We start from the raw sequence: 56192 nt of genomic DNA on the forward strand, positions 1-56192 counted from the left end.
GATCAAGTTTGGGCAACTTCGCCCCCGGCTGATAAATCGCCAGGCTGTACTTGAACGTCTGGGTCGCCTCGATCGCCCCCGGTACCTTGCTGCGGCCTTCGTTGATCCATTTCTTGTCGCTGGTCTGCGACCACATGCCATTGTCGAGCGCCACCGCCATCACGGCGGGTGGTTTAAGTGGTTGCAGGCGTGCGTGATCGGGCAGCCGCTGTACCGTCACCGGAATCATTTTTCCATGGCCGTCATAAGCCCAGGCGCCGCTGATTTTTTGTGCCTTGAAAGCATTGTCTTCGGCGCCGTGACCGTAAATGACCTCGATGTTGCCTCGACGTTGTTCGGTCCACAGGCCGTGGGCCGAGACTTCTGTGGCAAACAGCAAGCCGAGCAGTGCCAGGGGTTTGAGTGGGTGCATGGGGACTTCCTTTTACAGAGTGAGTGTCAGGCTGACAGTGAAATTGCGCGGCTCGCCGGGGTTGACCCAGTAGTTGCTGTAGGAGCGCTCGAAGTATTTCTCGTCGAAAAGGTTGTTCAGGTTCAGGCCCAGCGTGACGTTGTCGCTGGCCTTGTAATGGGCCAGCAGGTCGACGGTGTGGTAGGCAGGTAGTTCAAAGTCGCTGCCGGCTTCACCCGAGCGATCACCGACGTAAGTGAACGCGGCGCCAACGTCCGAACCGCGCAGTCGACCGTCCTGGAACTCATAAACCCCCAACAGACTGCCACTGCGTTTGGCCACGCCGAGAATGCGGCTGCCGGTGGGAATGACCTTGTCGCCTTCAGTGACTTCAGCATCGATGTAGGCGAAGGCGCCGATCAGCCGGACAGCGTCGGTGACTTGCCCGGTCACTTGCAGATCGATTCCCTGGCTGCGTGCCTTGCCCATGGCGCGGCTGGTATCTGTAGCCGGGTCGAGGGCGAGGACGTTTTCTTTTTCAATATGGAAAGCGGCAAGGGTGCTGCTCAAACGGTCATCGAACAGCTCACTCTTGATCCCGATCTCGTAGCCGATGCCTTCTTCCGGGTCGAAGGATTTACCGGCCGCGTCCAGGCCATTGTTCGGTTTGAACGAAGTGGAGGCGTTGGCGAACAGGCCGACCTCAGGCGTCAGTTGGTACAGCAAACCGGCCCTTTGGGTCAGCGCGTCGTGAGTCTGGTTGCTGGTGGCGCCACGGGTGCGATCGTCGATGCGTTGCTCGAAGTGTTCGAACCGCACACCGAGCAGCCCGCGCAGTTTGTCGTTGAAAATGATCTGGTCCTGCAGGTTCAGTGCATGGCTCTCGACATGCTCGAAGAAGTCCGTACCGGAACGTGCGCCGTTGGGTTTTGGCTGACCGTAGACCGGTTGGTAGATATCGATGGCGTAGGGGCTGCCGGCAATGGTTGTCACCCGCTCGTTCTTGCGAAAGTTCTCGTATTCGCTGCCGATCAACAATTCGTGCTGCAAGTGGCCGGTGTCGAAAAAGCCGCGCAGTTCGAGTTGGGTAATGCTGTCGTGCCAATTGTTGTCACGTTCTCGATAACGGCGGTTGACGGTATGGCCGTCGGCATTCAGCGGGCGCGCCTCCGAGGCGAAGCCCCAGAGTTTGCCTTGCTTGTAATGGCTGGCCAGGCGCAATTTCCAGGTGTCGTTGAGCTGATGCTCGAGGGCGGCCTGCAGCTGATTGTTGTGGTTGTCGATGTCGCCATCGTCGGGTTCGCCGAGGAAGGTCGAACGGGATACGCCACTCCAGGTGTTGTCGGGTGCGACGATGCCGCGATCGAAGGTCGAGCTGTGACGAACGAATTCACTCTCTACCAGCAGGCTGGTGTCCGGGTTCAGTTGCCAACTGAAGGAAGGCGCGACAAACACCCGCTGGCTGTCGACGTGATCGCGAAAGCTGTGGTTGTCCTCGACGGCCAGATTCACCCGCGACAGCAGGTTGCCCTGGTCATCGAGTGGCGTGTTGACGTCCAGCGCCGTGCGATAACGATCCCAACTGCCCGCGCTGGTGTGCAGGGTCGCGAAGGCTTCGGGCTGAGGTTTCTTGGTGACGATGTTCACCGTGCCACCCGGATCACCTCGCCCATACAAGCTGGCGGCGGGGCCTTTAAGCACTTCGATGCGCTCGATGTTCGCCACATCCGGCGAGCTCGGGTAGCCACGGTTGGCGCTGAAACCGTCCTTGTAGAACTCCGATGTGGTGAAGCCGCGCACGCTGTATTCGTACAGCGTCAGGCCACCGAAGTTGTTCTGTCTGGAAACCCCGCCGGCAAAGTCCAGCGCGCGCTCAACGTGGGTACTGCCTAGATCGTCGAGCACGCTGACGGGGACCACGCTGATCGATTGCGGGATGTCGCGGATGGCGGTATCGGTCTTGGTCGCGCTGGCAGAGCGGGTGGCGCGGTAGCCAGCGACAGGCCCGGTGGGGGATTCGTAGTCGGAAGTGACGCTGATGGCGTCCAGTTCCAATGCCTGGGATTGTTCGGCGAAGACCGGTTCACCCAGCAGCCCGAGGGCAAGACTTGCCACGCAGGACTTTGTTCGAGACGACATGTTATGTTGTTCCAATTGCTAGAATTGAAACAATATAACATGTCCGATGAGAATGTCTTCCATTGACCCGAATTGATCGGGCCTGGCTTATTTCTCTTCTTTTTCTTTCACCGGCGCCGGCGGCGGACGCAAACCGATTTCTGCCGTCAGTTTGATTTCCTTGCCGTTACGCATGACTTGAATCGTGACCTTGTCAGTCGGTTTGATCCGCGCGACCTGGTTCATCGAGCGGCGGCCATCACCCGCAGGTTCGCCATCGATGGCAAGAATCACGTCGCCCAGTTGCAGCCCGGCTTTCTGCGCCGGGCCGTCACGGAAAATCCCGGCCACGACAATGCCCGGGCGCCCCGAAAGACCGAACGATTCCGCCAGCTCCTGGGACAACGGTTGTACTTCAATACCCAGCCAGCCACGAATAACCTGGCCGTGCTCGATGATCGATTTCATCACTTCCATCGCCAGTTTCACCGGAATCGCAAAGCCGATGCCTTGAGAGCCGCCGGACTTGGAGAAGATCGCCGTGTTGATACCGGTCAGGTTGCCGTTGGCATCTACCAGCGCACCACCGGAGTTGCCGGGGTTGATCGCGGCATCGGTTTGAATGAAGTCTTCGTAGTTGTTCAGGCCCAGTTGATTGCGCCCGGTGGCGCTGATGATGCCCATGGTCACGGTCTGGCCGACGCCGAACGGGTTGCCGATGGCCAGCGCGACGTCGCCGATGCGGATGTTGTCCGAGCGGCCGACAGTGATCGAAGGCAGGTTTTTCAAGTCGATCTTCAGCACCGCGAGGTCGGTTTCCGGATCGCTGCCGATCACGCGAGCCAGGGTTTCACGTCCATCCTTGAGCGCCACGACGATTTGATCGGCACCGGTGGTCACGTGGTTGTTGGTCAGGATGTAACCTTCCGGGCTCATGATCACGCCGGAACCGAGGCTCGATTCCATACGTTTCTGCTTCGGCGAGTTGTCGCCGAAGAAGCGCCGGAACTGCGGATCCTCGAACAGCGGATGGCTGGGTTTGTTGATGACCTTGGTGGTGTACAGGTTCACCACCGATGGCGCGGCGGTGGTTACCGCGTCGGAATAGGAGACCGGGCCTTCTTTCATGCTGGTGGTTTGCGGCGCTTGCTGCAGGTTGACGTCGAGGCTTGGAAGCCCGACCCACTGCGGGTAACGCTGGATGATTAACAGAGCGACAAGCACGCCGGCCAACAGCGGCCAGCCGGAAAAACGCAGCGCCTTGAGCATTAAGCACGTCCTGAGAGAGTTGCAGGCGGAATGAGACCGCTCATAATGACGCGCATTATACGAGGCCGCGCGTGCCTCTGAACGGGATATTTAGGAGTCTTTTATGGCCGTCGCCCTGAGCACCCTGGTCGAAGAAGCCGACCGTTACCTCGCCAGTTCGAAAATTGCCGATTACTGCCCCAATGGCCTGCAGGTCGAAGGCCGGCCGCAGGTGATGCGCATCGTCAGTGGCGTCACCGCCAGCCAGGCCTTGCTCGATGCCGCCGTGCAAGCCAATGCCGATCTGGTGCTGGTGCACCACGGATATTTCTGGAAGGGCGAAAATCCGTGCATCACCGGCATGAAGCAGCGCCGCTTGAAAACCTTGCTCAAGCACGACATCAGCCTGCTGTCGTATCACCTGCCGCTGGACCTGCACCCGGAGGTTGGCAATAACGTACAACTGGCGCGGCAGCTGGACATTACTGTCGAAGGTCCGCTGGACCCGGATAACCTGAAGATCGTCGGGCTGGTCGGTTCATTGAACGAGCCGGCGACCCCTCGCGATTTCGCCCGCCGTGTGCAGGAAGTCATGGGCCGCGAACCGCTGCTGATCGAAGGCAGCAACATGATCCGCCGAGTCGGCTGGTGCACCGGTGGTGGCCAGGGCTATATCGATCAAGCCGTGTTGGCGGGCGTCGACCTGTACCTCAGCGGCGAAGCGTCGGAGCAGACCTTCCACAGCGCCCGGGAAAACGACATCAGTTTCATTGCAGCCGGTCACCACGCCACCGAGCGTTATGGCGTGCAGGCCTTGGGCGATTACCTGGCAAGGCGCTTTGCCCTCGAGCACATCTTCATCGATTGCCCGAATCCCATCTGACCACACCCTCCCTTTGTAGGAGCGAGGCTTGCCCGCGAAGAAGATAACGCGGTGTACCTGACTAAATCGCGTTATCGTTTTTCGCGGGCAAGCCTCGCTCCTACGGGAGCTTGGCCCAAACAGGCAGGCATATTCATATGCTCTTTCGATCTAGTTGGCGTCCTGATTAGAAGAGGTCGCTGTGCTAGGATTCCTCGCTCGAACACGGCCCGCTGGCCGTTCATAAGAAAGATTTCGTGAGTAGCCATGGTCGACAAACTGACGCATCTGAAACAGCTGGAGGCGGAAAGCATCCACATCATCCGCGAGGTGGCCGCCGAGTTCGACAACCCGGTGATGCTGTACTCCATCGGTAAAGACTCCGCCGTGATGCTGCACCTGGCACGCAAGGCGTTCTTCCCGGGCAAATTGCCGTTTCCGGTGATGCACGTCGACACCCGCTGGAAATTCCAGGAGATGTACAAGTTCCGCGACAAGATGGTCGCTGAGCTGGGCCTGGACCTGATCACCCACGTCAACCCCGATGGCGTGGCGCAGAACATCAACCCGTTCACCCACGGCAGTGCCAAGCACACCGACATCATGAAGACCGAAGGCCTGAAACAGGCTCTGGACAAGTATGGTTTCGATGCCGCTTTCGGCGGTGCCCGCCGCGATGAAGAGAAATCCCGCGCCAAAGAGCGCGTGTACTCGTTCCGCGACAGCAAGCACCGCTGGGATCCGAAGAACCAGCGTCCCGAGCTGTGGAACGTCTACAACGGCAAGGTCAACAAAGGCGAATCGATCCGCGTGTTCCCGCTGTCGAACTGGACCGAACTGGACATCTGGCAGTACATCTACCTTGAAGGCATCCCGATCGTCCCGCTGTACTTCGCCGCCGAGCGTGAAGTCATCGAGAAGAACGGCACGCTGATCATGATCGACGATGAGCGCATCCTCGAACACCTGAGCGATGAAGACAAAGCGCGCATCGTCAAAAAGAAAGTGCGTTTCCGCACCCTTGGCTGCTACCCGTTGACGGGCGCGGTGGAGTCCGAGGCCGAAAGCCTTACGGACATCATTCAGGAAATGCTCCTGACGCGAACTTCCGAGCGCCAGGGCCGTGTCATCGACCACGATGGCGCAGGCTCCATGGAAGACAAAAAACGTCAGGGTTATTTCTAAGGGGTTGTTATGTCGCACGCATCTGATTTGATCAGCGAGGACATCCTCGCCTACCTGGGCCAGCACGAACGTAAAGAGCTGCTGCGCTTTTTGACCTGCGGTAACGTCGACGACGGCAAGAGCACCCTGATCGGGCGCCTGCTGCACGATTCCAAGATGATCTACGAAGATCACCTGGAAGCCATTACCCGCGACTCGAAAAAAGTCGGCACCACCGGTGAAGACATCGACCTGGCGTTGCTGGTCGATGGCCTGCAGGCCGAGCGTGAACAGGGCATCACCATCGATGTCGCGTACCGCTATTTCTCCACCGCCAAGCGCAAATTCATCATCGCCGACACGCCCGGCCATGAGCAGTACACCCGCAACATGGCCACCGGTGCTTCCACCTGTGACCTGGCGATCATCCTGGTCGATGCCCGTTACGGCGTGCAGACCCAGACCCGCCGCCACAGCTTCATCGCCTCGTTGCTGGGCATCAAGCACATCGTCGTCGCCATCAACAAGATGGACCTCAAGGGCTTCGATCAGGGTGTGTTCGAGTCGATCAAGGCCGACTACCTGAAGTTCGCCGAAGGCCTGAAGCTCAAGCCGACCAGCATGCACTTCGTGCCGATGTCGGCGCTCAAGGGCGACAACGTGGTGAACAAGTCCGAGCGCTCGCCGTGGTACACCGGCCAGTCGCTGATGGAAATCCTCGAGACTGTGGAAGTGGCGGGCGACCGCAACTTCACCGATCTGCGTTTCCCGGTGCAGTACGTCAACCGTCCGAACCTGAACTTCCGTGGTTTCGCCGGCACCCTGGCCAGCGGCATCGTGCACAAGGGCGACGAAGTCGTGGTCCTGCCGTCGGGCAAGAGCAGCCGCGTGAAATCCATCGTCACCTTCGAAGGTGAGTTGGAGCATGCAGGTCCAGGTCAGGCAGTCACGCTGACCATGGAAGACGAAATCGACATCTCCCGTGGCGACCTGTTGGTGCATGCCGACAACGTGCCACCGGTGACCGACAGCTTCGAAGCGATGCTGGTGTGGATGGCTGAAGAGCCGATGCTGCCGGGCAAGAAGTACGACATCAAACGCGCCACCAGTTATGTGCCGGGTTCCATCGCCAGCATCGTCAACAAGGTCGACGTCAACACCCTGGAAGAAGGTCCGGCCAGCGCGTTGCAACTGAACGAGATCGGCAAGGTCAAGATCGCGCTCGATGCGCCGATTGCCCTCGACGGTTACGACAGCAACCGCACCACCGGCGCGTTCATCATCATCGACCGCCTGACCAATGGCACCGTCGGCGCTGGCATGATCGTCGCCCAGCCTTTGGCCCATGGCACCAGCACCCACCACGGCAAGCTGGCTCACGTCGCCACCGAAGAGCGTGCCCAGCGCTTCGGTCAGCAACCGGCCACCGTGCTGTTCAGCGGTTTGTCGGGTGCGGGCAAGAGCACTCTGGCGTATGCGGTTGAACGCAAGCTGTTCGATTTGGGTCGTGCGGTGTTCGTACTCGATGGCCAGAACCTGCGTCACGACCTCAACAAAGGTCTGCCCCAGGATCGCGCCGGGCGTACCGAGAACTGGCGTCGTGCCGCGCACGTGGCGCGTCAGTTCAACGAAGCCGGTCTGCTGACGCTGGCGGCGTTCGTTGCGCCGAGTGCCGAAGGTCGTGAACAGGCTCGGGAGTTGATCGGCAAGGAACGTCTGTTGACGGTCTACGTCCAGGCCTCGCCGACTGTATGCGCCGAGCGTGACCCACAGGGCCTGTACGCGGCGGCCGGGGATAACATCCCGGGTGAGTCCTTCCCGTACGACGTGCCGCTGGATGCCGACCTGGTGATCGACACCCAGTCCGTATCGCTGGAAGAAGGCGTCAAGCAAGTGCTGGATCTGCTGCGCAAGCGTGGCGCGATCTAAGGCTTAGCCGTTAATAAAAAACCCGCCGATGAGTGATCATCCGGCGGGTTTTTTGTGTCCTTGAGATGATCGTTCCCACGCTCGGCGTGGGAATGCAGCTCGGGACGCTCTGCGTCCCCTCCAGAGCCGAACGCGGAGCGTCCGTTGAGGCATTCCCACGCGGAGCGTGGGAACGATCAGGCAACGATCAGTCACAGGGGATCAGCGTTTGGCTGGATACTCGCGGTGCATCTGTTCCAGCAGCGCATCCTTGTCCTGCCACATCTGATTGATCCAGCCCTGGAACTGCAGCCGATACTCACCATCCTGGTCGTAGTTCTTGCCAATGAACTGCGGTGGAATCTTCAGCTCTTCAAAGTGCACCACCACGTCCGCGACGTTGCCGCACAGCAAATCCCAGAAGCCCGGGCGGCCGGCGGGGTAGTGGATGGTCACGTTGACGATGGATTCCAGTTGCTCGCCCATCGCATCCAGCACAAACGCAATGCCGCCGGCCTTGGGTTTGAGCAGGTATTTGAACGGTGATTTCTGCTGGGCATGCTTGCCCTCGGTGAACCGCGTGCCCTCGACGAAATTGAAAATCCCCACCGGGTTATTGCGAAACTTCGCGCAGGTCTTGCGGGTGGTTTCCAGGTCTTTACCTTTCTTCTCCGGATGCTTCTCCAGATAGGCCTTGGAGTAGCGTTTCATGAACGGAAAGCCCAGAGCCCACCACGCCAGGCCAATCACCGGCACCCAGATCAGTTCCTGTTTGAGGAAGAACTTCAACGGCTGGATGCGTCGATTGAGCACGTACTGCAACACCAGAATGTCGACCCAGCTCTGGTGGTTGCTGGTGATCAGGTACGAGTGCTTGTAGTCGAGCCCTTGCAAGCCGCTGATGTGCCAGCGCGTGCGACGGACCAGGTTCATCCAGCCTTTGTTGAGGCTGATCCAGGCCTCGTGGGTGTGGCTCATCAGCCAGCCCGCAAGACGTTGAGTGACAGCAAATGGCAGAGCCTTGACCAGCGCCACGCAGAACAGGAACGAGCAGAGCAGAATCGTGTTCAACGCCAACAGCAGTGAAGCGATCACACCGCGAACCGGTGCAGGTAGGAAATCCAGCATTTAAACATCCATAGGTCGGTTGGCTGCCTGAATCGCGGTCAATGCGATGGTGTAGACGATGTCGTCGACTTGCGCGCCTCGCGGCAGGTCGTTCACCGGTTTGCGCAGACCCTGGAGCATCGGTCCAAGGCTCACGCAGTCGGCGCTGCGCTGCACGGCTTTGTGGGTGGTGTTGCCGGTGTTGAGGTCAGGGAACACAAACACGGTAGCGCGACCGGCCACCTGGCTGTTCGGCGCCAGTTGCCGGGCCACGGTTTCGTTGGCGGCGGCGTCGTATTGCAACGGGCCGTCGATCAGCAGCGAGTTTTGCTGTTCATGGGCCAGCAGGGTGGCTTCGCGAACCTTCTCGACTTCTTCACCGCTGGCCGATTCACCGCTGGAGTAGCTGATCATCGCCACGCGCGGCGTGATGCCAAACGCCGCGGCCGAATCGGCACTTTGCAGCGCAATCTCGGCCAGCTCGCTGGCGCTCGGGTGCGGGTTCATCACGCAGTCGCCATAGACCAGCACTTGCTCCGGAAACAGCATGAAGAATACCGACGACACCAGGGTGCAGCCCGGCGCCGTCTTGATCAGTTGCAGGGCCGGGCGGATGGTGTTGGCGGTGGAGTGAATGACCCCCGACACCAGGCCATCGACTTCATCCAGCGCCAGCATCATGGTGCCAATCACCACCGTGTCTTCCAACTGCTGTTCGGCCATCGGCGCGTTGAGGCTTTTGCTCTTGCGCAGCGAAACCATCGGCTCGACGTAGCGTTCGCGGATCAGGTCCGGATCGAGAATTTCCAGCCCGGGCGGCAACTCGATCCCTTGGGCACGGGCCACGGCCTGCACGTCTTCGGGCTTTGCCAGCAACACGCAACGGGCGATACCTCGGGCCTGGCAGATCGCGGCAGCTTGCACGGTCAACGGCTCGCTGCCTTCAGGCAACACGATGCGTTTGTTGGCGTTCTGCGCTCGCTGGATCAGTTGATAGCGGAACACGGCTGGCGACAGGCGCATTTCCCGCGGCGTGCCGCAGCGCTGATGCAGCCAGCTGGCGTCCAGATGGCTGGCGACAAAATCGGTGATGATTTCGGCCCGTTCGCGGTCGTCGATCGGGATTTCCTTGTTCAGTCCGTTCAACTGGTTGGCGGTGTCGTAGGAGCCGGTGCTCACCGACAATACCGGCAGGCCCGCCTGCAATGCACCCCGGCACAAATCCATGATGCGTGGGTCCGGCAGGGTGTCGCTGGTCAGCAGCAGGCCGGCCAACGGCACACCGTTCATGGCCGCAAGGCTGACAGCGAGGATGATGTCGTCGCGATCGCCCGGGGTTACCACCAGCACGCCGGGCTTGAGCAGTTCTACGGTGTTGCGCATGGTGCGGGCGCAGATGATGATGTTGGTCATGCGCCGGGTTTCGTAGTCACCGGCGTTGAGCACCTGGGCGCCCATCAAATCGGCCACGTCACGGGTGCGCGGCGCGTTCAGTTCCGGTTGAAACGGGATGCAGCCCAACAGGCGGAAATCCCCGCTGCGCAGCAGCGGTGAATGCTCCTTGAGGCGCGCGGCGAAGGCCTCCATGCTCTCGTCGGTTTTAACCTTGTTGAGGATCACGCCAAGGACTTTCGGGTCTTTCGGACCGCCGAACAATTGCGCCTGCAATTCCACGCGGCCGGAGAGTTCGGTCAGCACCTCGTTTTCCGGCGCCGACACCAGGATCACCTCGGCATCGAGGCTCTTGGCCAGGTGCAGGTTGACCCGCGCGGCGTAACTGGCGCTGCGGGTCGGGACCATGCCTTCGACAATCAGCACGTCTTTGCCGATGGCAGCCTGCTGATACAGGGTGATGATTTCTTCGAGCAGCTCATCGAGCTGGCCGTCGCCGAGCATGCGTTCGACGTGGGCCAGGCCCAAGGGTTGCGGCGGCTTCAAACCGTGGGTGCGGGCCACCAGTTCGGTGGAGCGCTCGGGTCCCGTGTCACCCGGATGCGGCTGGGCGATCGGTTTGAAAAAGCCAACCTTGAGGCCAGCGCGCTCAAGGGTGCGCACCAGCCCGAGGCTGATGGAGGTCAGACCCACACCAAAATCGGTGGGCGCGATAAAAAAAGTTTGCATGCGGATTCTCTGAAGGAGCATGGCAAAGGTGAGGGCCTATGACTGGCCGTCTACCGAAATTCAGTCACCAAGGTTATCGCTAACCGAGCCCTGTGCGCACCAACCGCAAGCAAAGGGCTGGCCTATTTTTTCCAGGCGTTGCACCGGGTCCATGACCCAGGCCCTTGATTGCCACGGCGGCTGGTGGCGCAGGTGTTGGGTATGGCCGCAGGAAAGCTCGACCACCCAGTGACCGTCCTCATCCTGATGAAACCCAGTAATCGTCGAATCCCGTCTGTCCGGGTTGTGTTCGCTTTCGGGCGATTGCTTCGCTAAACTGGGTCTTTCTATATTCTTATGCAAAAGGTCTCGCCCCATGCTGATCGCCGCCAATAAGGCTGTCTCCATCGACTATACCCTGACCAACGACGCTGGTGAGGTCATCGACAGCTCCGCCGGCGGCGCGCCGCTGGTCTACCTGCAAGGCGCAGGCAACATCATCCCTGGCCTGGAAAAAGCCCTGGAAGGCAAAGCTGTCGGCGACGAGCTGACCGTAGCCGTTGAACCGGAAGACGCTTACGGCGAATATGCCGCCGAACTGGTCAGCACCCTGAGCCGCAGCATGTTCGAAGGCGTTGATGAACTGGAAGTCGGCATGCAGTTCCACGCTTCTGCTCCGGATGGCCAGATGCAGATCGTTACCATCCGCGATCTGGACGGCGACGATGTAACCGTCGACGGCAACCACCCATTGGCCGGCCAGCGCCTGAATTTCCAGGTCAAGATCGTTGCCATCCGTGACGCCAGCCAGGAAGAAATCGCTCATGGCCACGTCCATGGCGAAGGTGGCCATCACCACTGATTTGTGCGCTAAGCTCAGATGACTGGAGAGGCGCCCCGAGGGCGCCTTTTTAGTCTGCGGCTGTCCCGTGTGACGCCGCCAAGCGGCTGTTTCGAGAAGAACACTGGAATCTGGAGTACGTCATGAGTGCTTTTCACGACCTTAATTTGACAGCCCTGGATGGTCAGGCGCTACCTCTGGCACCGTTCAAGGGGCAAGTCGTGCTGGTGGTCAACGTTGCCTCCAAATGTGGCCTGACCCCACAGTACGCCGCGCTGGAAAACCTCTACCAGCAATACAAGGGCAAAGGTTTCAGCGTGCTGGGTTTGCCATGCAACCAGTTTGCCGGGCAGGAGCCTGGCAGCGAGCAAGAGATTCAGGAGTTTTGCAGCCTCAACTATGGCGTGACCTTTCCGTTGTCCAGCAAGCTGGAAGTCAACGGTCACGAGCGTCATCAGCTGTACAAGCTGCTGGCGGGCGAGGGTGCCGAGTTCCCGGGTGACATCACCTGGAACTTCGAAAAATTCCTGCTGGGCAAGGATGGTCGGGTACTGGCGCGGTTCTCGCCACGTACTGCACCGGATGATCCCTCTGTCATTCAGGCGATTGAAAAAGCCCTGAGCTGATATCTCCCCTGTAGGAGCGAGGCTTGCCCGCGAAGGCGTCAGATCAGTCAGTAATGATGTCGACTGACCGACAGCCTTCGCGGGCAAGGCTCGCTCCTTCGATGCTTTCCGCCTTTTATTCCTTGATCACCAAAATCAATAGTGCTGTTCAAGGCGCTCCAGTCTCCATATTATCGCCGTCATAAAGTCATCCTCCGTGGAGCGTCCCATGCCTGTAAAAGCCTTGTTCAAACCGTTCCACCTCGGCAGCCTCGAACTGCCGACCCGAGTCGTCATGGCGCCGATGACCCGTTCGTTTTCGCCGGGTGGCGTGCCTAACTCCAAAGTGATCGAGTACTACCGTCGTCGTGCCGCCGCGGGTGTCGGCCTGATCATCACCGAAGGCACTACCGTTGGTCACAAGGCTTCCAACGGCTACCCGAACGTTCCGCATTTCTACGGTGAGGCCGCGTTGGCGGGCTGGAAAAAGGTCGTCGATGCCGTGCACGCCGAAGGTGGCAAGATCGTTCCGCAGTTGTGGCATGTCGGCAGCGTGCGTCGTATCGGTACCGAGCCGGACGCCAGCGTGCCGGGCTATGGTCCTTCGGAAAAAATCAAGGACGGGCAGGTCGTGGTTCACGGCATGACCAGGCAGGATATTCAGGACGTGATTGCCGCGTTCGCCCAGGCTGCCAAGGATGCCCAGAGCATCGGCATGGACGGCGTGGAAATCCACGGCGCTCACGGTTATCTGGTGGACCAGTTCTTCTGGGAGGGCAGCAACCAGCGCACCGACGAATATGGCGGCAGCCTGGCCAATCGTTCGCGCTTCGCCATCGAGCTGATTCAGGCCGTGCGTGCTGCGGTCGGTGAAGGTTTCCCGATCATCTTCCGTTTCTCTCAATGGAAGCAGCAGGATTACACCGCGCGTCTGGTGCAGACGTCGCAAGCCTTGGGTGAATTTCTCAAGCCGTTGTCTGACGCTGGCGTGGATATTTTCCACTGCTCGACCCGCCGTTTCTGGGAGCCGGAGTTCGATGGCTCTGAACTGAACCTCGCAGGCTGGACCCGCAAACTCACCGGCAAGCCGACCATCACCGTGGGCAGCGTTGGTCTGGATGGCGAGTTCCTGCAGTTCATGGTCAACACCGACAAGGTGGCGCAGCCGGCCAGCCTGGAAAAATTGCTTGAGCGTTTGAACAACGACGAGTTCGACCTGGTGGCGGTCGGCCGTGCGCTGCTGGTAGACCCGGACTGGGCGCAGAAGGTGCGCGACGGTCGTGAAGAAGACATTCTGCCGTTCAGCCGTGAGGCGTTGATGACGCTGGTTTAAGCGTCGGATGCCTTCGCGGGCAAGCCTCGCTCCTACAGAAGAACGCGATCACTGTAGGAGCGAGGCTTGCCCGCGAAGCTGTCAAGGCAACATCGCCGCCCCCGGCAGCACCTGCCCCTGTACACAGGCCCCACGCAACTGCCCCTCAAACTGTTCAATGATCGCTGCCCAACCCTGGCGACTGGCATGCTGGCGCGCATTGAGCCGCACGCAACGCAAGGTTTCCCGCTCTTCGAGCATCCAGGCTGCCGCATCGCAAAATGCTTCTTCATCACCAGGCATCGCGAGCACACCGTTGTAACCATGGCGAATATGTTGCGCGGCCGCCGCCTGATCGTAAGCCACCACGCCGAGCCCCGAGGCCAATGCCTCAAGCACCACGTTGCCGAAGGTTTCCGTCAGGCTCGGGAATAGAAACACATCCCCCGACGCATAATGAGCAGCCAACGCTTCGCCGCGTTGAGAGCCGCAAAAGATCGCCTCGGGCAGATCCCTTTCCAGGTCCGCCCGTTGCGGCCCGTCGCCGATCACGATCATTTTGAGGTGACGCTGTGGATAAGTGCTTTTCAGGCTGTCGAAACAGCGCTTGAGCAAGCCCAGGTTTTTCTCTGGCGCCAAGCGTCCTACGTGGATGACAGCAATGTCGTTCTCACCCAGCCCCCATTGCTCCCGTAGAGCGCCCAGGCGTTTGGCCGGGTGGAACAGTTGGCTGTCGACGCCCCGGGACAGTAATGCCAGGCGTTCGAAATGCCGGCGCTCCAATTCCATGCGCTGGCTGACACTCGGCACTAGCGTCAGGTTCGAGCGGTTGTGGAACCAGCGCAGATAGTGCGTCAGCAACCGGGTGAGCAAGCCGAAGCCGTATTGGCTGGAGTACTGCTGGAAATTGGTGTGGAAGCCGCTGACCACCGAAATGCCCAGACGCCGTGCCGCGCGCAATGCCGACAAGCCCAGCGGACCTTCGGTGGCGATGTACAGCACATCCGGGCGATGACGCTTCCAGCGTCGCAACAACTTGTGCATCGACGACTGGCCCCATTGCAAGCCTGGATAACCTGGCAGCGGCCAACCTCGGCACAGCAGCAATTCATCGTCGCTGCCGGTCTGCTGATCGCAGCCCTGACGAGGCCGGACCAATTCCACCTGATGCCCGCGCGCGCGCAAACCGTCACACAGGCGACCCAGTGTATTGGCCACGCCGTTGATTTCCGGAGGGAAGGTTTCAGTGATCAGGGTGATATGCAGAGCTGTCGTCATGACCCCAGTTTCTGCTGAGGCCATGTCGACGTTGTGACGTTCAGATGATGGATTTATGACCGCGTCAGCGTTGTACCACCAGGTTCTCCGCACCGCGCTCGCGCACCCAGAACAGTGTCGCGCCTGCCACGGCCGCCGGCATCATCAGGATGTTGACCACCGGGATCAGCAACACCAGGTAAACACTGCCGCCAAAACCCATGCTCTGCCAGCGTTTCTGCCGCAGCCAGGCGAGCATTTCGTTCCAGCCCAGCTTGTGGTTGTCCGCCGGGTAGTCGATGTACTGGATCGCCATCATCCACACCCCGAACAGCAGCCACAGCGGTGCGGCAATGATGTTCACCACCGGGATGAACGAGAGGATGAACAGCCCGATCGCCCGTGGCAGGAAGTAGCCGAGTTTGCGCATTTCGCGGGCCAGGGTGCGCGGGATCATCGCAACCAGTTCAGCCCAGCTGAACGCCGGGAAATCGTCGGTACCGCGTACCACCACCTCGACTTTCTCTGCGAGAAAACCGTTGAACGGCGCGGCGATGATGTTGGCGAGCATGGTGAAGGTGAAGAACACCATCAACACCACCAGCACCACGAACAGCGGCCAGAGGATGTAACTGAGGAAACTCAGCCACTCGGGCAGGGAAGGCATCAGCGTATCGACCCACAGGCTGAACTGATGGCCGGCCAGATAGATCAATCCGACGAACAGCACCAGGTTGATCGCCAGCGGCAACAACACGAACAAACGCAGGCCGGGGCTGAGGACCAGTTTGAGGCCTTCACGCAGGTATTGCGGGCCGGATAGAACGGGGGCGGGCATAACGAGCTCCGAGCAGAGGGTAAACGCGCCGACCTTACCGGCTTTGCCTGGCAGGTGAAAGCACGGCAGCGGTATCGACATTCACTGTAACAAAGGCGTCCTGAAAATCACCCTGACGGCATAGAGACCACCTATGAGCTGGATTGTTAAACCGTATTTCCTTAATCTTCGCCCCCTCGATACGCTGCACCCAATCTTTTTACAGGACGGTCGGGTTCAAGCCTTCCCCAAGTGCTTTCAACCGTTCTTTTTTATTCCCGCCGGTGATCCGGCGTTCCGCGCCAGGTGTTCCGGGCCGGTCAACAGGAGCAGGTCATGTCTGAAGTCCGTCATTCGCGAGTGATTATTCTCGGTTCCGGCCCTGCCGGTTACAGCGCTGCGGTATATGCCGCCCGTGCCAACCTCAAGCCACTGCTGATCACCGGCATGCAGGCCGGCGGTCAACTGACCACCACCACTGAAGTCGACAACTGGCCTGGCGATGTCCACGGCCTGACCGGCCCGGCGCTGATGGAGCGGATGCGCGAGCACGCCGAACGCTTTGAAACCGAGATCGTTTTCGATCACATCAACGCCGTGGACTTCGCTGCCAAGCCATACACCCTGACGGGCGACAGCGCGACCTACACTTGCGACGCCCTGATCATCGCCACCGGCGCCAGTGCTCGTTACCTGGGCCTGCCGTCCGAAGAAACCTTCATGGGCAAAGGCGTTTCGGCCTGCGCGACCTGCGACGGTTTCTTCTATCGCAACAAGCCAGTCGCTGTGGTCGGTGGCGGCAACACCGCGGTGGAAGAAGCCCTGTACCTGGCCAACATCGCCAGCAAGGTGACGTTGATCCATCGTCGCGAAACCTTCCGCGCCGAGAAAATCCTGATCGACAAGCTCAATGCCCGTGTTGCCGAAGGCAAGATCGAGCTGAAGCTGAACGCGACCCTGGACGAAGTCCTGGGCGACAACATGGGCGTGACCGGTGCTCGCCTGAAAAACAACGACGGCAGCTTCGACGAAGTGAAAGTCGACGGCGTGTTCATCGCGATCGGCCACACCCCGAACACCTCGCTGTTCGAAGGTCAGTTGACCCTCAAGGATGGTTACCTGGTGGTACACGGCGGCCGTGATGGCAACGCCACCGCGACCAACCTGGAAGGTATCTTCGCTGCCGGTGACGTGGCTGACCACGTTTACCGTCAGGCCATCACCTCGGCCGGCGCCGGCTGCATGGCGGCATTGGATGCTGAACGTTACCTCGACGGCCTGCAGAACGCCTGATTCTGCCCGCATGAAAAAACCGGCCTCGGCCTAATGATGTTCACTTAAGAAAAAGTTGGCATCCTGTGGCGAGGGAGCTTGTCGGATCGCCGCACCGTCCCGCTGGGCTGCGCAGCAGTCCCTTTTTTAGGGCCGCTTCGCGCCCCAGCGGGAGCAAGCTCCCTCGCCACGGGTATAGTGCTCGTCCTTAAGTGAACAGCATTAGGCCTTGGCCGGTTTTTTTATACCTTCGATTAATCATCAATTGCTTTAGGAGCGAGTGCACTCAGGTCAGTCTGGCCAGGCACGCCTCAAGGATATCCAGCCCCTCTTCAAGCACCGCTGCCTCGGTGGTCAACGGCGCCAGCAAGCGAATGATGTGCCGCGACTTGCCGCTTGGCATCAGCAGCAACCCGGCGTCCCGCGCCAGTGCCAGCAGTTGCGTCAACTGCGCGGCGGCGGGTGTGCCGTCGGCGTGGGTCAGTTCAATGCCGCGCATTGCGCCAACGCCGGTCAGGCGCCCGAGGTAGGGCGATAACTTGCGATCACACCAGGCTTGGTAGCGACTGACAATCGCCTCTTCCTGCTGCGAGCCCCAGGCTTGCAGGTGGGCATCGGTCATCTCGTCCAGCGTCGCCAAAGCGGCGGCGCAAGCGATGGGATTTCCGGAGTAGGTGCCTCCGAGCCCGCCCTTGGGCAAGTTGTCGAGCAGCGATTTGCGCCCGACCACCGCACCCAGCGGCACGCCGCCGGCGATGCTTTTGCCGAGCAGGATCAGGTCCGGCTCGATGCCCAGACGCGAGAACGCGAAGCGTTGCCCCGTACGGCCGAAACCCGACTGGATTTCATCGGCAATCAACACAATGCCCTTGTCGTCACAGAAACGGCGCAGCGCTTGGGCGAACGTTATGTCCATGGCCAGAAACCCGGCTTCACCCTGCACCGGCTCGACGATGAAGCAAGCCACGTCCTCGACGTCGATTTCGACGCTGAACAGCCGTTCCATGGCTTTCAGGGCTTCGGCGCAGGTCACGCCGTTGTCCTGGCTGGGGAAAGGCAAGTGATACACCGGTCCGGGCAGCACACCGACCTTCTGTTTGTAGGGCGCGACTTTGCCGTTGAGGTTGAGTGTCGCCAGGGTGCGACCGTGGAAGGCGCCGTCAAAGGCAATCACGGCACTGCGACCGGTGGCGCCACGGACGATTTTCAGCGCGTTCTCGGCGGCTTCGGCGCCGCTGTTGGTCAACATGCCGCTGACCGGGTAATCGACCGGGATGAACGAGCTGAGGCGATCCATCAAGTCGATGTACGGCTGATGAGGCGCGGCATTGAACGCGTAGTGGGTCAGGCGCGTGGCTTGCTCGCGGATGGCCTCGACGATGCGCGGATGGCAATGGCCAAGGTTGAGCACGCCGATGCCACCGACAAAGTCGATGTAGCGTTTGCCGTCGGTGTCCCAGACCTCGGCGTTTTTGCCGTGGCTGAGCGTGACAGGGTGAACGATGTTGATCGACTGGCTGATGGTTTCGTTGCGCATGGATGACCGGCTCGGAAGAAGGAGGACTTCTTTTTATCTAAGCCGTGAGCAGCGGTGCCAGGCAAACGAAATAAAATCACCGGGTCAATCTGAAAAGTCGGGAAGTACGAGCGATACCTGTAGGAGCCGGCTTGCTGGCGATGGCGGCATATCAATCAACATCTACGTTGCCTGACACACTGCAATCGCCAGCAAGCCGTCTCCTACAAGGATCTGCGGTGAGTCAGGCGACCGGCCAGCCATCGCCAGCAAGCCGGTCAACAAAGATCAGCGGCGGGTCAGGGGCTGCTGAGTGAACTTCACACCGGCCAGGCCATGGGCGATCAACGCACGAATATTGCCGTGATCGCTGCCTTCAGGCGTCGCCAGCACCGAACGATAATGTTCGCCGAACGCCAGCAGCGCTTCTTCATCACTCAGGCCTTCCAGCAACGCCAGGCCCAGGGTCTTGCACGAGCCTTCGTTCTGCCCGGCGGCGTTTTCCACGCCGCCATTATTGAAGGCCTGAGGCTGGTAGTCGTAACCGGCAGCAATGAACGCGAGGGTGTCGGCGAAGATGTGTTCACCGGTCTTGAGACTTGCGCGCAGGGTGTTCAAATCACTCATTGGGTTTTCCTTTGGCAAACGCCGCTTGTTGTTCGGCGCTGGCTTCTTGCTGAAATCGGGCTTTCCATTCGGTATACGGCATGCCGTAAACCACTTCGCGAGCGTCATCGAGGCTGACGTCGATCTGACGTTCGTCGGCGGCGGCCTTGTACCACTTGGACAAGCAGTTGCGGCAGAACCCGGAAAGGTTCATCAGGTCGATGTTCTGCACATCCTTGCGGCTGTCCAGATGGGCCACTAGCCGGCGAAAGGCCGCGGCTTCGAGTTCGAGGCGTTGTTGATCGTTCATGGCGGTCTCGGCGAGACAGCTTCAAGCGGCAAGCTTCAAGCTGCAAGTTGGGTTGTGGTGGCTGCAAGTTTACAGCCTGACGCTTATAGCTTGAAGCTAGCGGCTTGCCGCCAGCGTAATCGACACCGACTCGGCAAACCGTAGCGCGTGGGGCTTGTCGACTTCGACTTCGGCATACAACACCGAGGCGTTGGCCATGACCAGATCGAGAATTTCCTGGGTCAGGCGTTCAAGCAGGGCAAAACGATTGCCCTCCACGTGGGCGATGATCGCTTTGGTGATGGTGCGGTAGTTCAGCGCGTGATCGATATCGTTGTCACGCACCGCTTCCTGGGCCGCATAGAGGATGGTCAGGTTGATCAACACATCCTGCTTGTTGAGGATTTCATCTTCGTTGATGCCAATGAAAGTGCGCAGACACAGGTCCTTGACCCGGATGCGTGCCATGCCTGGTTGAAGTTGTGGCATTACTACTTGCTCCGTCCAATCAATTGCAGGAACTCCTGGCGGGTGTTGCTTGACTCGCGAAAGGCGCCGAGCATCACCGAGGTGTTCATGGTCGAATTCTGTTTCTCGACGCCGCGCATCATCATGCACATATGCTGGGCTTCGATGACCACTGCGACGCCTGCCGCGCCGGTGACTTGCAGCACCGCGTCGGCGATTTGCCGGGTGAGGTTTTCCTGGATTTGCAGGCGGCGGGCAAACATGTCCACCAGCCGGGCAATCTTCGACAGGCCCAGCACCTTGCCCGTGGGAATATAAGCCACATGCGCCTTGCCGATGAAGGGCAGCAAGTGGTGTTCGCAAAGCGAATAGAGCTCGATGTTGTCGACGATCACCATTTCATCGTTGTCGGAGGCGAACAGCGCGCCATTGACGATCTCTTCGACACTTTGTTCGTAGCCATGACATAGGTACTGCATCGCCTTGGCCGCACGCGCCGGGGTGTCTCGCAGGCCTTCGCGATCAGGATTTTCACCGAGGCCGATGAGGATCTCGCGATAGCTCTGGGACAGGGCGTTCTGGTGCAGGAATAGCGTCATGGAAGATCCTCGCGGGACACTTATTTGATGTGCCTTCCGCCATTGACGGTCAGGGTCGTGCCGGTGACATACGGGTTGTCGAGCAAATATCGCAGGCTTTGATAGATCACTTCGCTGCCCGGTTCGATGCCCAGGGCGGACTTGGCCAGTGCCTTGGCGCGATAGGCTGCATCGTCGTCAGCATTGAACATTAGCAGGGCGGGCGCGATCCCGTTGACCTTGATGTGCGGCGCGTACTTTGCAGCGAAGGACAGGGTCAGGCTGTCGAGCCCGGCTTTGCTGGCGCAGTAGCCAATGTGCTTGCTGCTGCCCTTGCGGGTCACGTCGTCGCTGATGTGCACGATATCGGCGGGGCTCGAGCGTTCGAGCAAGTCGGCGCAGTGCAAGTTGATCAGGTAGGGCGCCAACATGTGTACGCTGAACATGCGGGTGAATGCCGCTGCATCGGTATCCGCGGTTTCGGCGAGCCATTCGGAAGCGTTGTGGACAATTGCCCGCAGGCTGTCGGTATGGGTTTTCAGTTCACGGATGAATGCAAAAATCCCAGCCTCGCTGGAAAAGTCCGCAAACACTGCCGTCGCCCCCAAATCCCGCAGGGTCTGTACGCCGGGCCGTTCACTGCGGTAGCTGAAGATCACGCGATGACCGTCTTCGAGCAGTCGCTGCGCACAGTGCAGGCCAACACGCTGGCCGGCTCCGGTGATGAGGATAGGGGCTGCAGAAGAGGTCATGAGCGGCTCGCATCGCGTTAAGAGCAAAACTATACCAGCGCATTGCAGCGTTCACCTACGCCCACCGCAAGGGCAGTGCCGAGGTCACTCAGGAGAGGTGTTTCGCCAGGCGCAGCGTCGGGGGTGATGGGGTGCGTCTCGGGCCAGACAAGGCCTATTGCTGATGTGCCAGAAGCGACAGCGACATTCTTTCCCGCGTCAGGTTGAATTTTTTCGGGACTGGAGAGTTAGAATGGGCCTCGAACGCTACAAGGATGTTTAGCTAGATGCCCGTAATCACTGACATCGCTTCGGATTCCCGCCACAGCGGCTTACTGGAGCAGGATGAGCTCTTCCCCATTCGCGAGGTGTCGCGCCTGACCGGCGTCAACCCGGTGACCCTGCGTGCCTGGGAGCGCCGGTATGGGCTGATCGTGCCGACACGTACCGCTAGTGGGCATCGTCTGTATTCGATGGCCGATGTCGAGCGGGTGCGCAGCATTCTCGGCTGGATCGAACGCGGTGTGGCAGTCAGCAAAATCGGCAAGATCCTGGCCAAGGCTGCGCCGCTTCAAGCGTTGTCGCACCTCATACCTCAAGACCTTGTGCAGGCTGACTACTCGCAGTGGCAGCAACAGATCGAGGCCGCCGTCGTGTCATTCGATGAGGTTCGGCTGGATCAGGTCTACGGTCAGATTTTTTCCACGTATTCGCAGCCGGTCGTTTTCCAGGACATTCTCCTTCCGCTCTGGAAGCAGTTGCTGCAACGCCAGGATGCGTTCGGCAGGACCAGCGAGTGGCTTTTCCTCGATGGTTTTCTGCGATCAAGAGTGTTGCAGCGCCTGCTGCTGATTCGCGACAAACAACCAAGACGAGTCATCGTTTGTGCCCTCGCGGGACAATGCCGGGAGCTTGAGCTGTTGCTTGCTGCGCTGTTTCTCGGCTCCGGGCAAACGGGCGTGCGGGTATTGACCATTGGTCAGCCGTTTGATGAATTGACCCTGGTTTGCGAACGAATCAAGCCAGAGGCATTGGTGCTGTTCTCCAACCACGTGCCGACGGCGGAGCTGCCGCGGCGTTTGAATCGCCTGGCGATGAGCCTGGATTGTCCAGTGTTGTTGGCGGGCGATGCATCGGATCTGGCGCAGGAAAGCCTGGCCGGATCGTCGATTGGCTGCCTGGGGAACGAGGGAACGGTGATGCGCCAGCGCCTGAATCAATTTCTTGCTGGCGGTCTGGATACCTGATCGTCAGAGATGCAGGGCGGGGTGGGTCAGTCGGTGCTGCTGCAGGATGTACTGGCGCAAACGCTCGGTTTCATCCTTGTCGTCCTGGCTCAACTGATAGGCATAGAAGCCTTGTTCGGTTTCCTTCTCGAACGTGCCACGCAAGGCGATTCGCTCATAGCCTGACGGGCTGAACCACAAGGCGAAGTGCTTCGGTGCCTTGGTTTTGTTGCGAACCTCCAACAGCACGCCCTTGAACGATACTTCATGCACCCACATCGTGCCGGGCTGGCCCTTGGCATTTTCAAGGGCTACCGGCTCGTCGAGCACCAGCCGCCATGGGCGGACCAATGGCCCGTCTTCATAAATGCTGGGTACGCCCAGCCGAAGATGCAGCGCGTGAAATTCGTCTTCCACCAGATGCAGGGGGAAGGTCATCTGTTGATTTTCGAAATTGGCTTGGATGGTCACTTGCTCATGCGCAGCAAGGCGCGTGAGCAAGTCACGGATTTGCGATCCACCGTTGACCAGCAGACTCGACGTCGCATCCCGCACATTGAGCTGCGGGTTATGTTGCATGGTCTGGATGAAATCCAGCTCATCCTGGGTCAGGAGCGCGTCGCGTTGCATAGCAAACTCGAAAGATATAGATACAAAGTCATTGGTGATTGTAGTTAATGACAATTAATTCGCAGTTTTGTTTGCGCCGTTCGTCGCCTTTATCGCCGCGAGTTCGGCCTGGACTTCAGCCAGTTGCGCTTCGAGCTGTGCAACCCGCTGCTGCGCCTTGACCTGCACGGTCACGTCTTTCTGGACGCCAATGAAGTAGACCTGTCCGTCATTCGGATTTTTCACCGTGGAAATCGACAGCTCGTTCCAGAAAGGGGTGCCGTCCTTGCGGTAATTCCTGATGATCTCCCGGCAGGAGCCTTCATTGTTCAATGCATCGCGGATCAACGGGAGGGCCTGCTGATCTCGGTCTCCCGACTGAAGGAAGCGGCAATCCTGGTAGAGGATTTCTTCGCTGGTGTACCCAGTCAGGCGTTCGAAAGCAGGGTTGACGTAAATCAGGATCTTGTCTTGCTCGCCTTCCTTCTCGGCAATCACGATGCCGTCATTGGAGGCATTGATGGCCAGTTGCAGCAGCTTTGCGTTGATCATCGTTGAAACCCTTCCTTGTTGGTTGTCTGCGGCATTCTAAAAGAACAATGCTGACCGTGCTGTTAATATCCCGGTCTTTCACTCAGGTTCAGGATCAGATTGATGAACGTCGCCATCATTTCCGGCTCGGTCTACGGCACGGCTGAAGAAGTCGCCCGTCACGCCGCGAACATTTTGAACGCTGCCGGTTTCGAAACCCTGCACAACCCCCGTGCAAGCCTTGCAGACATTCAAGCGTTTGCCCCGCACGCCTTGCTCGCCGTGACCTCGACCACTGGCATGGGCGAATTGCCGGATAATCTTCAACCGCTGTATTTCTCGATTCGCGACCAGTTGCCCGCTCAATGGCGTGGTTTGCCCGGTGCGGTCATCGGGCTGGGCGATGCCAGTTATGGCGATACTTTTTGTGGCGGTGGCGAGTTGATGCGCGAGCTGTTCGGCGAGTTGGGTATTCGCGAAGTCCTGCCGATGCTGCGTCTGGACGCCAGTGAAAGTGTGACCCCTGAAGCCGATGCAGAGCCCTGGCTGGCAGAACTGGTCAGCGCATTGCGCGGTTGACCGACAGTCTTCAACGTTCGTTTCAACCGCTGTCACGGTTCTGTCGAGGCTGCTTCAAAGGCGCGCCTCGCCTTGCCTGGCGGCGGTACTTTGACACGGATCCAAACTCTTTGAGCCACTGACTCGTTCGGCCATCAAGCTGGCTGCCAATGCAACTACGGGAACCCTGGAGGCTGACTAGACTCGGTAGTCATTGGAAACACTCCATAATAAAAAAGCCGAGGTTCCTTGCCGTGAGCGTAGCCCCAGTCCAATCCTCACACAGCGTCAAAGACCTGGTCAGCGCAGCCGAATGGCAGACCCGTGTCGACCTCGCTGCCTGTTACCGTCTGGTGGCCCAGCATGGCTGGGACGATCTGATTTTTACCCACATCTCTGCCAAAGTACCTGGCACCGAAGACTTCCTGATCAACCCGTTCGGCTTGATGTTTCATGAAATCACCGCGTCGAGCCTGGTCAAGGTTGATCAGGCCGGTAACAAGTTGATGGACAGTCCCTACGAGATCAATCCGGCCGGGTACACCATCCACAGTGCCGTTCACGAAGTTCGCCATGACGTGGTCTGTGTGCTGCATACCCATACGGCGTCAGGTGTTGCGGTCTCGGCGCAGAAGCAGGGCATTTTGCCGATCAGCCAGCAGTCGCTTTTTGTTCTGTCGAGCCTGGCGTATCACGCCTATGAAGGCGTTGCGCTGAATCACGAAGAAAAGGCACGTCTGCAAGCCGACCTCGGCGAGAACAACTTCCTGATGCTGCACAACCATGGTCTTTTGACTTGCGGCAACAGCATCGCCGACACCTTCCTGATGATGTTCACCTTTCAGCGCGCCTGCGACATTCAGGTCATGGCACAGAACGGTGGTGCCGAGTTGATCGCCATCGAACCGCAGATTCTTGCCGGCGCCAAGGCAATGATTGCCGGTGTCACCAAAAGCTCCCAAGGCATGGGCGGAGCGTTGGCGTGGCCGGCGTTGCTGCGCAAACTCGATAAACAAGACCCGGGTTATAAACTCTAATGGCACTCGCAGAGATCCCCCTGAGTGTCTGGCGCAAACGCGGGCAGACCTTCGATTTCCATGGTCAGACCATCCATTACTGGACGGCGGGGCAGGGTGAGCCGCTGTTGCTCATCCATGGTTTCCCGAGTGCCAGTTGGGACTGGCATTATCTCTGGCAACCGCTGGCCCAGCGTTATCGGGTGGTTGCCTGCGACATGCTGGGCTTCGGCGACTCGGCCAAACCGGTCAACCATGAATACAGCCTGCTGGAGCAGGCCGATCTGCAACAGGCATTGCTGGCTCATCTGCATGTCGAGCAACCGGTGCATGTACTGGCTCATGATTATGGCGACAGCGTGGCCCAGGAACTGCTGGCCCGGCATTACGAATCGCGCATCAATCTCGCCAGTTGCGTGTTTCTCAATGGCGGGTTGTTTCCGGAAACCCACCGTCCGGTGCTGATGCAAAAACTGCTGCTCGGCCCCCTGGGCTGGATGATCGGCCGCGCGTTCAGTCGCGACGGCCTGGTGAAAAGCTTCCGCCAGATTTTCGGGCCGCAGACCCGACCCAGCGAAAGCGAAATGGATGATTTCTGGAGCCTGATCGAAAGCAATCGCGGGCCTCGGATCATGCACAAATTGATCACGTACATTCCGGAGCGCCGCGTCCAGCGCGATCGCTGGGTCAGTGCAATGCAGCGCGGTGAAGTACCGCTGCGGGTAATCGATGGCGAAGTCGATCCGATCTCGGGCGCGCACATGGTCGCGCGTTACCGCGAGCTGATCCCCGAACCGGACACCGTGCTGCTGACCGATATTGGTCACTATCCCCAGATCGAGGCGCCGTGCCAGGTGCTCAAGCATTACCTGGCGTTTCGCGACCGGTTGGTGATGCCACCCCTCAAAGTGGCCTGTTCCTGAGGCTGGGGCTCATCATCCCCCAGCCTTATCGCGCACCATTCAGCCTCCGCCGTGTTCATTGTGAGCGGCAGCGCCGTGCCTGACACTCCCGGGTAATGTCCCTGGCCTGCTGGAGTTTCCCCACATGAATGAGTCTGTGCGCTTCGAAGATAAAGTCGTGATCATCACCGGTGCAGGTGGCGGCCTGGGACGGGCGCATGCACTGTTATTCGCCAAACAGGGTGCGAAAGTGCTGGTCAATGACCTTGGCGGCTCGGCCCAGGGCGAAGGCGCCAACGCTTCGGCGGCCGACCGCGTTGTGGCTGAAATCCGCGAGGCCGGCGGCACCGCCGAGGCCAACCACGACTCGGTCACCGATGGCGACAAACTGGTCCAGCACGCCCTCGATGCCTTCGGCCGGGTCGACGTGGTGGTCAACAACGCCGGTATCCTGCGCGACAAGACATTCCACAAAATGGACGACGCCGACTGGGACCTGGTTTACCGCGTCCACGTCGAAGGTGCCTACAAAGTCACCCGCGCTGCCTGGCCGCACATGCGCGAGCAAAACTACGGTCGAGTGATCTTCACCGCGTCCACTTCAGGCATCTACGGCAACTTCGGCCAATCCAACTACGGCATGGCCAAACTTGGCCTCTATGGCCTGACCCGCACCCTGGCCATCGAAGGCCGCAAGAACAACATCCTGGTCAACGCCATCGCCCCCACCGGCGGCACTCGCATGACCGAAGGCCTGATCCCGCCGCAAGTCTTCGAACAACTCAAGCCAGAACTGGTCAGCCCGCTGGTGGTATACCTGGCCAGCGAAAACTGCCAGGAAACCTCCGGCCTGTTCGAAGTCGGCGGCGGCTGGATGGGCAAAGTCCGCTGGGAACGCAGCCTCGGCGCCGGATTCGATCCACGGGTGGGGTTCTCCCCGGAAGACGTGGCGGCGCATTGGCAGCAGATCTGTGATTTCGAAGGAGCGGCGCATCCGAAGGACAATATTGAAGCGTTGAAGGAGATGATGGGGAATTTGCAAAAATATTCGCTCTGACTGCGCTTCATTCGGCAGAGCCAAATCAGGTTCTGCCGTCCCCGATTGACCCCCCTCGCGACAAAAACCACGCCCATAAAAAAGGCCGCTGCAAACGCAGCGGCCAAGCAAGACGTTGGATCCAGGAGCTACAAATCAACGTCGGTGTACACCGGGGCGATAAGTCGAAACGCTTCAACTCACCTGAAATCTGTCGTGCTTCCGGGCTGTAATCCGTGAAAGCCCGGCAAGAATAAGTCTTTGCCGGCAAAGGAAAAACAGCAATTGCGGACATGCACCGTTACCGCCTGCGTAACAGTTCGCTCGCCTGCAGCGTAGTCCATGAATTCGACTGATGCCTTCACATCCAGTCTGTCTATGCGCCGCGCAATCGCCCGTTCCATATGACCAGTCATCCTTTGGAGGTACATCACGAATACCTCCTTGGTGCGCTTATCGCCCCAGGCCTGCGGCAGTAGGGTGAGGCCTTCTGTCACTCACCGGGGAAGACGCATGACAAAAACAACAATGCGCGCCATCTTCACACCGCAGGCGCTGGCCGCTGCGGTTGCCTTGGGCTGCTGTGCCCAGGCGCAGGCTGTTTCATTCAACATCGGGGAAATCGAAGGGACGTTCGACTCTTCGCTGTCGGTCGGCGCGAGTTGGGGCATGCGCGATGCGGACGATGCCCTGGTGGGCACGGTCAACGGTGGTAGCGGACAGGCATCGACCGGCGACGACGGTCGTCAGAATTTCAAGAAAGGCGAAACCTTCTCGAAGATCTTCAAGGGTATTCACGACCTTGAACTGAAATACGGCGACACCGGTGTGTTCGTCCGTGGCAAGTATTGGTACGACTTCGAATTGAAGGACGAAGACCGGCCGTTCAAGCCGATCAGCGATCACAACCGCAAAGAGGGCTCCAAGTCTTCCGGTGCGCAGATTCTCGACGCCTTCGTCTATCACAACTATTCCATCGCCGATCTGCCGGGGACTGTTCGTGCCGGTAAACAGGTGGTGAGCTGGGGCGAAAGTACGTTCATCGGCAACTCGATCAACAGCATCAACCCGGTCGACGTTTCCGCGTTTCGTCGTCCGGGTGCCGAGATCAAGGAAGGGCTGATCCCGGTCAACATGTTGTTTGCTTCCCAAGGCCTGACCGACAAGTTGACCGTCGAAGGTTTCTATCAACTGGAGTGGGATCAGACCGTCGTCGATAACTGCGGCACCTTCTTCGGGGTCGACGTGGTAGCGGACGGATGTAACAAGGGATACACGGTCGCCAGCCCTGCGATTGCACCGTTGCAACCGATTGCTGCGGCGTTTGGCCAGGGCTTCGAGGTGACCAGCGAAGGCGTGGTCGTTCCCCGTGGTGGCGACCGCGATGCCCGGGACTCGGGGCAGTGGGGGACCGCGTTGCGTTGGCTGGGCGACGACACCGAGTACGGCCTGTATTTCATGAATTACCACAGCCGAACCCCGACAGTCGGCACCACGACGGCGGGGCTCAGAACGCTGGCGAGCATTCCGGGCATTGTCACCACGGCCAACCGCATCGCTCCGGGTAGCGGTGGGGGGCTGGCGCAGAGTGTGATGCTCGGTCGCGGTCAGTACTACCTTGAATACCCCGAGGACATTCGCCTCTACGGCGCGAGTTTTTCCACGACGCTGCCTACCGGCACGGCGTGGACCGGCGAGATCAGCTATCGCCCCAACGCGCCGGTGCAGGTCAATACCAATGACCTGACCCTGGCGATGCTCAACCCCATTGCCGGTGGCGCAGCCTCGCCCATTGCGACAGCGCCCGGTGCCGACAACACAGGCTATCGGCGCAAGGAAGTGACGCAGGTCCAGAGCACCCTGACGCACTTCATCGACCAGATTGCAGGCGCTGATCGCCTGACCCTGGTGGGTGAGGCGGCGGTGGTGCGGGTCGGAGGCCTGGAGTCTCGCAGCAAACTGCGCTATGGCCGCGACTCGGTGTACGGCCAGTATGGTTTCGGTGGCGATACCGACGGTTTCGTGACCTCGACCTCATGGGGTTATCGCGCCCGGGCAATCCTTGATTACAACAACGTCATTGCCGGGATCAACTTCAAACCCAATCTGTCCTGGTCCCATGACGTCGCCGGTTATGGTCCCAACGGGTTGTTCAACGAAGGTGCCAAGGCCGTCAGCCTTGGCGTTGATGCGGACTACCGCAACACCTACACCGCAAGCCTCAGTTACACCGATTTCTTCGGCGGTGACTACAACGTGCTCGAAGACCGCGACTTCGTGGCGTTGAGCTTTGGCGTGAACTTCTGATCTGGCTGAAAAGGATGAATTCAATGCGCAAGATGATTCTGCAAATCGGTTCCGCCCTGGCCCTGAGTCTGCTGGCCGTCAACGTGATGGCCGCCGTATCGGCACAAGAAGCCGACAAGCTTGGCACCACGCTCACCCCGCTCGGTGGCGAGAAGGCCGGCAATGCCGACGGCTCGATTCCGCCGTGGACCGGTGGCATTCCGAAAAACGCTGGTGCGGTGGACAGCAAGGGTTTCCTGGCTGATCCATTCGCCAATGAAAAACCGCTGTTCGTGATCACTGCCGCAACGGTCGACAAATACAAGGACAAGCTGTCTGACGGGCAGATCGCGATGTTCAAGCGCTACCCCGAGACCTACAAGATTCCGGTCTACCCCAGCCACCGCACCGCGGCCCTGCCGCCAGAAGTCTATGAGGCGGCCAAACGCAGCGCGTTGAACGTGACACCGACCAACGATGGCAACGGTCTGGCCAATTTCACTGGCAATCGCTATTACGCCTTTCCGATTCCGAAGAACGGTGTCGAGGTCATCTGGAACCACATCACCCGTTATCACGGCGGCAACTTGCGTCGCACCATTACCCAGGCCACGCCACAGTCCAATGGTGATTTCACCGTCATTCGATTCAAGGACGAAGTGGCCGTGCCATCGCTGCTGGGGGATTTGAAGCCGGGCAGTGACGAGAACGTCCTCAACTATTTCAAGCAGGAAGTGACCGCGCCCGCGCGGTTGGCGGGTAACGTGCTGCTGGTTCACGAGACCCTCGATCAGGTCCAGGAACCGCGCAAGGCGTGGATCTACAACGCCGGTCAGCGTCGTGTGCGTCGCGCGCCGCAAGTGGCGTATGACGGTGTGGGCACTTCGTCCGACGGGCTGCGTACTACCGACAACTTCGACATGTTTTCCGGCGCACCGGATCGCTACGACTGGAAGCTGGTCGGCAAGAAGGAAATGTACATTCCGTACAACAGCTACAAACTCGATTCGCCAGACCTCAAATACACCGATGTGATCAAGGCCGGCCATATCAACCAGGACCTGACACGCTATGAGCTGCACCGGGTCTGGGAAGTGGTGGCCACGGTCAAGCCTAACGAACGGCATGTTTACGCCAAGCGTCATATGTACATCGACGAAGACACCTGGCAGGTGGCGCTGGCCGATCACTACGACGGTCGTGGCCAACTGTGGCGAGTCGCCGAAGGGCATGCGCAGTTCTACTACGATCATCAGGTACCGGCCTACACCGTCGAAGCGCTGTATGACTTGATTGCCGGTCGATACATTGCCCTGGGGATGAAGAATGAGGAGAAACGCAGCTTCGAATTCAACATCGCGGCAAAAGCCGGGGACTACACGCCGGCGGCGCTCAGGAGTACGGGTGTGAGGTAATCGTCCTACAGCGTCTTACACAAAAAGGTGACCTCGCAGTCACCTTTTTTATGGCCGCAAATCAGCGTGCTGAATACTTCTTCAACAAGCGCTCGGGAGGGGGCTAGGGTGGCGCCACAACAATAACAAGGCGCATCACTATGACTGCCATGACATTGTGTCTGGACCGTCCTGGATTCCTGCCTCGCCTGTCCTCCCATCACCTGGCTCGAGAGCGTTTGGTCGAGCCATTGCTGGCCTCGACGGCTCGAGTGAAGTTGCTCTGCGCACCAGCGGGCAGCGGCAAGAGTGCGCTGCTCACCGAGTGCCTGTTACGTGCGCCGGTGGATTGCCGGGTGTGTTGGTTGCCGATGGCCGGGGAATCCCTGGGTATCGCCGCTTTCCGGCAACGCCTTGCACATGCGCTGGGTCTGGCTTCGGCCGATGAGACTTTTTTGCTGGAGTACCTGTCCCGTTTGCAGGTGCCAACCTGGCTTTTCATCGACGATTATTGCCGGGTTTCCAACCCCGAACTCGATCGCTTTCTGGATCGTTTACTGGCTGTCAGAAGCCCGACATTGAATTGGTGGCTGGCCTCGCGCCGACGTCCACAATGCAACTGGCCCCGGCTGTTGCTTGATGATGAGTTGTACGAATGCGAGGCGCGCGCGCTGGCGTTTACCGAGTGTGAAGTCCAGCGTTTGCTCAGTCATGTCGAGCCAGCAATGGCCACGCATACCGCACGCAGAATTATTCAGCGCAGTGCAGGCTGGTGTGCCGGTGTGCGCATTGCCTTGCTGGATGCCTGCCAGTGGGCAGCCGAGCAGAACAAACAGGAGCGCTCGGCGACACTGCTCGATTATTTGCACCATGAGTTGTTCAGCGCGCTGGCCCCTGAACTGATTGAGGCTTGGCAGGTACTGGCGCGTTTGCCGCGATTCAACGCCAGCCTCTGCGAGCATCTGTTCGGCGCCGGTGAAGGGGCGCAATGGTTGCATCAATTGCAGGACATGGGCTGTTTCATCGAGCCGTGGGAAGACTCCAGCGAGTGGCTGCGGGTTTTTGTGCCGTTGGCCCGGGCCGTGGGCGACGAGCGGGGTTCGGCGGGGCGTGCCTGGCATCGGCGCGCATGTCAGTGGTTTTGCGCCGAGGAAGACTGGCAGGGGGCGTTCGAACAAGCGCTGCTGGCTGAAGAGTTCGAGGTTGCCGTCACTCTGTTGCAGCACTTCAGTCTTGAGCATTTGTTCCGGCGAGAAAACGTGCGCTTGTTGTTGAATCTGCATGAGCGACAGGGCGAAGAGTTGACCCTCGGTTCGCCGCAGTTGGTGGGACTGATCACGGCGGCGTTGTTGTTCGCCGGGCGCTTCGATCAGGCTGCCGAGTGCATTGGCCAACTGGCCCGTTTCGCACCACAACCGACCGCCACGCTTCAGCGGCAATTGCTGGCTCGCTGGCAGGCACAACAAGGTTGGCTGTTGCATTTGCTGGGGCGCATGGAAGCGGCACGTGCACACTTTATTGACGCGCTGGCTGAATTGACGCCGGATGCCTGGCCTGCACGGCTGTTGTGTTTGTCCGGGTTGACTCAACAAGCCTTGCTCAACGCCGAACTCGATACTGCGCAGGCGTGCAATCGTGAGGCGTTGTGTCTGGCCCGTGCGCAAGGTTCGTTGCTGTTTGAAGGCTTGCTTGAACTTGATCACGCCCAGTTGCTGGAGCAGCGAGGTGCGCCGCGGCGAGCCGAAAGCTTGTTGGCCGATATCCACGCATTGTTGAGTCGACAGGCCGATCGGCCGACGCCGTTGCTGGGCAGGATTGCCCTGCAGCGCGGGCGACTGGCGCTATGTCAGGGGCAGGAAGAGGTGGCTGCCGAATTCTTCCAGTCTGGTTTGCAAGACTGCCTGCACAGCCAGGACAAGCGTGCGTTGTATGGTTTTCTAGGGCAGGCCCAACTGGCCGCCAACCAACGCGATTACGCCCTCGCTTTCGATCGATTGCGCGATGCAGAGCGCTTGATGCAGCAGCGGCAGATTCCCGAAACGGTTTATCGGGGTGTATTGCTGCAAATCAGCAGTCATTTCTGGTTGCAGCAGGGGCGCCCGCAATTGGCTCGCGAAGCGTTGACCCGTGTGTTGCGTCACTATCGCGGAACGCATGCCCGCCAGGCCCCTCCCGCGACCGTGATGCTGATTGCCCGTGTCGAGTATTTACTGGTGCTTGCCCAAACCCGACTGCAGGAGGCGCAACAACCGCTCGAACAACTCAACAACCTGCTCGTTCACGCCCAGCAACATTCAATGCTGGCGCTGGAAGCGGAGTTGCAGTTGGCGATCTGCGAAGTAGCGGACCTGACGGGCGAAACCGATCTGGCGAAATCGGCATTGCTGGCGGGCCTGAAGCTGGCAGGGCGTGGGCAATTGCAACAGGCCTTGTGTGAACTGCGCCTGCGCCAACCGACCTTGCTCAGCCGTTACGGCATGGACGACGAGTCTGCGGCAACAATCGACGACAATCCATTGAGCGGGCGGGAACTGGAAGTACTTGGCCTGATTGCCCAAGGCAACTCCAACCAGCAAATTGCCGAACAGTTGTTCATTTCATTACATACAGTGAAAACCCATGCGCGGCGAATCCACAGCAAGTTAGGTGTAGAGCGTCGCACTCAAGCAGTAGCGATAGCAAAAAAGCTGGGATTGATTTCCCGGGAGTAATGAATGCAAACACTCCCTTGGGTGCAACGATGATGGTTTTAATTAAGATGTTGGCAGGACTCAGACATAGGCAACCATGGTTTGAGTCTGGCGTTATCAACTCTAATTAACAGGTTATTCAGTCATGGAAGAATTAAACATCGAGCGAGTGCGTGCCATATTGCATGCAAGGCTCAGCGGGCGTGGAATTGATGTTGACGACGTTTACATCAATGGCGTTTATTCGCTTGAAAAACCACTGGTCACTTACTCGCAAACGCTGGTATGGGCCTTGTATCTGAAATTGCAGGACGGCGAAGTTCCTTACTTTGAGGGCGACCATCTAGGTTTGTTTGTCAAAGCCTATACATTTGATTCGATACATCGTTTCAAAGGTCTGGAGTTTGACGAAGTCAACGGTATTAGTGCAGATATTGCAGAGCTGTTCCAAATTCAATCTGTAGTTTGATTCAGCCGTTGTGCCGGCGCGTGCCGGCACAACCGCTATTCAAGCGCCGGGTGTTTTTGCCTCATAGCCCATTCGCCAACTGACGGCGCGTGTTGCGGACAACAAACGCTGCGCGGCCGGGCCATTTTCGTCGGCGTGGAACAGCGACGTCGGGCCGACCACGGTCAACACGGCCACGACATTTCCCATTGCGTTCATCACCGGTGCCGACAAGGCGTCCACCCCCGGCATCAACAAGCCATGCACATGATGCAGGCCCCGCGCACGGATCTGCTCGCACAACAGGGTGTAAGCCTGCTCATCTGCCAGCGCGTGACTGGCATGCTCCTGCAATTCCCGGTCGCGCAGCTCAACGGTTTCGCGCTTGGGCAGGTATGCGCCAAAGACCAGGCCAGTCGAAGAACTGAGCAAGGGCAATACCGAGCCCAATTGTGTGACCACCGTAACCGCACGCACCGCGGGTTCGATGCGCACTACGGTCGCGCCCTGATTGCCCCACACCGCTAAAAAACAGGTTTCATTCAAGTCATCGCGCAGCTCGGCCAAGGGCAGGGCGGCGACGTTCAGCACATCCATTGCGTTGAGGGCCGCAAGGCCAACGCGCAAGGCTTCACGGCCCAGGCCGTAATGGTTGGTCGCCGCGTTCTGTTCGGCAAAGCCGCTGGCGATCAGCGCCTGCAAATAGCGGTGAACCTTGCTCGCCGGCATCTGCACGTGTTCGGCCAGGCGCGAAAGAGAGGTCGAGGGCGACAACTCGGCCAGCGCCTTGAGGATGTCGGTCCCCACCTCGGCGGAGCGGACTTTCTGTTTGCCGTTACTGTCGCTGCTGGGCTTTTCCATGTTGGTGCTGTGATCCCGGGACGAATGGGCGTCTTTATAGCTTGACGGTCAATACCAATCAAATTACGTTATGCGTAATTGAATTACGATAAAAATAACCCAGACGGGCCATGAGCGCTGCTCCAGAGCGATCGGTTACCGTCGACTCCCGTTCAGGAGGCTCCATGAACCCCGATTCAACCGCCCCGGCGTTGGCTTATCAGTCAGGCTTCGGCAACGAATTCAGCAGCGAAGCGCTCCCCGGTGCATTGCCCGTCGGCCAGAACTCCCCGCAAAAAGCCCCTTACGGCCTTTACACCGAGTTGTTCTCCGGCACCGCTTTCACCATGGCCCGCAGCGAAGCGCGGCGGACCTGGATGTACCGCATTCAGCCATCGGCCAATCACCCGGCATTCGTCAAACTCGACCGACAGTTGGCCGGTGGCCCCTTGGGTGAAGTGACGCCCAATCGCCTGCGCTGGAACCCACTTGAGATTCCCGCTGAGCCGACCGACTTCATCGACGGCCTGGTGAGCATGGCGGCCAACTCCTCCGCCGAAAAACCGGCCGGCATCAGCATCTACAACTACCTCGCCAATCGCTCCATGGAGCGGGTGTTCTTCAATGCCGACGGTGAAATGCTGCTGGTGCCACAGCAGGGGCGTTTGCGCATTGCCACTGAACTGGGCGTGCTGGAAGTGGCGCCGCTGGAAATTGTCGTACTGCCCCGGGGCCTGAAATTTCGTGTCGAGCTGCTTGATCCGCAAGCGCGTGGCTACATCGCGGAAAACCACGGTGCGCCATTGCGCCTGCCGGATCTCGGGCCGATCGGCAGCAACGGCCTGGCCAATCCACGGGACTTTCTGACCCCCGTCGCGGCGTACGAACACCTTGCGCAGCCGACCACCCTGGTCCAAAAGTTCCTCGGACAATTGTGGGCCTGCGAACTCAATCATTCGCCGCTCAACGTTGTCGCCTGGCATGGCAACAACGTGCCGTACAAGTACGACCTGCGCCGTTTCAACACCATTGGTACCGTCAGCTTCGATCACCCGGACCCGTCGATCTTCACCGTGCTGACTTCGCCGACCAGTGTCCATGGGTTGGCCAACCTCGATTTTGTGATCTTTCCGCCGCGCTGGATGGTGGCTGAAAACACCTTCCGTCCACCTTGGTTCCACCGCAACTTGATGAACGAGTTCATGGGCCTGATCCAAGGCGAATACGACGCCAAGGCCGAAGGCTTCGTACCCGGTGGCGCGTCGTTGCACAGCTGCATGAGCGCCCACGGCCCCGATGGCGAAACCTGCACCAAAGCGATCAACGCTGAGCTCAAACCGGCGAAAATCGATAACACCATGGCCTTCATGTTCGAGACCAGCCAGGTCTTGCGCCCGAGCCGGTTCGCCCTTGATTGCCCGCAACTGCAAACCACCTACGACGCTTGCTGGGCTACGCTGCCCGCCACTTTCGACCCGACCCGGAGATAACCCATGACGCAGACTTCCATCACTCGCAGCTGGGTTGCTTCCGCCAACGGCCACGCGGATTTCCCGCTGCAGAACCTGCCGCTGGGCGTGTTCAGCGTGAAGGGTTCGGCACCACGCAGCGGCGTGGCCATCGGCGAGCATATTTTCGACCTGGAGGCCGCACTGGATGCCGGCCTGTTCGACGGCGCCGCGAAAGCTGCCGTCGAAGCCACCCGTGGCGGTCAATTGAATGCGTTCTTTGAGCTGGGCAGCGGCGCTCGTGTGGCGCTGCGCGAACGCTTGCTGGAACTGTTGAGCGAAGGCAGCACGCTGCACGGCAAGATCGAAGCCCAAGGCGCAAAACTGCTGCCGCTGGCGACGGATTGCCAGATGCACCTGCCAGCGAAGATCAACGACTACACCGACTTCTATGTCGGTATCGAGCATGCGCAGAACGTCGGCAAACTGTTCCGTCCCGACAACCCGCTGCTGCCGAACTACAAATATGTGCCGATTGGTTATCACGGCCGCGCTTCGACTGTTCGTCCATCCGGCACCGACGTACGCCGCCCGAAAGGCCAGACCCTGCCGGCCGGCCAGACCGAGCCGACCTTCGGTCCGTGCGCACGTCTGGACTACGAACTGGAACTGGGCATCTGGATCGGTCAGGGCAACGAAATGGGCGACTCGATCGCCATCGGTGACGCCGCCGATCACATCGCCGGATTCTGCCTGCTCAACGACTGGTCGGCGCGGGATATCCAGGCTTGGGAATACCAGCCATTGGGGCCATTCCTGTCGAAGAGTTTCATCACCAGCATCTCGCCATGGGTCGTGACCGCTGAAGCGCTGGAGCCTTTCCGTCGCGCCCAGCCTGCGCGCCCGGAAGGTGATCCGCAGCCACTGCCGTACCTGTTCGACAAACGTGATCAGGCTGCAGGCGGTTTCGATATCGAGCTGGAAGTCTTGCTCTTGACCGAAGCCATGCGCGAGCAAAACCTGCCGGCTCATCGCCTGACCTTGAGCAATTCGAAATACATGTACTGGACCGTGGCGCAAATGGTCGCGCATCACAGCGTCAACGGCTGCCAATTGCAGGCCGGTGACCTGTTCGGTTCGGGAACTTTGTCGGGGCCGGAAAACGGTCAGTTCGGCAGCCTGCTGGAAATCACCGAGGGCGGTAAAAAACCGATCGAGCTGGCGTCGGGCGAGGTGCGCAAGTTCCTTGAAGACGGTGACGAAATCATCCTGCGTGGCCGATGCACTCGCGAGGGCTTCGCGTCCATCGGCTTCGGCGAGTGCCGCGGCAAAGTACTGCCGGCGCGCTGAGAGGAACGGAGCATGGAACTCTATACCTACTACCGCTCGACATCGTCCTATCGGGTGCGCATCGCGTTGGCGCTCAAGGGGCTGGACTATCAGACGCTGCCGATCAACCTGATCGCGCAGCCCGGTGGCGAACACCGCCAGGCGCCGTACCTGGCCCTCAATCCCCAAGGCCGGGTGCCGGCCTTGAGCACTGAAGAAGGCGCGTTGCTGATCCAGTCACCGGCGATCATCGAGTACCTGGAGGAACGTTATCCACAGGTGCCGCTGCTGTCCAAAGACCTTGTCGCTCGTGCACATGAGCGCGGTGTGGCAGCGTTGATCGGTTGCGACGTGCATCCATTGCACAACGTCAGCGTGCTCAATCGGCTGCGGCAATTGGGCCATGATGAACCGCAGGTGATGGAGTGGATCGGACACTGGATCGGCCAGGGGCTGGCGGCCGTGGAGCAGTTGATCGGCGAGCAAGGCTACTGCTTCGGCCCGCAGCCCGGATTGGCAGATGTTTACCTGATCCCACAGTTGTATGCCGCTGAGCGTTTCAACATTTCCCTTGAGGCGTACCCGCGAATTCGTCGGGTGGCGGCATTGGCAGCCACGCATCCGGCGTTCATCAAGGCGCATCCGGCAAACCAACCGGACACGCCGTAACACCTCTGTAGGAGCGAGCCTGCTCGCGATACGGTCTTGGATGGACCGCCGTTATCGCGAGCAGGCTCGCTCCCACAAAGGTTTGTTTTCAGTGGACGATGGAGTTGGGCGGCAAATGCCCAAGCCGTTCCGTCAGGCGAATGCGCTGGATCGGGTCGTCACTGAGCAACAGCGCATGCTCCAGATCGAAGCGCTCGGCGTTGGGGCAGTCCAGGCGTTGGTAGAGACTGGCGCGGGCCAGGTAGTCGGCGGCGTTGGCGTTACCCAGTTCAAGCACGCGCTCGGCGTCGATCAGGGCACCAATGTAATCGTCGTGGGAAAGGTGCAACTGGCGCAGGTTGCGCGACAGCCGTTGCAGCATCTGCACCGGTTCGGCTGTCACCAGGTGTTCGGCACTGAGCTTGATGTTCGGGCCGTACTGGCGCTGCAGCAGTTCGCGGCAGTCGTTGGGGTAGAGTCGGCGACCGCCGCAGGGATCGAGCAAGTGATCGGCACCGGGCACACGCAAGAGAAAATGGCCGGGGAAGTTTACCCCGACCAAGGGAATTTCCAGGCCTCTGGCCAATTCCAGGGCAATCAGCCCCAGTGCCAGCGGTTGCCCGCGTCGGCGTTCCAACACTTTATGGATCAACGCTGCTTGCGGCCGCAAGGGTGTGGCATCGTCCTGCGCGAACCCCAGATCATTCATGCGCCGCAACAACGGCTGCGCCAACTCGCTCACCGGCAGCATCGGCAAGCCGCCGCTGGCTCGTTGTTGCAGTTCTCGCACCTTTTCCAGCGTTGCCTCGGGGGACACTTCGCTGTCATGTTCGACGCAAATCCACAGCGCCGCCTCGAACAGGGCGGGCGGTGAACGTTGCAGGCAAGCGAAAAACGATTGTCGCGGCGTCATTGAAATCTCCGGGCAATGCCTCGTTTTAGCCCCGTCTCCGCTATTCGTCCAGTGCCTTGCAGGGGCAACAACAGGTTATTTCCGAAAGACTCTACAGCTGCGTCGCTTATTCCGGTGCGCTTCTGCAATTTTTGGGCGCAAGCCTATACTGGCGACTACAAGAAGTGATTCGGGAGCCTTACGATGTTTGCTCTCATGCAAAGCACTCGCCTTGAATCGCTGCACCTGAGCGTTGACCCGGTCACCGGGTTGAAGGCGGTCATTGCCATCCATAACAGCCGACTGGGACCTGCCCTGGGCGGCTGTCGTTACCTTGCCTACCCTAGCGACGAGTCTGCTGTCGAGGATGCCATACGCCTTGCCCAAGGCATGAGTTACAAAGCGGCACTGGCCGGCCTGGCCCAGGGGGGCGGGGTGGCGGTGATTGTCCGGCCTGCCCATGTCGCGAACCGCGGGGCGCTGTTCGAAGCTTTCGGACGCTGTATCGATCAACTCGACGGACGCTACATCACGGCCATCGACAGCGGTACTTCCGTGGCGGACATGGATTGCATCGCGCAACAGACCCAGCACGTCACCAGCACTACCTCGGCGGGCGATCCTGCGCCGCATGCGGCAATGGGCGTATTCACTGGCATTCGCGCTACCGCCATGGCCCGCTTGGGCAGCGACAATCTAGAAGGTTTGCGCGTGGCCATCCAGGGCCTGGGCAATGTCGGATTCGCGCTCGCGGAACAGCTGCATTCCGCGGGTGCCGAGTTGTTGGTCAGCGACATCGATCACGGCAAAGTGCAACTGGCCATGGAGCAACTTGGCGCGCATCCGATTGCCAACGATGCATTGCTCAGCACGCCATGCGACATTCTGGCCCCGTGTGGTCTGGGCGGGGTGCTGAACAGTCATAGCGTCACGCAATTGCGCTGTTCGGCGGTGGCGGGGTCGGCGAATAATCAGCTGACGCACCTGGACGTCGCCGATCAACTTGAGCGACGCGGCATCCTGTACGCACCGGATTACGTGATCAATGCCGGTGGCTTGATCTACGTTTCGCTCAAGCACCGTGGTGAAGAGCTGTCGACCATCACCGCGCATTTGTCGAAAATCAGCACGCGACTTACTGAAGTCTTTGCCCATGCCCAGGCGGAGAAACGTTCACCGGCGCGGGTGGCCGATGAGTTGGCCGAGAAAGTGCTGTACCGATAACAAGAACCGTTGAGTCTGGAAAATGAAAAAGGCCCTGAGTCATTCGACTCAGGGCCTATTCAATTCGCATGTCACTTCGCAGCTTTCGGTGCCTTGGCCGGTTTGGCCGCTGGTGCCGGCTCTTCGGCTTCAACCGCTTCGACCGTTGGCGCGATTTCAGCCGGTGCGCTCAGCAATTCGGACAGGGCGTCCGGCTGGCTCTTGAATGCCTTGGCGAAGACATCGCGATTTTTCGCCATGTAGATCCCGGCTTCTTCCACTTGCTGCTCGGTCAGGGACGGAACGGCTTTTTGCAACACTTCAGCCAGCAACTCGGCCAGTTCGAGCATTTTGTCATGACGGTCAGCTTCGGCTTTATCCATGAACAAGCGCTCCAGATCTCGGCTGCTGCGGTATACCACTTCGACGGCCATTCACCACCTCACATGCCTTCACATTGGTTGTCGATTTCGACTACTGTATCTATATACAGCGAAAAGGATAAGCGAATCCCTTTGCTTTGGGTAGTGGCTTTTTAATGTAGTCCGGATTCAGGGTTTGTCAGGTGCAGGGCACCCAAGGTGCGACCAAACGCCACGGCGCGCAATTGCGGGCCGCTCGCCATCATGCAGTGGCCTTTTTTCTGCATGCGCAAAACCGTCACGTCCAACCCGCATTATCCGGTCGAGCCGACCTAAGGAAGCATCATCGTGAAAATCAACTGGGCCGAAAAGCTGCGGCAGAATGTGCATCAACTGGCTGAGTCCCTGGGCAACCTGTTCGTCGAAACCTTTCATTACCTCGCACTGTTCGCCATCGGTGCGGTGACCGCGTGGGCGGCGGTGATGGAGTTTCTCGGGATGCTCGAGAAGGGGCACATCAAGATTGATGACATCCTGCTGCTGTTCATCTACCTGGAACTGGGGGCGATGGTCGGGATTTACTTCAAGACCAACCACATGCCGGTGCGTTTCCTGATCTACGTGGCGATCACTGCGCTGACGCGGCTGTTGATATCCAACGTGTCGCACCACAATCCACCGGACCTGGGGATCATCTACCTGTGTGGCGGTATTCTGCTGCTGGCGTTTGCGATTCTGGTGGTGCGTTACGCTTCGTCGCAGTTTCCGTCGGTGAAGATAGAAAACCCGCACCGCAAGATCGGTGCGGGTTCCAGTGAACACCCGGAGGTGGAGAAGGGCGAGCTTTAAAGGCCCATGGTGGGGCGCGGGCGCCCTTTGGCTGGGGGTGGCGGCAGGCTGCGCGTGCCGCCATCGGTCATGGATTCGAGGACGGCCACGGCGCTGTGGCCTTGTTCGATGGCGATGCCGAACTGGATGCTTTGCACCAGTCGTTTAAGGCGTGCAGGGTCATTGCGTTGCTCGGCACTGATCATGCGTTTGGCAACGATCCGGCCATTGTTGGAAAGGGTCAGCATGATGCTGCCGTCCAGGCCCTGAATGCTCAGGTTGATCTGGTAATCCGCTGCAAAGGCATCGGTAATGAGCTGAAAGGGGTTGTCCATGATGCGTCACCGCCTGATTGAACGTGCAGTTGTTGACCGGCCGTGATCGGGTTGGTTCGCAACGCCGGACCACCGGCCATTTCACGGCCATATCGCCATCATTGTTCCAACAGGGATGTAGCAAGGGGCATGCCGACTGGATTGTCGGACAATGATCACGGCAAAAAGAAGGCGGGCACTGTGGCCCGCCTTCTTTTTGCCTGCACGATTCAGGGCATTAAACCGTGATGCGCCTCGAAAACGATCAGCACTCTACCCAGTTCACCGCCAGGCCGCCGCGTGAGGTCTCTTTGTATTTGTCGTGCATGTCGGCACCGGTGTCGCGCATGGTGCGGATCACCCGATCCAGGGAAATGAAGTGTTTGCCGTCGCCGCGCAGAGCCATTTGCGTGGCGTTGATCGCCTTGACGGCGGCAATCGCGTTGCGTTCGATGCACGGCACTTGCACCAGCCCGCCCACCGGGTCACAGGTCAGGCCGAGGTTGTGTTCGAGGCCGATTTCCGCGGCGTTTTCCAGTTGCTCCGGCGTGGCGCCCAGCACCTCTGCCAGGCCAGCGGCAGCCATGGCGCAGGCTGAGCCGACTTCACCCTGGCAACCCACTTCGGCGCCGGAGATCGAGGCGTTTTTCTTGCACAGAATGCCCACCGCTGCCGCGCCCAGGAAGAACGCCACGACATCGTCGTCCGAAGCATCCGGGTTGAACTTCATGTAGTAGTGCAACACCGCCGGGATGATGCCCGCCGCGCCGTTGGTCGGTGCGGTGACCATGCGCCCGCCGGCGGCGTTTTCTTCGTTCACGGCGAGGGCGAACAGGTTCACCCATTCCATCGCCGAGAGGGTCGAGGTGATGACGTTCGGTTTGCCGATTTCCAGCAGGCTACGGTGCAATTTCGCCGCGCGACGAGGAACATTCAGACCGCCCGGCAGGATGCCCTCATGGTTCAAGCCCTGCTCGACGCACTCGCGCATCACCGACCAGATATGCAGCAAGCCCTGGCGGATTTCGGCGTCACTGCGCCAAGCCCGTTCGTTGGCCATCATCAATTCGGAAACCCGCAAGTTGTGCTGGTTGCACAGCTGAAGCAATTCGACGGCGCTGGAAAAATCGTACGGCAGCAGCACTTCGCTGGCCGGTGAGATCCCGGATTCGGCTTCAGCCGCTTCGATGATGAAACCGCCACCAACCGAGTAATACGTCTGTTCAAACAGCTCGCCGGTTTCGCCGAAGGCTGTCAGGGACATGGCGTTGGGGTGGTAGGGCAGGCTTTCGTCAAGCAGCAGCAGATCGTGTGCCCAGTCGAAGGCGATGGTCACCCGGCCTGCCAGGGACAATTCGCCGGTTTCGCGCAGGGTCTGGATCCGACTGTCGATGGACGTGGGATTGATGCTGTCCGGCCACTCGCCCATCAAGCCCATGACACAGGCGCGGTCGGTGGCGTGGCCGACGCCGGTTGCCGACAGGGAGCCGTAAAGACGGATTTCAACTCGGCGCACATCGGCGAGCAAATGTTGATCGACCAGCGCTTGGGAGAAGGTCGCAGCTGCACGCATCGGACCCACGGTATGTGAGCTGGATGGGCCGATGCCGACTTTGAAGAGATCGAAAACACTGATAGCCATGCTAAAGCCTATTCCTGCAATGGAAGATGAATCGCTGCCATTTTTGTAGGACAAGCGCACTTTCAGCGATACTGCCTGCCTCGGTCCTACGTGACCAACGAAACTTCCTAAGACAGCCTTTAGCAGGACTAAACAATGAGCCGTCAATTGCACGCCCAGACCTACGTGTGGCTACAGGTGTTTTCCTGCGCCGCCCGGCACTTGTCGTTCACCCGTTGTGCGGAAGAACTGCACATCACGCCGGGGGCGGTCAGCCAGCAGATCCGCCAGCTTGAAGAGCGCCTGGGTTTTCGCTTGTTTCATCGACGTGCAAGGGGCGTGGAGTTGAGTGCTGAAGGCCAGCGACTGGCCATCACCGTCAATGAGGCTTACGGCAGCATCGATGCGGAATTGCGTCGACTGGACGCCGGCATGATCAGCGGCACCTTGCGCGTGCGTTCGATTCCATCGTTCCTCAGCAAGTGGCTGACGCCACGCTTGCCGCGATTGCAGCAGCGGTTTCCGGACATCCAGTTGCGCCTGGTGGCCGAGGACAGCAGCGTGCCGTTGCATGAGGGCGATTTCGATTTGGCCATCGACCTCAACGACGGCAGTTATCCGGGACTGTTATCCACAGCCTTGCTCGACGAACAGATTTTTCCGGTCTGTGCACCGGGCCTTCTGCGCGGTCGCCCGCCGCTGCATGGGCCGGCGGACTTGATGCACTTTCCACTGCTGCATGACATCACAGCCTGGCGTGGCAGTTATGAATACGCCGAATGGGAGTTCTATCTCAACGCCATCGGTTTCGAAGGAGCCGATGTGCGTCGTGGTCACACGTTCAATCGCAATCACCTGACTATCGAAGCGGCCATCGCCGGGATGGGCGTTGCCATTGCCCGGCGAACGCTGCTCAACGATGAGTTGGAGCGCGGCGCATTGATCGTGCCGTTTGGGCTGACGGTGCCTAATCACAAACGCTACATGGTGCTCTATGCGCCGGGGGCGCTAAGTCATCCGGGCGTGCGTGCGGTGCATGACTGGCTGGTGGAAGAAGCGGGGATTTTTCGCGGTTTGCATCCGCTGGGCGAGCGGCAAATGTGAGCAATTATTACCTAGGGGCGGACCGAACCAACTCCCGACCTTAACAGCGCTTTTGCCAGTTGTCCGGCTTTTTTTGCGATTAGAAATTTATCTTTTTTTAGGGGTTGAATTGTTCAGCGTACAGACCGATTGTGTAAGTAAGAGGTCACGGTGATGACGCCCAAGGGCTTAGCTGACCGGCCTCTCGCGAGCTAGCTGAAATAAGGGATGAACTATGCAAATCCAAGTCAATAGCGATAACCATATTCAAGGCAGTAAACGACTGGAGGAGTGGGTACGTACTACCATTGAGAGCACGCTCGAACGATATGAGGAGGACCTGACACGCGTCGAGGTTCACCTGCGGGACGAGAACGGCGACAAGCCGGGTCCCCACGATTTGCGCTGCCAACTGGAGGCGCGGCCAAAAGGCCACCAACCGATTTCCGTCACCCATAAAGCCGCCAGCCTGGAACTGGCGATCGATGGAGCCGCTGAAAAACTCGAACATGCGCTGGAACATCTGTTCGGCAAATTGCGAGGCAAACCACGAGCCGCTGTGGTGCCGTTCGAGCGCAGGGCTCACGCCGATGTGCTACTGGAAGAAGAGTTTCTTGAAAACGAACAGGCTGCGCAAAACGGTTGAAGCCTGATTCACTGTTTTTACTTACCCACCGAAACGGGCCTGCATTGCAGGCCCGTTTTGTTTTCAGGATTCACTGAGCAAGTGATCACGGCTTCACTTCTTTTGCGTATAAGAATCTTTATCATTAGTATTGCGCCTTGCTGGCCACGTGATATTCACGCCGCCTCACCAGGTTCCAAGGTCGCAACATGAAAGCCACAAGCAAGACGCTCCCCGTTTCCTATCGACTGGCGGTCACATCACGCGTGCTGGCTGCCGTGCTTGGCGGCTATGTCGTCTCGGCGCTGGCGAGTGTCTGCCTGACGCTGTGGGTGCCAATGGCCCGCGCCGAAGCGGTGGTGACCGGAATGCTCAGTTCCTTCCTGGTCTATCTGCTTGCGGTGATCTGGTGCTTTGCTTGTCGAACAGCGTGGCGAGCCTGGGCCGGGTTGATCCTGACAGGCCTGCTGTTGGCGGCGTTGGCAGGGCTGGCTTACTGGATGGGGCAATCATGAAAGAGGGATTTCGCCAGGCAATGGCCTGGTTGCACACCTGGGTCGGTTTGCTCTTCGGTTGGCTGCTGTTTGCGATTTTCCTGACCGGCACACTGGCCTATTTCAAAGATGAGACCACTCACTGGATGCAGCCGGAAATCCCCGCGCGGTCGGTGTCCACCGAATCGAGCCTGACCCTTGCCCAGGATTACCTTCAGCAACAGGCTCCCGGCGCATCACGCTGGATCATTGAATTGCCCAGCGCCCGCGAACCGGCACTCTCGGTACGCTGGCAACAGGCACCGGCAAAGCCCGGTGAGCGCGGCCAACTCACGGCAAAACTGCTCGATCCGCAAACCGGCCGTGAGGTGCAGGCCCGGGACACCCAGGGCGGCGAGTTCTTCTACCGTTTCCATTTCCAGCTGCAAATGCCCTATCCGTGGGGGCGTTGGCTGTCGACCATTGCAGCGATGGTGATGTTCGTCGGGTTGATCAGCGGGATCATCACCCACAAGAAAATCTTCAAGGACTTTTTCACCTTCCGCCCGCGCAAAGGCCAGCGCTCCTGGCTCGACGGGCATAACGCAGTCGGTGTGCTGGTGTTGCCGTTTCACCTGATGATCACCTACAGCAGCCTGGTGATTTTCATGAGCATGGTGATGCCGGCGAGCATTTTGGCGGCGTACAAAGGCGATGTGCAGGCGTTTTTCAGCGACGTGTTTCCAGCGGCCAATATCGCGAAAGCCGCTGGTCAGCCAACGCCATTGCTGCCCCTGGCACCGCTGCTGGAAAAGGCCCGCGGGCAATGGGCGGGTGGCCAGGTCAGGCGCTTGACGGTGAATAATCCGGGTGATGCGAACGCCACTGTGGTGTTGGCTCGCAGCGGTGCAGACCGCGTGGTTCACGATTTCGGCAGCGCCGTGACGTTCAACGGCGTGACCGGGCAACTGCTCGCCGCGACCCCGGCGCAAGCCATGCCAATGGCCGTCGCCGGCACTTTCTACGGTTTGCACATGGGCCATTTCGCCGGACCGCTGTTGCGCTGGTTGTACTTTATCTGTGGGCTGGCAAGCACGGCGATGATCGGCACCGGGCTGGTGATCTGGCTTGGCAAGCGGCAGCTCAAACATGCCAGGAGCAGCGTGATGCCCTTCGAACTGCGGCTGGTGGAGGTGCTGAATATTGCCGGTATGTCGGGGTTGGTCGTCGCGGTAGCCGGGTTTTTCTGGGCCAACCGTTTGTTGCCGATCGGGTTGGCCGAGCGCGGCAATTGGGAGGTCAACAGTTTCTTCATTCTATGGGCGCTGAGCCTGCTGCATGCCATCGCTCGCCGAGGGCGCACGGCGTGGGTCGAGCAGTTGTCGTTGGCCGCGTTGCTGTTTGGCGCCGTGCCATTGCTCAATGCACTGACCACGCCGTATCACTTGGGCAGCTCCTTGATTGAAGGTGATTGGGCCATGGCCGGTTTCGATTTGGCATGCCTGGTCAGCGGGCTGTTCCTCGCCTGGGCTGCCTGGAAAATGCAGCGCGCCGCAAACACCGATGGCGTCCGGCAACGCGCCCAAGCAATCACCCTTGAGCAAGAGGCGAACTGAATGTTGCTGGCCCTTTTGCTCTGCTATAGCGGTTTTACCGCGTTGTGTTTGTCGATGGACCGCCATCATGCCGACCTGCTGGGACGCAAACCGTCAACGCGCTCGCGTCAGTGGTTGAAAGTCGCCGGCTGGGTGTTGCTGGCGATTTCGTTGTGGCCGGCGGTATCAGCGATGAACTGGGCGCTCGGGTTAGTGGATTGGTTTGCGGTGTTGATGCTCAGTGCCTTGCTGCTGGTGTTGCTCATACCGTATCGCCCGCGCCTTGCCTTGGCGTTGGCCGTTGTCAGCTTGCTGGCCAGCCCGATTGTCGCGTTCGCGCAGTATTGAATGGATGATCTGCCAGCCTCTGGATATCAGCGCCAAAACGCCTGCCGATATTCCCCGGGCGTCCCACCCAGGCTCTGGCGAAAACGATTGGTAAAGTGACTGGCGCTGGCAAATCCGCACGCCAGGGCTATCTCGCCCAAAGGCTGCGAAGTCCAGCGCAACAGTTCCCGCGCTCGGTTCAGGCGTCGTGCCAACACGTACTGATGTGGCGGCAAGCCGAAACTCTCACGAAACATCCGCGCAAAGTGGTATTCCGACAGCGCGCACAACGCTGCCAGTTGCCCCAGGCTGATGGCTTGATCCAGATGGCTGTCGATGTACTCCACCAACAAACGCCGTTGGTGTGCTGCCAAACCACCCTTGAGACGCAGACCCGGTCGCACGCTCACCTGGCTGAGCAGGGCGTGGCTGAGAATCTCGTGGGCCAGGCTGCTGGTGAGCAGGCGCTCGCCCGGCTCTTCCCAGTTGAGGCTGATCAACTGACGAAAACGCACCGCCTGCTGCGGGTCATCGAGAAACGTCCGTTCGCGCAGTTGCAACTCCCGTGGTTCACGGTCCAGCAGAGTGACGCAGCCAAGGGCAAATTGTTCCGGGCTGAAATACAGGTGAGCCAGGCGAATGTCGCCATTGATCACCCAGCCTGACTGGTGGTCGGCGGGCAGGATACACAGTTTGTCGGGGCCACCCTTGTTGCCGGGTTGGTCACGGCGAAAGGTGCCGGTGCCGCCAGCGATATAGCACGACAGCGTGTGATGGCTTGGCGCTTCGTAATCCTGGGCGTCGTGGTGGTTGCTCCACAAGGCTGCGGACAAGCCGTCACCGAGCTCGGCGCTGTGCTCAAGGCGAGCATTCGGCGAGCGGTTGAGGGCTTGAAAGACTTGTAGGGTATCCAGTGAGGCCATGTTCGTTGCTCGCTAAAGCCTGCTTCCAACGCCTTGCATCCTACTCTGTAGCGCTGCGACTGCCAGCCAGTTGCCTGACAAAAGCGCAAGTTTATGCAAGTGCGCAAAGGCACGGCGCAGGACACTGAGCGCCTATCGAGGAGCCTTTGCCATGAACCTGTCGTTATACCTGTTGACTGTGCTGATCTGGGGCACCACCTGGATTGCCCTGAAATGGCAACTGGGCGTGGTGGCGATTCCCGTATCGATCGTCTATCGCTTCGGCCTGGCCGCACTGGTGCTGTTCGCGATGTTGTTGCTCAGCCGAAAGCTGCAAGTGATGAACCGGCGCGGGCATCTGATTTGTCTGGCGCAGGGTTTGTGTCTGTTTTGCATCAATTTCATGTGTTTCCTGACGGCCAGCCAGTGGATTCCCAGCGGTCTGGTGGCCGTGGTGTTTTCCACCGCGACCCTGTGGAACGCCCTCAATGCGCGGGTGTTCTTCGGCCAGAAAATCGCCCGCAATGTGTTGATGGGCGGTGCGTTGGGCTTGCTCGGGCTGGGCCTGTTGTTCTGGCCAGAGCTCGCTGGGCACACCGCCAGCCCGCAAACCTTGCTCGGGCTGGGTCTGGCGCTGCTCGGCACCTTGTGTTTCTCGGCGGGCAACATGTTGTCGAGCCTGCAACAGAAAGCCGGGCTCAGACCGTTGACGACCAATGCCTGGGGCATGGCGTACGGCGCGGCGATGTTGTCGGTGTGGTGCCTGGTCAAGGGCATCCCGTTCGAGATGGAATGGAATGCGCGCTACATTGGCTCGCTGCTGTATCTGGTGATTCCAGGTTCGGTGATCGGTTTCACTGCTTACCTCACGCTGGTCGGTCGCATGGGGCCGGAGCGTGCGGCTTATTGCACCGTGCTGTTCCCGGTGGTGGCGCTGAACGTCTCGGCGATTGCCGAAGGCTATCAGTGGACCGCGCCGGCGCTGGCAGGGTTGGTGATGGTCATGTTGGGTAACGTCTTGGTGTTCCGCAAACCCAAGCCGAGTGTAAGTCCGATGGCGAGGAAGCTGGCATGAACAGCCAGGGAGTCAGTTATCCTTCACCGCCAGCAGATAGATCAGCCCAAAAAACATGTATTCGATATTGCTTCTTGCCCAATAGAAGGCATTACGATTGACGGAAGACTCCATGTCGAACCACTCGTTGAGAATGATTACATATAAAACCTGGTAAACGAAAATGGCGCTGCTGAATCCAATGATGGCGAATTTTTTTGCTTCATGGAATTCACTTCGTGGTGCTGCAAGTTTGCGGTATATCTGATAGGCGCCTACCAGGAAACTGATGGTAAAGATGACTTCCAACGTTATGATTGCCCAGTAAAAACGATGATGAAAAAGCGGATGAGTGACGGCCCGGTAAAGTCGAGAATCATTACCGGTGGTATCGCTCATGCTGATGATTCGCCCGATATATTCGGTGTAGGCTGTATAGTCGGTGAAGTTGTTGATGGAAGTAGTGAATCCGAACAAAAAAGCTATCAGGACGACGAGTAGTTTGCTCCTTCTGATAACTAAGGTGGTGGTGAAGTTGTTCATTAGAGTGCACTCCGATTGCACGATTATTGCCATTGTTGTGTCGGAGTCTATCTATCTTTCTCGGGAATAAGTTTGGTACTGAATTGCAAGTTGTGTCGTTGTGCATATTTGTAGGAGTTGACGCAGGCTGCGATTTTTATTTAACGATCAAATTTGAAAAATCGCAGCCTTGGGCAACTTCTGCAGGAATACTCGGTTTAATTCTTGCCTTTCCAGACGTGCGGGTTCACCAGGTCTTGCGGTCGTTCGCCGAGCAGCGCGCTGCGCAGGTTGGCCAGGGCGCGGTTGGCCATCGCTTCGCGGGTTTCATGTGTGGCCGAGCCAATGTGCGGCAAGGTCACCGCGTTTTTCAGCTGGTAAAGCGGCGACTCAGCCAGCGGTTCTTTTTCGTAGACATCCAGCCCTGCGCCTCGAATGCGGTTGTTTTGCAGCGCTTCGATCAGTGCCGGCTCGTCGACCACCGGGCCACGCGCAATGTTCACCAGAATGGCGCTTGGCTTCATCAGCGCCAGTTCGCGGTGGCTGATCAAGTGCCTGGTTTTCTCACTGAGCGGCACCACCAGGCACACGAAGTCGGCTTCGGCCAGTAGATCATCGAGGCTGCGGAATTGCGCGCCCAGTTCCTGTTCCAGCGCCGTCTTGCGGCTGTTGCCGCTGTAGAGGATCGGCATGTTGAAGCCCAGGCGGCCACGGCGGGCGATGGCGGCACCGATGTTGCCCATGCCGACGATACCCAGGGTCTTGCCGTGCACATCACAACCGAACAGCTGCGCGCCGACCGTGGCCTGCCATTGTCCGGCCTTGGTCCACGCATCCAGTTCGGCGACGCGACGGGCACTGCTCATCAGCAAGGCGAAAGCCAGGTCGGCAGTGCTTTCGGTGAGCACGTCCGGGGTGTTGGTCAGCATGATGCCGCGTTCGCTCAGGTACGCCACATCATAGTTGTCATACCCCACCGAGACGCTGGACACCACTTCCAGTTTCGCGGCGTTCTCCAGTTGCGCGCGTCCGAGCTTGCGACCGACGCCGATCAAGCCATGGGCATGGGGCAGGGCTTCGTTGAACTGGGTGTTGATGTCGCCGTTTTTCGGGTTGGGCACAATGACGTCGAAATCTTGCTGCAGGCGTTCGACCATCTCAGGCGTGACGCGGCTGAAGGCGAGGACGGTTTTTTTCATGGATGCAGGCTCGTCGGGCGGAGGAGGATGCTGAGCACGCTAACATTCTTCGCGGGATTTGTGCGAGTCGCTTAACAGCAGCTTGCAGCGCTTCATCCAGTTATACTGGCGCCTTTCGTGGCTCGCTGACCGGGCCCGACATTTGCGCATCACCCGGAGCTTTCATGACTTCCCCGAAACAACCGCCGGCCGACGACGTCTTGAACGACAGCGTCGACGCCAGCGCCGACAGCGAAACCAAAGCCGAAATCCCGGCGTTCAAGTTCCCGTTCAAACCGGGTGAACTGGCGTCCGCCAAGGGCTCCAACCAGCCGTGGTACAAGAACGGTGCCAAAAACGGCCACACCAAGACCCCAGGCATGGCGCCTCCGGGTACTCGGCGGTCGATGGGCAAGCGCTGAACACCGGATGATCGCGGTGGCAGGACTATCCCCATCGCCAGCAGGCTGGCTCCCACAGTGGTATGAGATGTTCGTGAATTTTATGTTCAGCGCTGACCCTGTGGGAGCCAGCTTGCTGGCGATGACGCCGGTGCAAACACAGCAAATCCCGAATCAAGCCGCCCGCAACGAAATAAACGCATAGTTCGCAGGCTGCTCAGTCGCCAATTGCGCACCGGCCGCCATTACCTGCCCGGCAATCTCCTCGCCGGATACATGAAACTGCCACTCGCTGCTCCACTCCGGCAGCGTCTGCCCGGTCAATTCGTCGATGATCGTGGCGAACTCGTGCATGTCCGGCAGAAAAGCGGTGAATCCATCGCCTTTAAGCGCGGCCGTGCGAAACCCAAGCAGCGCACAAATGGCGTCCTTGACCTGGATGTCATCGCGGTCCGCTTGACGGGAACGCTGGATCAGCTCTGACAACTCGCGGTCGACCAACTCGCCACCGACGATCAGCTCAGGCCCTTTTTCCCACGACTCGGGCGGGCAATCCTTCCCGGCCGTATTCAGTGGAATGTGCGGATTGATCTCCATCGGATAAATGCGGCACACCAGCGGCCGCCGCTCATAGATGCGGCAGAGGTTGTCTTCGTCAAGATTCCGGCAGGCACCGACGTTGTAAGCCGCAAAGGTGATGGCGACGTAGGCCTCTGCGTCGGCGCTGCGAACCCGTGCCGATCGGCGTTCGGCGTGTTCTCGTTGCTGCTCCGGCAAGCCCAGCCCGTTACTTAAAAAGGCTTCCGCCAGAATGATCACTTGCCCCCCGTCCGCCGCCCACATGCGGGCTTCGGGCAGGGTCAGGGGTACATGGTGGTCATTGCAGCATTTGCCACAGCCTACGCAGGAAAACGTCGTATTCATTTAACGGTCAGTCGCATCCGGGGGCATCAATCGGCGACAGGATGCCGCCGTGCAGATCCCTGACGAAGCAAGTTATGCGCCACTCACTGCGCCTTGGTGGCCGGGCGGATGGAGTCCCATTCGGTGACGTAAGCGGTTTTGCTTTTTTTGTTGTACAGGCACAGCTCGGTGCCTTGCGCGCCTTTCATGTGTTTTTGCGGATACTGACCTTGCAACAAAAGCGCGGTGTAGCCAACGCGGTCATCGAACTGCGCGGCATTGCCGACGGGTTTGGCATCCTTGAGGCCACTGGCCTTGGTGCAACTGGCGAGCACGGTTTTATCGTAGGCGGCCCAGGCATCAGGGCTGGAGGCGTGGGCCTGGGTAGCGAGGGCCGTGAGGCAGAGGAAGGTCAGGGTGGCAGCTTTCATGGGTCAGCAATCCTTGGGCAGACAGGGCCAGCATGTGAGTATGTCAGAGTGGAACCGGTTCCCGACGCACCTCACGCATTCCGACACTTTCATATAACCGCCGCGCCCGATGGTTGTCTTCCAGTACCTTCAAATCCACAAAACCTTCCCGTCTCTGATCAAATACCTTGAACGCATGCAACAGCAGCGCGCGTCCCAGGCCCCGGCGTTGCGCCCGTGGATGCACCACCAGATTCTTGATGTAGGCACTGGTCCAGCATTGGCACACGGCAACTACGCCTTCGGCGTCCAGGGCCACAAAGCACAGCGCGGGATCGTATTCAGGATCGGTTTCAAAATTTTGTTGCCAGCGCTCCAGCGCCGGCACCCGGCCACCGCCGTCGCGGTAACCCAGTTCCATCAAGCGATGTACCGCTTGTGCAAGTTCGGGACGATAGTCAATCAATTGGACGCCAGTTGGCCAGTCAATGGCCGGCGCGACCTCTGCGAGGTTGCGCCGCATCAACCAGCAATAGTCCCCGGCCAAGGCTCAATGACCTTGTTCGGCCACAGCCTTGGCCGCGTCGATCAGGCACTTGGTCAGTTCCGGCGAGGAGAATTTGGTCAACACCGCGTTCGCCCCGGCCTGACGGGCCTTTTCGCTGTTCATCGCGCTGTCCAGCGAGGTGTGCAACAGCACGTAGAGGTGCGCGAAGTCCGGGGTTTCGCGCAGGGTGCGGGTGAAGGCGTAGCCGTCCATCTCGGACATTTCGATGTCGGAGACAATCAGGTTGATCTGTTGCGCGGTGCCTTGCAGGTCGAGCAGGCAATCGATGGCTTCCTTGGCGCTGCGTGCGGTGTGGCATTGCAGGCCGAGGTTGCGCAGGGTATGCACCGATTGCTGCAAGGCGACCTGGCTGTCATCGACCACCAGAATCCTCGCGTTACCCAATATTTCGGCGTCTTCCATGCTCAGTTCGGTCGGTGCCATCTCGATCTGCACCGGGGCGATGCCGTGGATGACTTTTTCGATGTCCAGCACCTGCACCAGCGTGCCGTCGACCGAGGTGACGCCGGTGATGTACGCGCTTCTGCCACCGGAACCAAAGGGCGGCGGGCGGATGTCGGTGGTCAGGCAGTGAACGATCTTGCTCACCGCCTGAACATGCAGGCCCTGCTTGGAGCGGCTGACATCGGTGACGATCAGGCAGCCACCGTCCGGATCTTCCAGTGGGCGCTCGCCGATGGCGCGGCTGAGATCGATCACTGACAACGAGGTACCGCGCAAGGTGGCAATACCCTTCACGTGCGGGTGCGACTCCGGCAGTTTGGTCAGCGGCGGGCAGGGGATGATTTCGCTGACTTTGAGCAGGTTGATCGCCATCAACTTGCCGCTGCGCAAGGTAAACAGCAGAAGCGAAAGTGAGTCTGCGCGGGCTTTGGTGGAGGACATAAGAACCTTCTGTGGAAAAAGGTGGCGGGCGACCGCGAGGATCGCCAACAGCTATCGATGCCGGGTTATCGACTTGTCGGGGGCAGGCTTTAGGTTAATTACCGGCTGCCAGTCAATTGGTCCCCCCTGTGGCGAGGGAGCTTGCTCGCGCTCGGCTGCGTAGCAGCCGCAACAGCTGCAAACGCATTCCTTCGCCTGATTTGGGACCGCTTCGCGCTCGAGCGGGAGCAAGCTGCCTCGCCACAAGGGCTTACTTCATGCCCAACCTTTTGGCCATGCGCCCAAGATTCGCCCGATCCAAGCCTAGCTCACGGGCGGCACTGGCCCAGTTGTTGTTGTGCCGCTCCAGGCATGCGCCGATCAACTGGCGCTGATAATTCTCTGTCGCCTCGCGCAAATCACCCGTCACCAACGCCATCGCGGCGGCGGCCGGTTGCTCGGTAGTGGCTTCAATGCTGCCGTTGGGCAGGTCCAGGTCAGCAGCGCTCAAACTGAGAATCTTTGGCCGCTCTTTGCAGTTGCCCAGCGCCTTCAATGCGCTACGACCGATCAGGTGTTCCAGTTCCCGCACGTTACCGGGCCAGTCATAGGCGAGCAACGCAGCTTGGGCATCACTATTGAGGCGCAAACTGTTGAGGCCCATGCGCGAGCGGTTCTGCTCGAGGAAGTAACCGCTGAGCAGCAGCACATCGCGGCCACGGTCACGCAGGGCTGGCACCAATAAAGGATAAACACTGAGACGGTGATAGAAGTCGGCGCGGTAGCGGCCGCTGCGCACTTCTTCGGCGAGGTCGCGGTTGGTCGCTGCGATCAGGCGAACGTCGACCTGATGTTCCTTGTCCGAGCCCAATCGCTGCAACTGGCCGCTTTGCAGTACTCGGAGCAATTTGGCCTGTACCGTCAGTGAAAGCTCCCCAACTTCATCGAGAAACAATGTACCGCCATTGGCCAGTTCGAATTTGCCGCGACGATCACTCATCGCTCCGGTGAAGGCGCCGCGTACGTGGCCAAATAATTCACTTTCCACCAGGGTGTCGGGCAACGCGGCACAGTTGAGGCTGATGATCGGTTTGTCGGCCCGTGGCGAGGCCGCATGGATGGCTTGCGCCACCAGTTCCTTGCCGACTCCGGTTTCCCCGGTGATGAGCACAGTCAGGTCGCTGCCGCCCACCAGATTGATTTCTTCCACCAGCCGTTTCAGCGCTTTGCTCTGGCCGATCATTTCGCGGTTCTGCTGGCCGCTGGCCTGGCGATAGACCTCGGCGCGCTGATGTTCGTCTTCGACGCGATTGTTCAGGCGTTCAATGCGTTCGACGGCATTGACCGTGGCGGCGGCGAGGCTGGCGAAAGCCTCTAGGGCGTCCAGTTCGATCGGTTCGAATTGCTCCGGGTCGAGGGCGTCCAGGGTCAGCAAGCCCCACGGGCGCTCATCGATAAGTAGCGGGCAACCCATGCAATCGTGGACTTCCAGATGGTCATCGAGGCCATCGACCAGACCGTCATACGGGTCGGGCATGTCGCTGTCGGCGGCGAACCGTGTCGGGCCGCTGCTGCTCAGTAATGCTTCAAAGCGCGGGTGTTCGCTGACCTTGAAACGTCGGCCGAGGGTGTCGGTACTCAACCCATCGACAGCCAGCGGGACCAGCCATTCACCATCGAGGCGCAGCAAGGCGGCGGCATCGCAGGGCAGCAGGGCGCGCATGGCTTCGAGCAGGCGCCGATAGCGCTCGCTTTCGGGCAGTTCGCGGGACAGGTCCGAGACCAGGGGCAGCAGGGCAGTAAGCAGAGATTTTGCAGTCATAGTGACTCCATGTAGTCGGAGTGACTATAAGTCAGGCTGTGTCGTTCTGACTATCATGTTTTCAAGTTATTGATTTGTATGGATTAAATTGTTG

At 59.4% G+C, this 56192-nt stretch carries 56 protein-coding genes and 1 pseudogene (1 of these 57 cut by a window edge); 28 read left to right on the forward strand and 29 right to left on the reverse strand.

From position 1 onward, the window contains the following. The 3 genes from D8U18_RS11155 to algW form a co-directional block, all read right to left on the reverse strand. Positions 1-412, reverse strand: the 5' portion of a protein-coding gene (locus tag D8U18_RS11155) for a DUF4198 domain-containing protein (RefSeq protein WP_130932402.1). It extends 308 nt beyond the left edge of the window; 412 of the gene's 720 nt are visible here — the first part of the coding sequence; it begins with the start codon at positions 410-412; the stop codon falls past the left edge of the window. Between the two features lie 12 nt (positions 413-424). After that, positions 425-2530: a TonB-dependent siderophore receptor gene (locus tag D8U18_RS11160; protein ID WP_131107621.1), complete on the reverse strand. Its 2106-nt coding sequence runs from the start codon at positions 2528-2530 to the stop codon at positions 425-427. A gap of 87 nt (positions 2531-2617) precedes the next feature. Continuing rightward, on the reverse strand, positions 2618-3778 hold the full coding sequence (gene algW / locus D8U18_RS11165) for a Do family serine endopeptidase AlgW (RefSeq protein ID WP_056855043.1): 1161 nt from the start codon (positions 3776-3778) through the stop codon (positions 2618-2620). A gap of 103 nt (positions 3779-3881) precedes the next feature. Here algW and D8U18_RS11170 point away from each other — a divergent pair, with 103 nt between their 5' ends. From D8U18_RS11170 to cysN, 3 genes are all read left to right on the forward strand, one after another. After that, positions 3882-4640 carry a Nif3-like dinuclear metal center hexameric protein gene (locus D8U18_RS11170; protein WP_056855044.1) on the forward strand — a complete coding sequence of 253 codons (759 nt, stop codon included), beginning with the start codon at positions 3882-3884 and terminating at the stop codon, positions 4638-4640. Positions 4641-4886: 246 nt separating this feature from the next. Continuing rightward, the gene (gene cysD, locus D8U18_RS11175) at positions 4887-5804 is read left to right on the forward strand and encodes a sulfate adenylyltransferase subunit CysD (RefSeq protein WP_131107622.1); all 918 of its coding nucleotides are present in this window, start codon (positions 4887-4889) and stop codon (positions 5802-5804) included. Positions 5805-5813: 9 nt separating this feature from the next. Beyond that, positions 5814-7712, forward strand: coding sequence for a sulfate adenylyltransferase subunit CysN (gene cysN, locus D8U18_RS11180; protein ID WP_131107623.1), 1899 nt, complete (start codon positions 5814-5816; stop codon positions 7710-7712). Positions 7713-7913: 201 nt separating this feature from the next. Here the strand turns inward: cysN and D8U18_RS11185 are convergent, their stop codons facing one another. From D8U18_RS11185 to D8U18_RS11195, 3 genes are read right to left on the reverse strand one after another with little or no spacing between them, the layout of a single operon-like run. After that, entirely contained in the window at positions 7914-8819 is a 906-nt protein-coding gene (locus tag D8U18_RS11185; protein WP_056855046.1) for an acyltransferase, read from the reverse strand. After that, on the reverse strand, positions 8820-10919 hold the full coding sequence (pta, locus tag D8U18_RS11190) for a phosphate acetyltransferase (RefSeq protein ID WP_056855047.1): 2100 nt from the start codon (positions 10917-10919) through the stop codon (positions 8820-8822). Positions 10920-10979: 60 nt separating this feature from the next. After that, positions 10980-11306 (reverse strand): DUF3565 domain-containing protein, encoded by a 327-nt coding sequence (locus tag D8U18_RS11195; protein ID WP_056855048.1) that lies wholly within the window; start codon positions 11304-11306, stop codon positions 10980-10982. Between D8U18_RS11195 and D8U18_RS11200 the strand changes: the two genes are divergently transcribed. The 3 genes from D8U18_RS11200 to D8U18_RS11210 all read left to right on the forward strand — a co-directional run bounded on the left by D8U18_RS11200 (position 11275) and on the right by D8U18_RS11210 (position 13677). Next, positions 11275-11760, forward strand: coding sequence for a peptidylprolyl isomerase (locus D8U18_RS11200; protein WP_007942189.1), 486 nt, complete (start codon positions 11275-11277; stop codon positions 11758-11760). The two genes, D8U18_RS11195 and D8U18_RS11200, sit on opposite strands and share 32 nt — an antisense overlap. A 122-nt stretch (positions 11761-11882) precedes the next feature. Beyond that, a complete protein-coding gene (locus tag D8U18_RS11205) occupies positions 11883-12365 on the forward strand; it encodes a glutathione peroxidase (RefSeq protein ID WP_056855049.1) in 483 nt (160 codons plus the stop codon). Positions 12366-12573: 208 nt separating this feature from the next. Then, complete coding sequence (locus D8U18_RS11210; RefSeq protein WP_056855050.1) at positions 12574-13677, forward strand: NADH:flavin oxidoreductase; 1104 nt, start codon at positions 12574-12576, stop codon at positions 13675-13677. 81 nt (positions 13678-13758) lie between these two features. Here the strand turns inward: D8U18_RS11210 and D8U18_RS11215 are convergent, their stop codons facing one another. Together D8U18_RS11215 and cysZ are read right to left on the reverse strand one after the other, a co-directional pair. Continuing rightward, positions 13759-14958 (reverse strand): glycosyltransferase family 1 protein, encoded by a 1200-nt coding sequence (locus tag D8U18_RS11215; RefSeq protein ID WP_131107624.1) that lies wholly within the window; start codon positions 14956-14958, stop codon positions 13759-13761. Positions 14959-14998: 40 nt separating this feature from the next. Beyond that, on the reverse strand, positions 14999-15751 hold the full coding sequence (gene cysZ / locus D8U18_RS11220) for a sulfate transporter CysZ (RefSeq protein WP_056855052.1): 753 nt from the start codon (positions 15749-15751) through the stop codon (positions 14999-15001). Between the two features lie 315 nt (positions 15752-16066). On the opposite strand from cysZ, the gene trxB reads away from it, so the two are divergent. Then, complete coding sequence (trxB, locus tag D8U18_RS11230; RefSeq protein WP_056855053.1) at positions 16067-17023, forward strand: thioredoxin-disulfide reductase; 957 nt, start codon at positions 16067-16069, stop codon at positions 17021-17023. Positions 17024-17288: 265 nt separating this feature from the next. On the opposite strand, the gene D8U18_RS11235 is transcribed toward trxB, so the two are convergent. The 6 genes from D8U18_RS11235 to folM all read right to left on the reverse strand — a co-directional run bounded on the left by D8U18_RS11235 (position 17289) and on the right by folM (position 21211). After that, positions 17289-18539 (reverse strand): aspartate aminotransferase family protein, encoded by a 1251-nt coding sequence (locus D8U18_RS11235; RefSeq protein ID WP_131107625.1) that lies wholly within the window; start codon positions 18537-18539, stop codon positions 17289-17291. A gap of 267 nt (positions 18540-18806) precedes the next feature. Continuing rightward, entirely contained in the window at positions 18807-19145 is a 339-nt protein-coding gene (locus D8U18_RS11240; protein WP_130905176.1) for a HopJ type III effector protein, read from the reverse strand. Then, positions 19138-19434: a DUF1244 domain-containing protein gene (locus D8U18_RS11245; RefSeq protein ID WP_056855056.1), complete on the reverse strand. Its 297-nt coding sequence runs from the start codon at positions 19432-19434 to the stop codon at positions 19138-19140. The genes D8U18_RS11240 and D8U18_RS11245 overlap by 8 nt, the downstream gene beginning before the upstream one ends. 96 nt (positions 19435-19530) lie before the next feature. Then, positions 19531-19902, reverse strand: a complete 372-nt coding sequence (gene folX, locus D8U18_RS11250) for a dihydroneopterin triphosphate 2'-epimerase (RefSeq protein WP_007970304.1) — start codon at positions 19900-19902, stop codon at positions 19531-19533. A gap of 2 nt (positions 19903-19904) precedes the next feature. Next, positions 19905-20480: a GTP cyclohydrolase I FolE gene (folE, locus tag D8U18_RS11255; RefSeq protein ID WP_056855057.1), complete on the reverse strand. Its 576-nt coding sequence runs from the start codon at positions 20478-20480 to the stop codon at positions 19905-19907. A 20-nt stretch (positions 20481-20500) separates the two neighbouring features. After that, a complete protein-coding gene (folM, locus tag D8U18_RS11260) occupies positions 20501-21211 on the reverse strand; it encodes a dihydromonapterin reductase (protein WP_056855058.1) in 711 nt (236 codons plus the stop codon). 266 nt (positions 21212-21477) lie between these two features. Between folM and D8U18_RS11265 the strand changes: the two genes are divergently transcribed. Next, complete coding sequence (locus tag D8U18_RS11265; RefSeq protein WP_131107626.1) at positions 21478-22437, forward strand: MerR family transcriptional regulator; 960 nt, start codon at positions 21478-21480, stop codon at positions 22435-22437. Positions 22438-22440: 3 nt separating this feature from the next. Here the strand turns inward: D8U18_RS11265 and D8U18_RS11270 are convergent, their stop codons facing one another. Continuing rightward, on the reverse strand, positions 22441-23046 hold the full coding sequence (locus D8U18_RS11270) for a hypothetical protein (RefSeq protein ID WP_056855060.1): 606 nt from the start codon (positions 23044-23046) through the stop codon (positions 22441-22443). Between the two features lie 54 nt (positions 23047-23100). Further along, a complete protein-coding gene (locus tag D8U18_RS11275; RefSeq protein ID WP_056855061.1) occupies positions 23101-23577 on the reverse strand; it encodes a PAS domain-containing protein in 477 nt (158 codons plus the stop codon). A 102-nt stretch (positions 23578-23679) separates the two neighbouring features. Between D8U18_RS11275 and D8U18_RS11280 the strand changes: the two genes are divergently transcribed. From D8U18_RS11280 to D8U18_RS11315, 8 genes are all read left to right on the forward strand, one after another. Then, the gene (locus tag D8U18_RS11280) at positions 23680-24135 is read left to right on the forward strand and encodes a flavodoxin (protein ID WP_131107627.1); all 456 of its coding nucleotides are present in this window, start codon (positions 23680-23682) and stop codon (positions 24133-24135) included. A gap of 233 nt (positions 24136-24368) precedes the next feature. Further along, positions 24369-25151 (forward strand): class II aldolase/adducin family protein, encoded by a 783-nt coding sequence (locus D8U18_RS11285; protein ID WP_130905179.1) that lies wholly within the window; start codon positions 24369-24371, stop codon positions 25149-25151. Next, positions 25151-26053, forward strand: a complete 903-nt coding sequence (locus tag D8U18_RS11290) for an alpha/beta hydrolase (protein WP_131107628.1) — start codon at positions 25151-25153, stop codon at positions 26051-26053. The genes D8U18_RS11285 and D8U18_RS11290 overlap by 1 nt, the downstream gene beginning before the upstream one ends. Before the next feature lie 124 nt (positions 26054-26177). Beyond that, a complete protein-coding gene (locus tag D8U18_RS11295) occupies positions 26178-27089 on the forward strand; it encodes an SDR family oxidoreductase (RefSeq protein ID WP_130905180.1) in 912 nt (303 codons plus the stop codon). 492 nt (positions 27090-27581) lie between these two features. Beyond that, positions 27582-29375, forward strand: a complete 1794-nt coding sequence (locus D8U18_RS11300; RefSeq protein ID WP_056855070.1) for a DUF1302 domain-containing protein — start codon at positions 27582-27584, stop codon at positions 29373-29375. A gap of 23 nt (positions 29376-29398) precedes the next feature. After that, complete coding sequence (locus tag D8U18_RS11305) at positions 29399-30769, forward strand: DUF1329 domain-containing protein (protein ID WP_056855071.1); 1371 nt, start codon at positions 29399-29401, stop codon at positions 30767-30769. 140 nt (positions 30770-30909) lie between these two features. After that, entirely contained in the window at positions 30910-33459 is a 2550-nt protein-coding gene (locus D8U18_RS11310) for a LuxR C-terminal-related transcriptional regulator (protein ID WP_131107629.1), read from the forward strand. 124 nt (positions 33460-33583) lie between these two features. Further along, positions 33584-33907 carry a hypothetical protein gene (locus tag D8U18_RS11315; protein ID WP_056855073.1) on the forward strand — a complete coding sequence of 108 codons (324 nt, stop codon included), beginning with the start codon at positions 33584-33586 and terminating at the stop codon, positions 33905-33907. A 39-nt stretch (positions 33908-33946) separates the two neighbouring features. Here D8U18_RS11315 and D8U18_RS11320 read toward each other — a convergent pair whose 3' ends face one another. Continuing rightward, positions 33947-34747, reverse strand: a complete 801-nt coding sequence (locus D8U18_RS11320; RefSeq protein WP_056855074.1) for an IclR family transcriptional regulator — start codon at positions 34745-34747, stop codon at positions 33947-33949. A gap of 164 nt (positions 34748-34911) precedes the next feature. On the opposite strand from D8U18_RS11320, the gene hmgA reads away from it, so the two are divergent. The 3 genes from hmgA to maiA are packed head-to-tail and all read left to right on the forward strand — an operon-like array spanning position 34912 to position 38172. Next, on the forward strand, positions 34912-36216 hold the full coding sequence (gene hmgA / locus D8U18_RS11325) for a homogentisate 1,2-dioxygenase (RefSeq protein ID WP_131107630.1): 1305 nt from the start codon (positions 34912-34914) through the stop codon (positions 36214-36216). Positions 36217-36219: 3 nt separating this feature from the next. Further along, positions 36220-37524, forward strand: a complete 1305-nt coding sequence (fahA, locus tag D8U18_RS11330) for a fumarylacetoacetase (RefSeq protein ID WP_131107631.1) — start codon at positions 36220-36222, stop codon at positions 37522-37524. Positions 37525-37536: 12 nt separating this feature from the next. Continuing rightward, a complete protein-coding gene (gene maiA, locus D8U18_RS11335; RefSeq protein ID WP_131107632.1) occupies positions 37537-38172 on the forward strand; it encodes a maleylacetoacetate isomerase in 636 nt (211 codons plus the stop codon). Between the two features lie 88 nt (positions 38173-38260). Here the strand turns inward: maiA and D8U18_RS11340 are convergent, their stop codons facing one another. Further along, a complete protein-coding gene (locus tag D8U18_RS11340; RefSeq protein ID WP_056855078.1) occupies positions 38261-39064 on the reverse strand; it encodes a transglutaminase family protein in 804 nt (267 codons plus the stop codon). Positions 39065-39247: 183 nt separating this feature from the next. Between D8U18_RS11340 and D8U18_RS11345 the strand changes: the two genes are divergently transcribed. After that, entirely contained in the window at positions 39248-40267 is a 1020-nt protein-coding gene (locus D8U18_RS11345) for a Glu/Leu/Phe/Val dehydrogenase dimerization domain-containing protein (protein WP_131107633.1), read from the forward strand. Between the two features lie 173 nt (positions 40268-40440). Here D8U18_RS11345 and D8U18_RS11350 read toward each other — a convergent pair. Continuing rightward, a pseudogene (locus D8U18_RS11350) lies at positions 40441-40680 on the reverse strand (YebG family protein); the annotation flags it as partial. 276 nt (positions 40681-40956) lie between these two features. Here D8U18_RS11350 and D8U18_RS11355 point away from each other — a divergent pair. Next, entirely contained in the window at positions 40957-41457 is a 501-nt protein-coding gene (locus D8U18_RS11355; protein WP_056855081.1) for a phosphate-starvation-inducible PsiE family protein, read from the forward strand. On the opposite strand, the gene D8U18_RS11360 is transcribed toward D8U18_RS11355, so the two are convergent. Further along, a complete protein-coding gene (locus D8U18_RS11360) occupies positions 41454-41771 on the reverse strand; it encodes a DUF3509 domain-containing protein (protein ID WP_056855082.1) in 318 nt (105 codons plus the stop codon). The genes D8U18_RS11355 and D8U18_RS11360 overlap by 4 nt on opposite strands. Positions 41772-42015: 244 nt before the next feature. Next, positions 42016-43392, reverse strand: a complete 1377-nt coding sequence (locus D8U18_RS11365) for an L-serine ammonia-lyase (RefSeq protein WP_131107634.1) — start codon at positions 43390-43392, stop codon at positions 42016-42018. A gap of 135 nt (positions 43393-43527) precedes the next feature. On the opposite strand from D8U18_RS11365, the gene D8U18_RS11370 reads away from it, so the two are divergent. From D8U18_RS11370 to D8U18_RS11390, 5 genes are all read left to right on the forward strand, one after another. Continuing rightward, positions 43528-44475: a LysR substrate-binding domain-containing protein gene (locus tag D8U18_RS11370; RefSeq protein WP_130905188.1), complete on the forward strand. Its 948-nt coding sequence runs from the start codon at positions 43528-43530 to the stop codon at positions 44473-44475. 214 nt (positions 44476-44689) lie between these two features. Further along, on the forward strand, positions 44690-45100 hold the full coding sequence (locus tag D8U18_RS11375) for an HPF/RaiA family ribosome-associated protein (RefSeq protein WP_056855085.1): 411 nt from the start codon (positions 44690-44692) through the stop codon (positions 45098-45100). A gap of 188 nt (positions 45101-45288) precedes the next feature. Next, entirely contained in the window at positions 45289-45594 is a 306-nt protein-coding gene (locus D8U18_RS11380; RefSeq protein WP_056855086.1) for a DUF3649 domain-containing protein, read from the forward strand. Continuing rightward, positions 45591-47168: a PepSY-associated TM helix domain-containing protein gene (locus D8U18_RS11385; protein ID WP_131107635.1), complete on the forward strand. Its 1578-nt coding sequence runs from the start codon at positions 45591-45593 to the stop codon at positions 47166-47168. The genes D8U18_RS11380 and D8U18_RS11385 overlap by 4 nt, the downstream gene beginning before the upstream one ends. Continuing rightward, positions 47169-47495, forward strand: a complete 327-nt coding sequence (locus tag D8U18_RS11390) for a DUF3325 domain-containing protein (RefSeq protein ID WP_130931226.1) — start codon at positions 47169-47171, stop codon at positions 47493-47495. 26 nt (positions 47496-47521) lie between these two features. On the opposite strand, the gene D8U18_RS11395 is transcribed toward D8U18_RS11390, so the two are convergent. Continuing rightward, on the reverse strand, positions 47522-48397 hold the full coding sequence (locus tag D8U18_RS11395) for an AraC family transcriptional regulator (protein WP_131107636.1): 876 nt from the start codon (positions 48395-48397) through the stop codon (positions 47522-47524). A 151-nt stretch (positions 48398-48548) separates the two neighbouring features. Here D8U18_RS11395 and D8U18_RS11400 point away from each other — a divergent pair, with 151 nt between their 5' ends. Then, positions 48549-49451, forward strand: coding sequence for a DMT family transporter (locus tag D8U18_RS11400; RefSeq protein WP_130905193.1), 903 nt, complete (start codon positions 48549-48551; stop codon positions 49449-49451). 12 nt (positions 49452-49463) lie between these two features. Here D8U18_RS11400 and D8U18_RS11405 read toward each other — a convergent pair whose 3' ends face one another. Both D8U18_RS11405 and D8U18_RS11410 read right to left on the reverse strand, forming a co-directional pair. Then, positions 49464-49973 (reverse strand): DUF2165 family protein, encoded by a 510-nt coding sequence (locus D8U18_RS11405; RefSeq protein ID WP_131107637.1) that lies wholly within the window; start codon positions 49971-49973, stop codon positions 49464-49466. Positions 49974-50170: 197 nt separating this feature from the next. Next, positions 50171-51151: a D-glycerate dehydrogenase gene (locus D8U18_RS11410; RefSeq protein ID WP_131107638.1), complete on the reverse strand. Its 981-nt coding sequence runs from the start codon at positions 51149-51151 to the stop codon at positions 50171-50173. Positions 51152-51315: 164 nt separating this feature from the next. On the opposite strand from D8U18_RS11410, the gene D8U18_RS11415 reads away from it, so the two are divergent. After that, entirely contained in the window at positions 51316-51552 is a 237-nt protein-coding gene (locus D8U18_RS11415) for a hypothetical protein (protein ID WP_131107639.1), read from the forward strand. Positions 51553-51705: 153 nt separating this feature from the next. Here D8U18_RS11415 and D8U18_RS11420 read toward each other — a convergent pair whose 3' ends face one another. The 5 genes from D8U18_RS11420 to norR form a co-directional block, all read right to left on the reverse strand. Beyond that, entirely contained in the window at positions 51706-52455 is a 750-nt protein-coding gene (locus D8U18_RS11420; protein ID WP_130905196.1) for a YkgJ family cysteine cluster protein, read from the reverse strand. An 83-nt stretch (positions 52456-52538) separates the two neighbouring features. Beyond that, positions 52539-52865, reverse strand: a complete 327-nt coding sequence (locus D8U18_RS11425) for a hypothetical protein (protein ID WP_056855095.1) — start codon at positions 52863-52865, stop codon at positions 52539-52541. 43 nt (positions 52866-52908) lie between these two features. After that, complete coding sequence (locus D8U18_RS11430; RefSeq protein ID WP_056855096.1) at positions 52909-53367, reverse strand: N-acetyltransferase; 459 nt, start codon at positions 53365-53367, stop codon at positions 52909-52911. A gap of 27 nt (positions 53368-53394) precedes the next feature. After that, positions 53395-54297 (reverse strand): chemotaxis protein, encoded by a 903-nt coding sequence (locus D8U18_RS11435; RefSeq protein WP_056855097.1) that lies wholly within the window; start codon positions 54295-54297, stop codon positions 53395-53397. Positions 54298-54547: 250 nt separating this feature from the next. Further along, on the reverse strand, positions 54548-56098 hold the full coding sequence (norR, locus tag D8U18_RS11440; RefSeq protein WP_056855098.1) for a nitric oxide reductase transcriptional regulator NorR: 1551 nt from the start codon (positions 56096-56098) through the stop codon (positions 54548-54550). Between the last annotated feature and the right edge of the window lie 94 nt (positions 56099-56192).

Origin of the sequence: Pseudomonas sp. Sample_10 (assembly GCF_004321495.1) — a bacterium.
GTDB lineage: Bacteria > Pseudomonadota > Gammaproteobacteria > Pseudomonadales > Pseudomonadaceae > Aquipseudomonas.

Coding starts and splice junctions, on each gene's coding strand:
- D8U18_RS11195 (WP_056855048.1), bottom strand. CDS start 11,306: ATGGAGACAGCCTTATTGGCGGCGATCAGCATGGGGCGAGACCTTTTG.
- D8U18_RS11425 (WP_056855095.1), bottom strand. CDS start 52,865: ATGAAAGCTGCCACCCTGACCTTCCTCTGCCTCACGGCCCTCGCTACC.
- norR (WP_056855098.1), bottom strand. CDS start 56,098: ATGACTGCAAAATCTCTGCTTACTGCCCTGCTGCCCCTGGTCTCGGAC.
- D8U18_RS11185 (WP_056855046.1), bottom strand. CDS start 8,819: ATGCTGGATTTCCTACCTGCACCGGTTCGCGGTGTGATCGCTTCACTG.
- cysN (WP_131107623.1), top strand. CDS start 5,814: ATGTCGCACGCATCTGATTTGATCAGCGAGGACATCCTCGCCTACCTG.
- folX (WP_007970304.1), bottom strand. CDS start 19,902: ATGCCACAACTTCAACCAGGCATGGCACGCATCCGGGTCAAGGACCTG.
- hmgA (WP_131107630.1), top strand. CDS start 34,912: ATGAACCCCGATTCAACCGCCCCGGCGTTGGCTTATCAGTCAGGCTTC.
- D8U18_RS11385 (WP_131107635.1), top strand. CDS start 45,591: ATGAAAGAGGGATTTCGCCAGGCAATGGCCTGGTTGCACACCTGGGTC.
- D8U18_RS11360 (WP_056855082.1), bottom strand. CDS start 41,771: ATGGACAACCCCTTTCAGCTCATTACCGATGCCTTTGCAGCGGATTAC.
- D8U18_RS11415 (WP_131107639.1), top strand. CDS start 51,316: ATGACTTCCCCGAAACAACCGCCGGCCGACGACGTCTTGAACGACAGC.
- fahA (WP_131107631.1), top strand. CDS start 36,220: ATGACGCAGACTTCCATCACTCGCAGCTGGGTTGCTTCCGCCAACGGC.
- D8U18_RS11420 (WP_130905196.1), bottom strand. CDS start 52,455: ATGAATACGACGTTTTCCTGCGTAGGCTGTGGCAAATGCTGCAATGAC.
- cysZ (WP_056855052.1), bottom strand. CDS start 15,751: ATGCCCGCCCCCGTTCTATCCGGCCCGCAATACCTGCGTGAAGGCCTC.
- D8U18_RS11410 (WP_131107638.1), bottom strand. CDS start 51,151: ATGAAAAAAACCGTCCTCGCCTTCAGCCGCGTCACGCCTGAGATGGTC.
- D8U18_RS11370 (WP_130905188.1), top strand. CDS start 43,528: ATGAGCCGTCAATTGCACGCCCAGACCTACGTGTGGCTACAGGTGTTT.
- D8U18_RS11295 (WP_130905180.1), top strand. CDS start 26,178: ATGAATGAGTCTGTGCGCTTCGAAGATAAAGTCGTGATCATCACCGGT.
- algW (WP_056855043.1), bottom strand. CDS start 3,778: ATGCTCAAGGCGCTGCGTTTTTCCGGCTGGCCGCTGTTGGCCGGCGTG.
- D8U18_RS11200 (WP_007942189.1), top strand. CDS start 11,275: ATGCTGATCGCCGCCAATAAGGCTGTCTCCATCGACTATACCCTGACC.
- D8U18_RS11265 (WP_131107626.1), top strand. CDS start 21,478: ATGCCCGTAATCACTGACATCGCTTCGGATTCCCGCCACAGCGGCTTA.
- D8U18_RS11390 (WP_130931226.1), top strand. CDS start 47,169: ATGTTGCTGGCCCTTTTGCTCTGCTATAGCGGTTTTACCGCGTTGTGT.
- maiA (WP_131107632.1), top strand. CDS start 37,537: ATGGAACTCTATACCTACTACCGCTCGACATCGTCCTATCGGGTGCGC.
- D8U18_RS11310 (WP_131107629.1), top strand. CDS start 30,910: ATGACTGCCATGACATTGTGTCTGGACCGTCCTGGATTCCTGCCTCGC.
- D8U18_RS11170 (WP_056855044.1), top strand. CDS start 3,882: ATGGCCGTCGCCCTGAGCACCCTGGTCGAAGAAGCCGACCGTTACCTC.
- folE (WP_056855057.1), bottom strand. CDS start 20,480: ATGACGCTATTCCTGCACCAGAACGCCCTGTCCCAGAGCTATCGCGAG.
- pta (WP_056855047.1), bottom strand. CDS start 10,919: ATGCAAACTTTTTTTATCGCGCCCACCGATTTTGGTGTGGGTCTGACC.
- D8U18_RS11275 (WP_056855061.1), bottom strand. CDS start 23,577: ATGATCAACGCAAAGCTGCTGCAACTGGCCATCAATGCCTCCAATGAC.
- D8U18_RS11205 (WP_056855049.1), top strand. CDS start 11,883: ATGAGTGCTTTTCACGACCTTAATTTGACAGCCCTGGATGGTCAGGCG.
- D8U18_RS11430 (WP_056855096.1), bottom strand. CDS start 53,367: ATGCGGCGCAACCTCGCAGAGGTCGCGCCGGCCATTGACTGGCCAACT.
- D8U18_RS11395 (WP_131107636.1), bottom strand. CDS start 48,397: ATGGCCTCACTGGATACCCTACAAGTCTTTCAAGCCCTCAACCGCTCG.
- D8U18_RS11340 (WP_056855078.1), bottom strand. CDS start 39,064: ATGACGCCGCGACAATCGTTTTTCGCTTGCCTGCAACGTTCACCGCCC.
- D8U18_RS11305 (WP_056855071.1), top strand. CDS start 29,399: ATGCGCAAGATGATTCTGCAAATCGGTTCCGCCCTGGCCCTGAGTCTG.
- D8U18_RS11300 (WP_056855070.1), top strand. CDS start 27,582: ATGACAAAAACAACAATGCGCGCCATCTTCACACCGCAGGCGCTGGCC.
- D8U18_RS11215 (WP_131107624.1), bottom strand. CDS start 14,958: ATGGCCTCAGCAGAAACTGGGGTCATGACGACAGCTCTGCATATCACC.
- folM (WP_056855058.1), bottom strand. CDS start 21,211: ATGACCTCTTCTGCAGCCCCTATCCTCATCACCGGAGCCGGCCAGCGT.
- trxB (WP_056855053.1), top strand. CDS start 16,067: ATGTCTGAAGTCCGTCATTCGCGAGTGATTATTCTCGGTTCCGGCCCT.
- D8U18_RS11210 (WP_056855050.1), top strand. CDS start 12,574: ATGCCTGTAAAAGCCTTGTTCAAACCGTTCCACCTCGGCAGCCTCGAA.
- D8U18_RS11320 (WP_056855074.1), bottom strand. CDS start 34,747: ATGGAAAAGCCCAGCAGCGACAGTAACGGCAAACAGAAAGTCCGCTCC.
- D8U18_RS11235 (WP_131107625.1), bottom strand. CDS start 18,539: ATGCGCAACGAAACCATCAGCCAGTCGATCAACATCGTTCACCCTGTC.
- D8U18_RS11365 (WP_131107634.1), bottom strand. CDS start 43,392: ATGGCTATCAGTGTTTTCGATCTCTTCAAAGTCGGCATCGGCCCATCC.
- D8U18_RS11375 (WP_056855085.1), top strand. CDS start 44,690: ATGCAAATCCAAGTCAATAGCGATAACCATATTCAAGGCAGTAAACGA.
- D8U18_RS11160 (WP_131107621.1), bottom strand. CDS start 2,530: ATGTCGTCTCGAACAAAGTCCTGCGTGGCAAGTCTTGCCCTCGGGCTG.
- D8U18_RS11405 (WP_131107637.1), bottom strand. CDS start 49,973: ATGAACAACTTCACCACCACCTTAGTTATCAGAAGGAGCAAACTACTC.
- D8U18_RS11280 (WP_131107627.1), top strand. CDS start 23,680: ATGAACGTCGCCATCATTTCCGGCTCGGTCTACGGCACGGCTGAAGAA.
- D8U18_RS11245 (WP_056855056.1), bottom strand. CDS start 19,434: ATGAACGATCAACAACGCCTCGAACTCGAAGCCGCGGCCTTTCGCCGG.
- D8U18_RS11400 (WP_130905193.1), top strand. CDS start 48,549: ATGAACCTGTCGTTATACCTGTTGACTGTGCTGATCTGGGGCACCACC.
- cysD (WP_131107622.1), top strand. CDS start 4,887: ATGGTCGACAAACTGACGCATCTGAAACAGCTGGAGGCGGAAAGCATC.
- D8U18_RS11380 (WP_056855086.1), top strand. CDS start 45,289: ATGAAAGCCACAAGCAAGACGCTCCCCGTTTCCTATCGACTGGCGGTC.
- D8U18_RS11435 (WP_056855097.1), bottom strand. CDS start 54,297: ATGTCCTCCACCAAAGCCCGCGCAGACTCACTTTCGCTTCTGCTGTTT.
- D8U18_RS11345 (WP_131107633.1), top strand. CDS start 39,248: ATGTTTGCTCTCATGCAAAGCACTCGCCTTGAATCGCTGCACCTGAGC.
- D8U18_RS11290 (WP_131107628.1), top strand. CDS start 25,151: ATGGCACTCGCAGAGATCCCCCTGAGTGTCTGGCGCAAACGCGGGCAG.
- D8U18_RS11270 (WP_056855060.1), bottom strand. CDS start 23,046: ATGCAACGCGACGCGCTCCTGACCCAGGATGAGCTGGATTTCATCCAG.
- D8U18_RS11240 (WP_130905176.1), bottom strand. CDS start 19,145: ATGAGTGATTTGAACACCCTGCGCGCAAGTCTCAAGACCGGTGAACAC.
- D8U18_RS11315 (WP_056855073.1), top strand. CDS start 33,584: ATGGAAGAATTAAACATCGAGCGAGTGCGTGCCATATTGCATGCAAGG.